Below are 57,671 nucleotides of genomic sequence, written 5' to 3' on the forward strand. Positions count from 1 at the left end.
CTAAATTAGCAGCATCGTGTTTGAATGCGACTGAATAAGTTGTTCGAGCTTTTTTCATTATGTACACCATTTTGATATTAAGAGTATTTTATCCTATTTAGGTGTACAAGTTCATTAAGCCACAACAGCTCAATAAAAAAGGCTTTACGACACCGTATAAATCAACCCATATGAATCATCCTTGCGTGCTCTGGGTTGAGCAATCTTATGATAACTTTCTCTGGTTAAAAGCATTAACGTTAGCATTAAATAAAGAATATAAATTCAGATATAACAAAACCACTGATCATAAATCGATTGCGGTGCTGGCAGAGATTGAGCGTCATTCTTATGATGCAGTAGGATTAACACCATTTGCTCAGGCAATGCCAAATGATTATAAAGTAGCAGCGAATGCGATTGAGGCTTATCGAAATTTCTATCGTGGCGACAAAGCAGCCTTTGCTAAATGGACCAAACGATCCCCTCCTGAGTGGTTTTACGTGGCTTAACGCATAATTTAAGTATTATCGTTGCTGTATTCAACGTATTATGATCGCGTATTATTCTGATTTTATACGAAAATTAGCAAGGGTTAACGATGAATATAGATAAAGCGAAAAAGCGGATTGCAAAGCAGGTTAAAAAAGGCTTTAAAGGCTATCCTCAGCTTTCTTTAACCTATTGTGGTAAAACGGCAGATATTGCAACGGAAGTGGTTGTTACATTTACACTGGCAGAAGGGGCTGAGCCTCAAGAACAAAAATTTGCGAGTGAAAATGATGTTCGAGAAGATGAAACGATTCAATCTGTTCTTGTTAAAATCATCGATCGTGCTGGCGCAAACAGTGTGCTTGAAACTGAAGGTGTTACCATTATCTAATCTAGAATAAGTATTCGAACCATTATAATTTCGTAAAAGCATAGTTGATATAATCGACATTATCTTAATCCAGATTAAAGATTTTCAGATGTAGTCACGGTATTATTCATGTCAGCTTAGCGTTTATGATAAAAACATATAAAAAAGAACAGCTCACTAATGCTGTTCTTTTTGTTTTTAGGGCGTTGGTAAAGATAAGACGACATGATATTTAAGAGGACGTGATTTGAGTACTTTATTTACAGAAGCCCGTATTGGCAACATGGCATTAAAAAACCGCTTTGTTCGTAGTGCAACATGGGAAAATATGGCGACAGAAGATGGCCATATGACCGATAAGCTTTATGCTATTTATGAAGAGCTTGCACAAGGTGAAGTGGGGCTGATCGTAACGGGTTATGCAAATATTGTCGCAGAAGAAAAACCCAATGCTGGCATGATGGGGATGTATAACGACTCGTTTATCGAAGAATATCAAAAACTGACTGATCTTGTTCATCAATACGATTCTAAAATCGTGATGCAACTGGCTTATGGTGGCACTAAAACCACTTACAACCTTGGCGAGCGCGTGATCTTTGCACCTAGTGCGGTGTGCGAGAAAGGCACTCAAACATTAGGTCAGGCTATGACTCAAGCTGACATTGATTATATTGTTGAAGCTTTTGCATTAGCGACTAAACGTGCTCAAGATGCAGGTTTTGATGGTGTTGAAATTCATGCGGCGCATACCTATTTAATTAACCAGTTTCTAAGTCCGTATTATAATCAACGTGATGATCAGTATGGCGGTAGCCTTGATAACCGTATGCGTTTTCTATTAGAAATTTACGCTAAAATTAGAACCTTAGTCGGTGATGATTTCCCTATTTTAGTTAAATTAACCGCCTCTGAATTCTTTGAGGGTGGACTAACGTTTGCTGATACGCGTCTTATTTGTAAAGAACTAGCAGCGGTTGGTGTGGATGCGATTATCATTTCAGGTAACGTGCATGGTAAGGCTGACACCATGGTGGGCGAGTCTTACGATGGTTACACTATTGAAGCTGAAGGCTATTTCCATCAATACGGCGACGTAATCAGCCAAGATGTTGATGTGCCAGTGATTACTGTTGGTGGCTTGAGTGAATTTGATGCCATTGAAGCGATGGCAAACAATACTGGTATTGAATTTTTCGCATTGTCACGTCCATTACTGTCTGAACCTAAGTTAATTAAACGTTGGTTAGAGGGGTATAAGGCTGACGTTGAATGTGAGCGTTGTTCAAAGTGCCGTACCCGTCGTGGTAATTTCTGTGTAGTAAATAAAACCCGTAAAGCAGAATTAGCCCGCTTATAATTGATATTATTAATTTGTTTCCTAAAAAAGAGCTAACCTTTGTGTTAGCTCTTTTTTACTTTTAGAGTAATAAATATCAGTATGATTACCTTTGCATCATTGTGAGTATTAATTTATAGTATGGCATATTGTTATTTTAGTAACATATAGATAACAGTCGACTATGGATAATGTATTTATCGTTCAATGGATGAGAGGGTGAAAGTAATGAAACAAAAGATCTGGTTATTGATATTAGTCATTATCACTACGGTAGGTTGTGCTAATAATCATAAAATACTAAAGCCCAAGACATTTGAAACATATGAAGACTTTCGCCCAGGTCCAAAGGATGGCGTTGATTTAGTGTGGGCGCAACGGGGTATATTTAATCAGCGTTCATTACAACGTAAAATAGCGCAATACAACAATATTATTTATGATCAAGTACATATCGTGCTTGATAAAGAAAAGAGTGATCACTTATCAGAGACTGAAATTATTATGATAAAAGATTATTTTATCAATCAGTTAAAATCACTTAATACAAAGTTAACCGTTGTTGAAAAGCCACAGCCAAAGACATTACGGGTTACGATTGCGATTACTAATGTTCAAACACCGAACCCTATTTTAGCGATCACAAGTAGTCTGTTACCGGTGGGGTTGGGGATCTCAACCATATCAAAAGTGCTTACAGGCGAGCATACCAATGTCGGTTCAGCGTCAATGGAAATATTGATCAGTGATGCGACAACAGGTGAGCCTATTATGGCAGCTATTGATCGTAAAACGGGTAATAAAGATTTTAGTACGATGATTGATTCTTCTGATGACATAAAAGATGCAATCAATTGGTGGGTTAAGCGACTATCTCTGACTCTTGCGCAATATAAACAGTAATCGTTTAACAACATCAACAAAAATAAGAGAGCGGCTGTTAAATATTCATTAATAGCCGCTTTTTTTGATTTAGTTATTCAACAGGGTACCAATAGCCGATATTAATTAGTTGGGTCAACATAGCTAGAAATGCGGGGTGATCAAGATTTTCGCCTAATTGAGCATAGGATATTTGTTCCTCATCACATAATAATTTAGCCGCATCAGCACACTCTGGTGGTAATTGATATTGCTCGCCATTAATATAAACAAGGTGAGCTTGATCTGGATGATAAAACGCACGTAAACCACCAATACGTTTAAACGCTTCACCGTCTTCTAAGAACTGATAGGTTTCATTATTTTGCCATGGTGGCTCAGATGCCATTACATCTAGTTCATGACGATTTTGCGTTAGATGTTCGCCCATCCATTGCTTTAATCGTTGTGGATCATCAAGCAAACTGCGCATCATGTTTTCAAGATCTTTTGCTTCTTCTGCCAAGATAGCACCGTTGTTAGTACGGGCAGGAAGCGCTGGATTATGGTAGTGCACATCACCAATATCATTCGCAATCACAAAGTCGGCAAAGCTGCTTAATAATTCTTGTTTCTTAGGCGAGCGGAAACCCACTGAAAAACTCATTGATGTTTCAATGGCGTAACCATCATGCGGGAAACCTGGCGGAATATATAAAATATCACCGGGCTCTAAAATATCGTCAATAATAGGATCAAAGCCTTTTATTTGACGTAATGCAGGATGACGACATTCTTCTTCGTAGTCATCTTTTTTAGGACCTACGCGCCAATGACGTTTACCTGAACCTTGAGTAATGAATACATCATATTGATCGATATGAGGGCCAACACCGCCGCCTGGGGTCGAGTAGCTGATCATTAAATCGTCCAGTAACCAACCGGGTAATTGACGAAATGGGGTGATCAGTTGTGCAGCACCTTCATGCCAATGGTTTGCCGCTTGAACAATGAATGACCAATTATCTTCAGGGGTGTCATCAAAAGTCAGTGGCCCATGACGTACATCCCAAGTATCTGCTAATTTAGCGATATAACGCGAATCAACCTCTTCTTCCATTGCTAATCCTGCGAGTTCATCAGGTGTAATGGGATCGACAAAGTTTTTAAAACCGCCCTTGATAATGGTGGGTTTCTTTTGCCAAAACTCGGCAAGAAATTCTTCAAATGAAAACGTCAATTGATACATATTATTCTATTTATTGTTGAGCTGGATGGCGATTATAACGTAATCCATTTTTAGAGATAGTATTTGTTTTTGTTAATGGATAAACCTATATTGGAATGAATAATCATAAAAAAAAGTGCCAATATTGGCACTTTTTTAATTACTAAATATTATTATTGTTAGTGAACTATGAGTTAAGCTCCGGCGAAATGTGACGCCATATCTGCTTTTTGAGTTAACGTTGTGAATATTTTATTAGTCACTATCAGCGCATTATCTGTCGCTACTTTTTCGAATTGATTAATCAAAGCCGTTGCTTGTTTTGGATGCTGCTTATAAATAGTTAAGTATTTTTGTTCCATTTTTTTCTGAGCAATAGCGGTATCAGCTTCGTATTTATCGTAGGCAGCACGAATAATCGGTTCATTTTGTTTCCAATTCGCCATACCTAACGTTTGTAGTTTTCGCATATCCCAGAAGATAGAACCATTACTTGCGACATCAGTACCGATATCATAGCCGTATGGGATCTCAGTTGTTCCTTGATAGAACGGAATGTAAACCCCAAGCGCCGTCATGCCTAAGTTAATGTACTCTGTTTCACCAATGGCAGTTGGTAGATTAGGACGCACTTCAATGATATGCGATTCAGCGCAACGGAATACTGAAATTGGACGATAGTGGCCGAGTGGATCTGCATTTGCATATGGGTCCATCGCGGTGCCTTGATAATGGTTACGCATAATGGCTTCTACTTTTTGAAGTGAGATTTTATGTGTAGGCGTTAAAAAGACAGGGTAATTCGGTTGGTCGTGATCAATTTGTGTTTTAAGCTTAGGGTTTAGAATATGTTGTGCAATCCATACGCGAGGGTAGTTATAAGTGATATTTTCTTGGCCGCCAGTAGTGGCATAAGCATCATGGAAATCAAAAGGTTGATTAGCCTTGGTAACATACAAACCATGTTGTTTAGCAAAAGAAACTAATGTTGGCGAGGCGAGATAATCACTGTTATTAGGTAGATATTGTTTTAAACGTGATTGGTTGCCTGAAATGAAATAAGCATCTTTAGGTATTTTACGTGCCATCCATTGATGACCGCTGCCTGTTTCTAAGTACCAAATTCCGGTTTTATCAATAAATCCAACCCCAAAGCCTTGTGATGCGCCACGTTCTTCAATGATTTTACCTAGTAATTCAACACCTTCTTTGGCACTGTGAATACGAGGTAAAATCACATTTTCGATTGAATCTTCATTAATACCATTTTTAGTATTATAAGGATCGGCGGCCAGTGCGGCTTTTCGGTTAGTCAGGCTTTCGGTTGAGGTAATACCCACGCCCGCAGAATTTAAGCCCACTTCACCCATGGTTTTATCATGAGTATCCCAATCCTGCATTGATGTATAAGCCAATGACACTTTAGGGAATGGATAGGTAAAGCCATCAGTATTGGAGTGGAATTGCCCTTTTTCATTAACAGCATGAGGATGAAGAACAAAGTGTTTAGCCCATACCGCTTTATAGTCTTCATTACGTGCCATGTAATAGGCATCATTGGTTGAGGCTTGATCACCAACAAGGAGAGTTGTACACGCATTTGCCGCTTGAGTGCCAAGTAAACTGGCAATGGCACACGCTAATAAAGGTAGTTTTTTCATAATCGTCAATTAAGTTTATAAAATGAACATTTATTCTATTCTTGCTGAAATAAATAACCATATCAGTAATAACAATCTTATCTTGTTAATTCTCAGTTCATTTTCAGCTGTAAGTACCAATAGAATAATTTAAATCATAAACAGCGGTGGGTGATATAATACTTGGAGGTTGAGGTTTATTTTCATAAAATGGTTGTTTATGTTAATGAACTGCTTCCTATGTCCAAGTTTTCTTTGAATCAAATTCCTATTGGCGTCAGATATATGCTGATGTCAGCATTTGCCTTTGCATTGATGTCGAGTTGTGTGAAATTAGTCCACACTTATGGTATTCCGGTGTTTGAAATTGTTGCTGCACGTGCGGTGGTATCACTGCTTATTAGCTATGCTGACGTCAAACGGAAACGGATTGATATCTGGGGCAATAACCGCAAGCTATTATTAACCCGTGGTGTGACTGGTTCATTGTCATTAATTTGTGTTTATTATGCAGTCTCAACCTTACCTTTAGCCGAAGCAACCATTTTACAATATCTTAATCCTGTTTTTACGGCGGTGTTAGCGATCCTTTTCCTCAAAGAAAAAATCCATATCAGTACCATTATTTGTATTTTCTGTTCGATTATTGGTTTGTTATTGATGGTGGGGCCAGGACTGACGCTAGATCACGTTCAACAATTACCGTTATTTAGTATTGGTATTGCACTGTTAGGCGCATTTGGTAGTGGCGTGTCTTATATTATTGTTAAGCGTTTAAGCAGTACGGAAGATAGTTCGGTAATTATTCTCTATTTCCCATTGATTGCATTGCCATTATCAGTGTTATTAATGGGTGATGATTTTGTTATGCCAACTACAGAAGCGCTATTCTTACTGCTCTTTGTGGGTATTTTTACCCAGTTTGGTCAAGTCGGCTTAACCAAAGCAATGAAAGTCGAAGTGGCAAGTAAAGCAACCGCATATTCTTATATTCAAGTCGTGTTTTCGATTATTTTAGGTTGGTTGGTCTTTAGTGAAGTGCCATCGACATGGACATTAGCGGGGGGGGCGATGATAGTGTTAGGCGCATTAGTGAATGTGATTGGTAGTTTACGCGCTAATAAAGCAAAAGCGGCAATAGTCTAATTTTTAACGGATCACTTAAAAAACCTGTGATATTTAACGCTTATTGATTAAATACCACAGGGATTGTTTCTATTAGTTATTGCCTTTTTTTGATTTTATATGGACAACAGAAGTCGGATTATTAAAAATCTTACCGTGTTTAAAGCCTTTAAATGTGCCTAACGCTGCTGTAACCCACGCTAAGATCAAGAATGTAAAGAGGATAATTGAAGCCCATTGAAATGCGGGTAAACCAGTATGAAGTGCTAATTGTGTTGTCCCTGTTACACATGTGCCCACGGGGAATGTAAATGCCCACCATGTTAATGCAAACGGCATTTTACGACGCATAGCACGTAGGGTTAATAATGCCGCGACACAGAACCACAACATTGCAAAGCCCCAAATAGGTACGCCATATAAAATCGCCATAACATTCATTGCACTGGCAATAGGTTCATTGACAGTAAACATCGCCGCTGTACCTAAACACCCTGCCGCAGTAATTGATTGACCTAACGGACCTAATACAATCCATAACGTTGGCACACGTGCACTGCCTGATGTACCTGCGTGTGCTAAACGACTCCAGATCAATGTAATAATAATGACTGATGCCATTAAACTCATACCAAAACACGCATACATGCCATAAAGTAAGGTTTGTTGTGCTGCAGAATGGGCCATATGTGATAAGAACATTGAACCGATAGTGGCTGATACCATGGGTGGAACAACGGGCATTAACCAACCACCAAAGGCAGCATCGTCATGCACTTCATTATGAGTAAATAAACGGTATGGAATAATAATAGCAGTAATAATACCGCTGATTGTACCAATCCAAAATAGTGGCCACGCAATATTAAGGGCAAGACTTTGGCCAAGAACATGAGGACCTAATAATAGTGTGCCGCCCGCAATTGTCAGAAATGCCATTGGTGGTGCGCCAAAGAATTGAGACATCACTGGATCGTTAAATTGACGTTTAATAATATGGGGTTTGGTGATTGTTTGATAGCTTTTGATGATGGTCATAACGATCAGCATCGCAAATGCAATTAACCAAACAACCGTTGCAAATCCAACTAAGTCTTTGCCTATAAAAGGTAATCCAACAGCAGCATTAGCGATAATACCTGTACCCATGACGGATGCAAACCAGTTGGGACCCATTTCTTTTTGTAATTCGATTTGTTGTTTATTTGTTGACATAAATATACTTTTCAATGAGAGAGTTTTTACAAATAGCGTGCAATATTTCTCTTTTTAATAGGAGATATAATCTTATATCTTTAGTTTTTATATTGTGTGCTTATAAATAATGTACTAACTATAACGTCATTTTTGATTTTGTAAAATTGAATATTATTAATAATAGGTTAAGAATTATTTAACCTGAATTTTTAGTTATTATTTTTGCATGACTATGGGGGGTATATTATATGTTATTGTATTTTAATATGATTTATACGAATCACTGTTGTAAAATTAGTTTTTGGTAATATTAAGGTTTAAACAATGATTAAATTAAATAATGAAAACTATTGTGGTGAGATTAACATTGATTCAAAAGTAACAGGTTATGGGGAAGTGCAAGGTTATTCATGGTGCTTATCATCAACCTCGACCACTATTGTTATAGAGATCGCTGAAGATCAATCGATAGACAGTAAAAGCTTGCCACTTGTGGGTTATGGCTGTGGTGGTTGGGTTTATGAGCAGCCATTAACTAAAAATGAGAATGATATCTTAGCCATAATAAATACTGCAATGATGTTATTCCGTGATAATAAAATGACATATTTTCCAGCAGTGACATGCAGTTGTAGTGATTTGTAAAATCATCTATTTAGCTGTAAAACTTATAATGTTGTTATTTTTTTGTGAGATAAATCAAAATATTGTAATAAAAAACACATGGGTAGTGATAAAAATATGCTATTAATGAATAAATAATGATAGCAGCAGATATGTGTAATGGCTAAATATCAATTTTTTTGTTTACCCAATTCAAATCGTGAGAAGTTCACCTATTTGGATATGGCAGATGAGCAATTTATAGAGCAGAAAAAACAATTATTGGCAGCGGGGTTTAAGGTTGAAGATGATGTGATTTTGGCTGAAACGGATGAAAAAGCTGTTGAGCATTTTAAGTCAAACTTTATCTATGTAATGGAAGAATACAATAACGCTAATTTTATTACAGCATTGATTAACGCTATTATTAATGGCTATAAAAGTGTTTTTTATAAAAAATAATACGATACTAATAAGAAGCTATTAATATTAAGACCATAATTTAAGAGGGGTTTCACAAAATGATTTTTTCAACAACAGAAACTGTTCCAGGGCATGAGGTTACCGCTATACTGGGTGTAGTTACGGGTAATGTTGTGCAATCAAAGCATATCGGCCGTGACATTATGGCTGGTTTAAAAACGATTATTGGTGGTGAGCTGAAAGGGTATACCGAGATGTTTAATGAAGCTCGTAGCCAAGCGATGGCACGGTTAGAGGCTGATGCCACAGCGTTAGGTGCTGATGCTGTTGTCGGTATTCGCTTTACAACCAGTGCAATTATGGATGGTTCATGTGAACTATTAGCATTTGGCACTGCTGTTACATTGCAACCGTTACAATAATAGAAGAACTATTTTAGGTTAATTATTTAAGGATGAATAATGACTCGGAGGGATAATGAGTAATTTTAGCCACAATATAGCCCCCTATGTTAAAAGAGAAATGCTGCGATCATATAAAGTGCAAAAAAAAGGTGATCCTGCGATGGAATTTCGCTTTTTGGAAAATGCACATGTTCTGGGTCAAGAATCAACTTACTGGCATGTTAAGACACACTATTTAATGTTACGTTGGGCGATAAGACAGGGTGATATTAAAGAAATTAGTGGTCAGTGCATACGTATTATCGGTGCCGCATTATTAACGGCTATTGATGGTGTACCAATAGGTAATACGGGTGGCAGCAATGTGCATTCGTTAAAAGTAATGCCGATATCAGCAGAACATGCTGAGATTATTCTGAAAACAAAATCGTTATCGCGCTAATTAAGCACCGTAATAGTAGGAGCGGTGATCATCATTTATACGCTCCCTATCCATTTATCTACCAATACAATCAGTTAATTAGATAAAAACTGACTCATTATTCGTTAATGATCACTTGATTGATAATGATAGTTTCACATGGAACATCCTCATGCCCTTGTATCGTTGCAGTCTTTACCTGTGCGATATGATATGCCACATCCATTCCAGTGGTTACTTCGCCAAAAACGGTATATCCCCAGCCACTGTTTGTTGTTGCTGTGTAATCAAGACAATCATTATCAGCGAGATTAATAAAAAATTGTGCTGTTGCTGAATGTGGCGCATCGGTACGTGCCATTGCAATCGTGCCAACAATATTTTTAAGACCACGGTTTGCTTCATTTACAATCGGATCACGAGTCGGCTTTTCTACTAAGTCTTCAGTATGACCACCGCCTTGAATCATAAAGTTGTTAATAACACGGTGAAAAATCGTATCGTTATAAAAGCCATCACGGCAATATTGAATAAAATTACGTACAGTAACAGGGGCTTTTTGTTTATTAAGGCTGATGTCGATATTGCCGACATTGGTGATCAAAGTAATAGTTGTCATGATGATTATCTAGTTAAGGTGGTTGCTCGCAGTATACGTAATTTAGATCATAAACTGTAGCTAACACAGATTATATGCGTTGATTATCATTGAGATTGGGTAATATCACAAATAGTAGCAAGTTAGTATGAAGAGTATTAAAGAGGGGATGTTGTCATTTTATCTGTTATGTATTGCTAAATAAATCAAAGTAGTTGAAGAAAAATAGCAAGTTATAAGAAATGTTATAACTTGCTACTGGTGTTATGTATTAAACGATTTTACCTTCAAGGGTAAGGTTTGACATGTATTCATCAAATGTGCCGTGGAAGTTAACCACTTGCTTTTCACGAATGTCAATAATGCGTGTTGCTAGTGATGATACGAATTCACGGTCATGGCTAACAAAGATTAACGTGCCTTCATACACTTTTAATGCACTATTTAGCGCTTCAATCGCTTCCATATCCATGTGGTTAGTGGGTTCATCCATTACCAATACGTTGATATTTAGCATCATTAATTTGCCAAATAATAAACGGTTTTTCTCACCACCAGAACAGTTTTTCACTTTCTTGTTGATATCATCAGCAGTAAACAATAAACGGCCTAAGATACTACGTACGGCTAGATCATCATGATCTTTAGTACGCCATTGTGAAATCCAATCAAAGATGCCTAAATCATTATTAAAGTCAGCAGAGCTATCTTGAGGGCAGTAACCAACTGAAGCATTGTCAGACCATTTGATCATGCCGTGGTTGTGTTTTAGTTCTTCCACTAAACAACGCAGCATGGTTGTTTTACCCACACCATTTTCACCAATGATCGCTAATTTTTCACCAGCGTTTAATATTAAATCGCCACCTTCAAATAAGGTTTCGCCATCAAAGCCATGGCCCAGTTCTTCTAGAATCAATGCTTGACGGTAAAGGGCTTTACCCGGTTTGAACTGTAATGATGGCGTTAAACGGCTTGATGATTTCACTTCATCAAGTTTAATTTTATCCATTTTTTTAGCGCGAGAACTTGCTTGTTTTGCTTTTGAAGCATTCGCACCAAAACGGTTTACGAAATCTTGCAGTTCATTAATTTCAGCACTTTTCTTCGCGTTTTCTGATAATAATTGTTCTTGAATTAGCGATGATGCTTCAATGAATTTTTCGTAGTTACCTGGGTAAATACGTAATTCGCCGTAATCGATATCTGCCATGTGGGTACATACAGAGTTCAAGAAGTGACGGTCGTGTGAAATAATGATCATGGTACATTTACGCAGGTTCAACTCGTCAGCAAGCCAGTTGATTGTGTGGATGTCCAAGTTGTTTGTTGGTTCATCAAGTAGCAAAATATCAGGGTTAGAGAACAATGCTTGTGCTAGTAACACACGTAATTTCCAACCTGGTGCTACTTGTGACATTAAACCGTAATGAAGTTCTTCGTCGATACCTGCATCAAGCAATAACTGTCCAGCACGACTTTCAGCGCTGTAGCCATTCATTTCTGCGAATTCGCTTTCAAGCTCAGCGACTGCCATGCCATCTTCTTCTGTCATTTCTGGCAGAGCATAAATACGGTCACGTTCTTGTTTTATTTTCCATAATGCAGCATCGCCCATGATCACAGCATCAACAACGGTGTATCGCTCAAACGCAAACTGGTCTTGACTTAGGGTACCTAAACGTTTCCCTGAAGAGATCGACACGTTACCAGAGCTTGGCGTTAGTGCACCGCTAAGAATTTTCATGAAGGTTGATTTGCCGCAACCATTTGCACCGATAAGACCATAACGGTTGCCGTTACCAAATTTAGCTGAAATGTTTTCAAATAATGGTTCAGCACCAAATTGCATTGTAATGTTTGCGGTAGATATCAAGAGGTATTCCTAGCAGTTTTATTCGATGATTTTTTGACAGTAAGCCAAAAGAAGACGCACGAAAACAGAGATAGATGTAAAGGGGGCGCATTATACAGAGGTTTGTTTGTAAATGTCGAGGCTAAAATGTAACCAAAGTAGATAACAGCCTTGTAAAAAGAAAGACTAAGGCTGTTATCGAGGAGGGATGGTGCGGATTAGGTCTGAATTATTTAGCTAAATTGGCGGTATCAAATAACAAGAAAGCGTCATGTACGCCTTGGATTAACATCTGCATTCCGATAACCGTTAAAATCAATCCCATTAAACGAGTGGTAATGGTAATGCCTGCTTCACCGACTTTATCAACCAGTTTTGGACCGTAAAGAAAGCAAACAAGCGTAATTAAACATAAGGTTGCAAAGGCAACAATTGTGATAATAGTGTGTAGAAATGATCCTGATGCTGAATAGTTCATCGCTGTCGCAATAGTGCCGGGGCCAGCAAGAATTGGTAATGCGAGCGGTGAGATAGAAATATCTTTTTCTTCACTCGCATCATCAGCGTTAGAATGTGAATGCAGTTTTGAGCTATCACCTTGTAACATATGATAACCGACTAAAAAGACTAAAATACCGCCTGATAATCGTAGTGCAGGTAACGTAATACTGAATAATTCAAAGATCCCTTTACCTAAAAGACAGAAGGTAGCGATAATAAAAAAAGCGGCGGTAAGGGCTTTGTAGGCAGTTTTTTTGCGTTGTTCTGGGGTTTGATTACCCGTCATTCCGACAAAAACAGCGGTATTGGCAATGGGGTTCATCATAGCAAAGAAACCCATAAATACCGTGATTGTCATTGTTGTAATATCGTGCATAACCATCCTTTTGGTTAATTTTTTGTTATTGATTTTATTACAATAGCATGGATTTTTAGGTGATGAACGTAAATATCTATACAAAATTAATATCAATATTATTACTGGTGTGAAGATTGTGAAGAGTTTGATAAATGAGGGATGACTATGATGTCAGTGTCTTTAGTGTGGGTTTGAGGTACTATGCGCGCAAGAAAACATGGCGATGATAGATATGACCATTGATATAACCAATATAAGCACCGAACCCGATCCAACCATGACTTGCAGTACGTGCCAAGCATGTTGTTGCCGTTTGGAAGTAATGATTATTACAGATACAGGTGTACCTGAAGAATACATTGATATTGACGAGTGGGGTGGTGAAGTGATGCTACGCCTTGATGATGGCTGGTGCGCCGCTGTTGATCGCGATACTTTGTTGTGTACGATTTATGAAAATCGTCCGTGGATTTGTCGTGAGTTTGAAATGGGCTCGTATGAGTGCAGTATTGAACGTGCCACGATGCCGCCACGTTCAGCGCAACAAGATTAACAGTTCACCATAATAAGATTAACCACAGTCAGTATGTTTTAATAATCCCCCAAACAATAACCAAGGTATATTCAGCTACCTTGATTATTGTTGATTGTATTATCGCGTTACTGTTCTATTTGCCATTGTTCTATTTGTTATCGCTTATTTACTTGAGCTTATTGCTGCCAGTATCTCAGCTGTCGCTTGGCAAGGATTGTCGGCATGGCTTATCGCAGAAACAATCGCAATCCCATCAGCTCCTGCTGTCATCACTTTAGTTAAATTGGTGTGATTAATACCACCAATCGCCACAATCGGAAATGGACATATCGCTGCTGCACGTTGTAAACCGTCTAATCCCCAATGAGTGATCAGATTGGTTTTAGTCGTTGTCGCAAAAATAGCACTAAGTCCAATGTAATCAATCGGCTGGCTGGCACAATCTAACAGTTGCTGCTCAGTTTCAATTGACAGCCCAATCAGTTTATCTTTCCCCAATAGTTGTCGCGCCATAGTTACAGGCATATCCGTTTGGCCTAAATGCACCCCATCAGCATCCACCGCTAAGGCAACATCTACTCGATCATTAATGATTAAGGGAATATGACGACCTGTTGCCGTATAAGCCTGTTGCAGAATCGCTTTAACGGTTTGGGCGCGCTGAATAAATGCTCGCACATCACCGTGTTTTTCACGAATTTGCACCATTGTCACACCGCCCGCAATGGCTTCACGGATAACATGTTCAAGGGTGGTTAGGTTTTGCTGATCATCAGTGACTAAATACAATAAGTAAGGATTGTGATTGCTGGTTATCATTACGCTACCACGTCCATATTCAGTCGCTGACAAATTTGCTCGGCACTGATGTGATATAAACCATCAATAATATTGAGCTGTAATGATGCAGGACCTGCTGATTGTTCTGCGGCGATCTCACCCGCAATGGCATAGATTGCAGTAGCCGCCAGCCCTGAAGTTTCACCAATAGCCGCAAATGCACCAGTTAATGCGGTTAATGAACAGCCCATGCCCGTGACATAAGGCATCATGTGGTGACCATTACTAAGGCTGATGGTCTGTGATGCTGTCACTACATAATCAACTTCACCAGAGATAACCACATTGGCGTGGTACTGCGTAACTAACGCTTGTGCGGCGGCTAATGCGGTATCACTGCTATCAAGCGCATCAACGCCTTTGGTTTGGCTGGCTTCACCTGCAAGGGCAATGATTTCAGATGCGTTACCACGAATGATCAGATTATTGGCTTTTGCTGCCAGAGTGCGAGCAGTTTGAGTACGTAATACACTTGCGCCACAGCCGACAGGATCTAACACTATCGGTTTGTTATTGGCATTCGCTTGTTCAACGGCAAATAACATCCGTTCAATCCATTCACTATCAAGGGTGCCAATATTGATCACTAATGATCTTGCAATGTGCATCATCTCAGCCATTTCTTGACGGGAGTGCGCCATAATGGGTGACGCGCCAATAGCTAATAAGGCGTTAGCAGTATTGTTCATTACTACATAATTGGTGATATTAACCACTAATGGTTTTTGTTCTCTGACCAGCGCCAGTGCCGCGATAATGCTTTCGGTCAAAGAGGCTGAAGTAGGCGTTTGCTGTGATGGATTATGCATTGTCGACAGCTCCTGATTTATTGTTAATAGCTTCTGCGTTAAGCCCTTGTTGCCAGAAGGCGATTTCCATTTCTGTTGCGACTTTAAAGGTTTGAACCAGTTGCTGACCTCGTTGGCTGTGTAGCGGAATTTCTGCGAGTAAGTTATTCAAATATACTGTCGCGGTGGCAACACCTTGTTGGTACTCTTCACCGCTATATAACGCAATCCAACTATGGTAGGGATTATTGTCAAACACGGTTTTTGTATCATTAACCAGTAAGTTGCCAATTTCCGCATAGCCAATCGCACACGGCGCAAGGGCGACATATAAATCGATAATATCTCCTTGCATACCGGCATCTAATACATAACGGGTGTAAGCCACTGTTGCGACATCTTCTGGCTCTTGTTCCATATCTTGTTCGGTTAAATGCCAAGCGCCACAGTAATCAACATGGTGAGCAATTTCATGATCCAATAAAGCGGCCACACTTGGTAGCGCTCGACGCATATCGGCTAAGGTGCGAGCTTTATAAATCGCTAACGCATAAGCGCGGGCATATTGTTTTAAGAATAAAAAATCTTGCTTTAAATAATGCATAAAACAATTGTGGGGCAGTGTGCCTTGACCCAGTTGCATCACAAATGGGTGCTGGGTATAGGTGGTCCACTGGGGTTGGCAAGCATCAATTAAATCTTGGTATGTCATGAGATCTCTCCTTAGAAGCGGCCAATATAATTTTTGGCTTGGGGCAGTTGCGTTATAACGTGGTGTTTAAATAGAAATTGGGCGTAATCATCGTAGCGTTTAAAATCGACAGCCGCAGGACGCAAAGCAAATCGGGTTAACGTATCGTTCCATGCTTGATGGTTAAGCTTGTTATCTAACGTATCGGGCGCGTATTGAATAAACTGTTTCCACGCTGCATCTGGGTGATTGATGATATAGGTGGTTGCTTGAGTAATTGCGGCATTAAATGCGGTGATCGCTTGGCGGTTATAATGTTTACTGTTAGCAACAAAGATTAATTCATCATAACTAGGAATACCGTTCTCTTCTGGGAAAAATGATGTAGTCGGGTAGCCTTCTAGTGCTAATTGATTGGTTTCAAAGTTACGTAATCCACCCCAAATAGCATCAACTTTGCCTGATGCCAATGAAGATGATAACGCCCAGCCGACATTGACGATGTTGACATCACTTAATTTTACACCGTGATCAGCTAGCATGGCGCCAATGGTGGCGTCTTCATTGCCTGCGACTGAAATACCAATGGTTTTACCTTTCAGTTGTGATAAATCAGTGATGCCACTTTTCTTTAATACCATCAATGTATTAAGCGGTGTCGCAATCAAGGTTGCGGTTTTAATTAAAGGTAAGCCAGCAGCAACATCAATGGTTAAATTAGGCTGATAAGAAACGGCAAGATCGATTTTATTGGCGGCGACTAATTTAGGTGGTAATGATGGGTCGGCAGGTTGCTGAATATCAACCTCGATCCCATGCTGTTTAAAATACCCCCGTTCTTGGGCAATAATAATCGGACCATGATTAGGGTTTACAAACCAATCGAGCATTAGGCTTATTTTAGTGAGCTTTTGGGGGGCGGTTGTCGCATCTGCGCTGACCGAGAAGCCAAACAGCATCAACATTGTTGTGGTAATTAACAAAATATGTTTCACAATAGATCCTTTAAAGAGTGAGTCTAAAAATAGGTATTAGGTAAAGCATTAGCCTGTTACAACCGTTGCCATGGAATAAAGCGCTTTAATAATTTATCGGTAATGAAATACAGTGATATTGATAACAATGACAAAATAAACAGCGCGGCAAACATTTCATCAATCATCATCCGCGCATTGGCTTGTAGCATTAAATAACCTAAGCCTTTGCTCGCACCCACCCATTCGCCAGCGACAGCACCAATCGGGGCAATTACCACCGCAACTCGAATGCCAGAAGCTAGGGCAGGTAAGGCGGCAGGAAAGCGAATATATTTAAGCTGTTGCCATTTGGTCGCGCCCATCGTGGCGGATAACTCAAGGTAACCGGTGGGGGTATTACGTAAGCCGTCATAACAACAAGTGGTGACGGGGAAAAAGATAATTAACGCTGCCATTACCACTTTGGATCCCATACCGTAGCCTAACCACAGCATTAATACCGGAGCGATGGCAAATACAGGGATGGCTTGACTGGCAATCAGTAACGGTAATAACCACTGTTTAACGGGCTTAAACAGCAGCATTTGTAAGGCAAAAAATAGCCCTAATGATAAACCGAGTATTAGCCCAAGGATGATCTCTTGAGCTGTGACCCAAGTGTTACTTAGCAATACGTCATAACGTGTTATTAACCGCTGCGCGACATCAAGCGGTGGCGGTAAAATAAAGCTCGGCAAGTTGAATACCACCACCGTCAGTTGCCATAATCCAAGTAGCACACTAATACTGATCAGAAACCGTATTGGTGTCGCAAGTTCACGCTGTGGGTGCCGTTGTTGATGGGACGATGTGGTGGTGATTAAACGGGTAATATCAGTCATGATCGTGTGCCAATATGTCAAAAATACGTTGCTGGTGGCTGGCTGATTCAGCATCAAAGCGCCGTGGTGGCAATGTTGGCGGCAACGATAATGCCGTCGCGAAAGCGGGTTCGCCTTGCAAAATATACAGCTGATCACTTAATCGAATCGCTTCTTGAGGATCATGGGTAATCAACACCACAGTTTTATGCTTGAGTAACTTTACAAACAGATCTTGAAGGCGATAGCGAGTGACGGCATCCAATGCCGAAAACGGTTCATCCATTAATACAATCGGTTGATCTTGTAACAGCGTTCTTGCGAGGGCGACTCGTTGGCGCATACCGCCCGATAATTGTTGTGGTAGTAGTTGATGTTTATCTGCTAAACCAACGTGTTCTAATAATGTCATTGCCCGTTGTTTTAGATTGGGTGTTGAGTTGTGATGACCGAACTTACTGCTAATACAGACATTGTCTAACACCGTTAACCAAGGCAATAACAGATCTTGTTGTGCCATATAAGCCACTCGCCCCGTTAAAGGCTGATTGTCTGAAATCGTCAGTTGACCTTGCCATTCCGTACTTTCAGAGAGTAATCCGGCTAAGAACTTGATCAGGGTGCTTTTACCACAGCCACTTTTACCCACCAGACAAGTCCATTTATTGGCGGCAATAGTCAGATTAAGGTTCTCAATTACCGCCTTATTTGTATTTGAACGGGGGCTTGAGTGATAGCGTAAACTGCCATTAGTTATGGTAATTTCCAGATCAACGCACATGGTGATGACCTGCAAAGAAGTGATTTACTGGGCCGTGACCATGACCAACATTGAGTTCATCGGCGGCGGTTATGGCGGCGGTAATGTAGCGTTTAGCCAAGGTAGTTGCCGTTGTAAGATCATTGCCTTGAGCTAAATAAGATGCGATAGCCGCAGATAAGGTACAACCCGTGCCGTGGGTGTTGTTGGTATGAATACGAGGGGTTGTCAGTTCAATAACGTCAGTGGCGAGAATGAGTAAATCAGTGCTATCACTACTTTGTTCTAAATGCCCACCTTTGAGTAACACTGCATGAGGATTAATCTCCCGTAACGCACTGATCATCGCTTGCATATCAGCCAGTGATTGTGGGATTTCTAAACCCGTTAATGCAGCGGCTTCTGGTAGGTTAGGGGTAATAATATCAGCCAGTGGCAGTAATTCTGTTTTGAGGGTAGTAATGGCATGTTGTTGTAATAACACATCACCGCTGGTGGCAACCATCACCGGATCAATGACTAAAAACTTAGGTTGGTAATGACGAATTTTAGCAGTAACCAGTTGAATAATATCACTGTCGGCGAGCATACCAATTTTCACGGCTTGAATATTGAGGTCACTGAATACGGCGTCCAGCTGTTGCTCAACCATATCAAGAGGAATGGAGAATATGCCGCTAACACCTTGAGTATTCTGGGCGGTAATCGCCGTAATAACCGAGCAAGCGTAACTGCCTGTTGCTGAAATGGCTTTAATATCGGCTTGAATGCCTGCGCCGCCGCCACTGTCTGATCCTGCAATCGTTAATACAATAGGAGTAGTTGTGTGATGCGATGATGGGTTGTGTGACATATTTCATTCCTTACGCGCTAGCATCAGGAACAAGTTATCAAGCGGGGAAGTGTAAACTGCGGTATGAGAGTGTGCAGTTGACTTAGCTTGCATCTATTAACGTTGGTAATCCGTTGATAGTTAGTTCCCTCCGCCAGTGTTAACTGGTTCAGGTTCAACGGGTCCCACCATTACAGTGATCTCAGCTTAACGCCCCCCGACTAATGGCAATTATCCTAATTCAGAATAATTGGATTGTCACTCTATATTTTATTAAGAAATAACACGTTACAAACATTACGCGAGATTGTTAATAAATAACATATTAAATTGGTGAAGGTTTTATTGTTGTGAACTGAAGTGGTTTTTTGGTATATGAATCTGATACTGACTATTTATAAATGAGATAGGTGTCAGTTTTTCGGTGCTTATTTTGATTTGTTATACTGCTAATTCTAATAGCAATGAATTATAAAGAAAATCAGAAACCGATTGATTACAAAGGAACGCTTGTTCGTCATTATTACCATAGACGTACATATTTGTAATCCAGCGTAATTCTTCTTTTTTAAATGTTTCATTTAAGAAATCAGTTGTTTGACCTTTAGTTCTTGAGGCACAAAAAATAATATCACAGCGACGATTATTATTAATTTGTGTTAAACCTGATTCGATAGCACCTCGGTCATCGCCACCCGTAATAATGCCTATTTTTTTATTTTTTAGAATGAATGTTACGGCAAAATCATCCTCATTTGGAATAGTGATACTTGCTATTGCTATTGCTATTTGTTCTAATTTTTTTGCTAAAAGACGTAGTGAGGTGGTTTTTCCAGTGTTTGAACTACCATAAAGGACACAAATTAAATTATTCTCAGACATATTTTCCATCGCAGGTTATACCGTTATTGAAAATATAATAACTTATGTTGGTGGTTGAAAGTTTGCGCTATTCCATAAAAATACAAGATAATCATAGTGTTGTCATTTTTTGAGTGATATTTTTTACTGAGTATTGTATAGAAATATTCTAGGATAGGTTTGGTGATAATCTAGGTTTGAAAGTGCAGACTTTTGTTTATATAAAGCTAATATTGAAGAGGCTCTAGTATGAGCCTTTTGGTGGCGTGACGCAGAGTTAGTATTTGTGCATCAAAATATATTTTTAATATCACGATAAAAATTCTCATGAGAACCTAAAGCCATTAATTCAAGAGTAACAGTACCATCTTCATAGCTGTAGCCAAGTAACATTAATTGCTTAACCATTTTGAATTTATGGACACGTAAAAAGGATAGGTCTCCTTTTTTTTGTTCACCGAGTAATGGTTCTTTTATTAATTCTTTAACGGCATTATCTAGATCTGTTTTTTGATTTTTATGTAGTTTCTTTACCGCCTTTTTAAAGGTAGGAGTCTGTAAAACTTGAGTTATATTAGTCAAATTGATAACTCTCTAATTGACCCATCTCTTTTTCAGCTTTAGCAATAATTGCTTGTTTTACAAACTCATAAGATAATTCTGGATTATCTTCCATTATTGCTCCAATTTTTGCCCAATGTTCTATTTGTTTTGGTGCTGTTCGGCTAAGGGCTTTAGCCATAATTGTCGCTTTGTCGACTAATTCTTGATCTAGTCTAATACTTGCTGTTGCCATTTTAAATTATCCTTTAGTTCGTTTTCTATATTGTAGCGTATTGCTACATATGTCGCAATTTGCATCTTCATGTTAAGTGCCAACAGCGGCTATCTAATGCTTATTCTCCACTGAGAAAAATAGCAGAAAAATAGGACAGCCATAAAAGTGTTAATGGTTCAACGACCGTCATTTTTTCAAATGGGACACGACTATTTTAATACCCGCGAGGGCGATAGGGAATCTACTTGCCGCGCGTTGAGTTTTTAAAATAAAGAGATGGCTGTCCTATGTTCTTTGGACAAGCCCGAGCGGCTTTATATAAGTAAATATTGAAAATATCATGAAAGGTGATATTGAAATAAAAAAGATAGGACAGCCATAAAAGTATATAAACATATGGCTGTCCTGTCTTTGTGATAAAAGTGTTAATGGTTCAACGACCATCATTTTTTCAAATCGAACATAGATGGGACTCGACTGTTTTAATGCCCGCGAGGGCGATAGGGAATCTACTAACCGCGCGTTGAGTTTTTAAAATAAAGATATGGCTGTCCTATGTTCTCTGTTAAATCACGTAAATAAATGTGGTTAATTGTATTGATTTTGTAAAGTTAGTTTTCATTTGTCGCAACTAATAATAGTTGACCAATGGTAACGATAATCAATATCATTAGCGTCTTTGTTGTAATCATTCAGGGAATAGATAATGAAAAAAACACCTATCGCAATCGCATCAACGTTAATTTTGTTTTCAGCCACTGCAATTTCTCAAGAATACCCTTTAGGCCAGCCGACAATTAAAGATGGAATGGAAATACAAGGGGTTTATTTACAGCCGATTACTATGGATATGGAAGGTATGGGTATGGCTCAATTACCCGCGAGTAAGGCTGACGTTCATTTAGAAGCAGATATTCATGCTGTTGAAGAAAATCCAAATGGATTTGCAGAGGGAGATTGGATTCCATATCTAACGATTAAATACTCGGTTACTAAACTAGGTGATAAAGAAACCACACAGTCAGGTATGTTTATGCCAATGATTGCTAGTGATGGCCCTCACTATGGTAAAAATATTAAACTTGATGGTAAGGGAAAATATAAAGTGAGTTTTACCATTTATCCACCTTCATATAATAAGAACGCACCATTTTTCCGCCATATAGATAAAGAGACTGGTGTTGCCCCTTGGTTTAAGCCTTTTGATGTATCGTGGGAATTTAATTATGCCGGGGTTGGGCGTAAAGGTAGTTATTAATCGTTATATATAAATAAAAAGGGAAGGTTCGACTTCCCTTATTTTTGTTTATTAAGTTAATGTGAGGCAAAATGAAAAAGTATATTCCTTTTATTATTCTATCATTTTATTTATTTTCGCCAATATCTGCTTATGCAGCTGAAAAATACACGGTTTATTTGAAAATTAATAATGGTGAGTTTATTCCTCCTGTTTTAAATGTACCGACTAATAAAATTATACGAATTAAAATTTCAAATATAGGTAATCAACCTGCAGAATTTGAAAGTACTCAATTACGCAAAGAAAAGGTGCTAGCACCAGGTGCAAGTTCTGTAGTGATTATTGCTCCTCTTAGACAAGGAACATACACTTTTTTTGATGATTTTCATTTAGAACATTTACACGGAAAAATTATAGCTCAAGAGCCAAGCCAATGAAGGGACAAGTATTATTTGTAATTTGGCGTGAAAGTATTGAAGCCTTACTTTTAATTGGCATCATTTATGCGTGGATCAAGCAGCATGTCGATAGCCAAAGTGGCTTACGTTACCTGTGGGGTGGAATAGCCATTGGTATTGGATCTTCTATTTTATTAGCACTGCTTATTTATGGTGTTTTTAATGTGTTAAACGATACAGAACAGTCATTATTTATGATTATTATGGAGTTTACTGCCTGTATATTAATTGTGCAAATGGTCTATTGGATGAATAGTCATAGTCACTCAATGAAGTCTGATATTGTTTCTGGATTAGAACAGCAAACTGAAAAACAAAACTGGTGGGGGGTTACGTTTATTGTTGCAATTGCGATTGCACGTGAAGGTAGCGAAATTGTAGTGTTCTTATCAGGTTTTATTATGTCTCTTAATGCAAGTAATGCGATTGATTTCTTTACAGAAGTTGCTGGAGGAATTGCAATTGCTGCGCTGACATTATACCTATTCTCATTGATTAATCATTATGTTCCCTGGCGTATATTCTTTAATGTTACCGGAGTTGTATTGTTATTCCTTGCTGTATCGCTATTACTTAAAGGTGTAGAAGAGGGCATTAATTTGCTGCTTGAATATGATTATCCTATTCCTGATTTTCTTTATTTACCCGCTTGGAATTCGACCGGATTCATTGATGATTCTGGCGTCGTTGGTAATTTATTAAATGCATTTTTTGGTTACCGTTCACAGCCAATTTGGTTAAGCGTCATTGTATTTATTGCGTACTGGATAGTTATCTCTGCTCTGTTTTTACGGAGAAAAAAGCATGCGTAATAAAACGACTATTTCAATTGCATATTTAATGATTGGGTTATTGCTTTCACAAGTGGTAGTCGCAAAAGCCTTGCGATCTCCGGTACAAACTGGCAATGAGATTATTACTGCTAAAGGTGATATTCCAACCCCTGAGAAATATCAGAAAATAACTACGCAGTATATGGATTATACTGTCAAAAATATTAATAACGCGATTGAACAGTTAAATAATTTAAAGCAAAGCCTAAAAAATAATGATGTGAGAGTGGCGCAGATGGCTTATATTCAAGCACATCAATATTATGAAACGGTTCGGCCTATTGTGATAATATTTGGTCATACCGATCGAATTATTAATTCACGTTCAAATGATTTTCTTGCTGGAGTGAAGGACTACCGTTTCAAAGGGTTTCATCTGGTTGAGTATTTACTTTTTGAACAACAGAATAATCAAGCAACTTTGAATGCTGTTGATGAATTATTGATGAATTTAAATGATGTAAAGCGAAGAGTTGAAACAGAACAGGTTGATATTGTAAAACTGATCCAATCCTCCGCTGATTTTCTTGAAATGATATTAGAAACCAAACTCGCAGGTAAAGAAAATATCTATAGTGATTCTGATTTGACTGATATTGCCGCGAATGTAAAAGGTTCTCAATATATCATTGATGGCATTATACCGTTTCTACCACATTCAACATCAGCGTCAATAATGAAAAATTTTAAAAAAATCACTGAAATTCTAGATAACTATAAAATTAAGACCAATGAATATAAACCTTATGACGATTTAAGTGTTAAAGATAAAGCGGCGTTATTTTCTGTATTAACACAGCAGGCTTATTTATTAGCAACACTAAGGGCAACATTAAACCTTGATGTGTATTACAAATATCAATATTAAAATAGGGGAATAAAAGAAATGAAAACATCATCAAGTTTTAAATTATCTAGACGTAATGCATTAAAAACATTGGTGCTTGGTAGTGCTGTCTTTACTGTTCCTGCAATAGTGGCACAAGAACGTGAGGTTGGAAGCCATTATAAAAAAAAGATCGATTATCAAGGTCTTCATCAGGCTGGAGTGATTACGAAAGAACAAAAAAATGTTTCTTTTATTAGCTGTAATGTAACAGTTATGACATTAGCTGAGCTGAAGATGTTATTTAAAGTGCTGACTGCAAGAATTACTTATTTAACTCAATCTAACAATTTACTCGTGAATGATAATGATAAGATACCACCATTCGAGTCAGGAATGCTGGGTGGACATTTAGATCCAGACTCACTAACGGTGACGGTTTCTTTGGGGGCGAATTTATTTGATTCTCGGTTTGGATTACAGCAATTAAAGCCGCGCCATCTAGTAGAAATGAAAAGTTTTCCTAATGATCAGTTAGATCCTAATTGGTGCGGAGGGGATATTGGGTTGCAGATTTGCGCTAATAGTCCCGAAAGTGTGGTTTATGCTTTACGTGATATTTTACAACATACGAGTATGTATATAGTTCCACGCTGGAAAATGGACGGTTTTTTACCTTCGCGTGATATTGATAATAAAACAACACCGGTGAATTTGTTTGGGTTTAAAGATGGTACCGGTAATGCTCCAGCAAATAATACGGATTTGATGGATGACTTAGTGTGGGTTACAGCTAAGGATAAAGAGCCTCATTGGTGTATTGGTGGTTCATATCAAGCGGTTCGTTTGATCCGTTTTAATCTTGAATTTTGGGATAGGACACCTTTAGAAGATCAAGAGAATGACTTCGGTCGCCATAAAATAACAGGTGCTCCTATCGGAATGAAACATGAGCATGACTCGCCTGAGTATGAGACAGATCCACATGGTGATCGTATTTTGTTTAATTCACATATGCGCAGAGCAGAGCCTCGTAACCCTGAACGATACACCGCAAAATTACGCCGACGTAGTTACAGTTATTCACTCGGTATCAATAATTTTGGCATGTTAGACATGGGACTTATTTTTATCTGTTACCAAAAAAATCTTCAAAAAGGCTTTATAGATACTCAAAAAAGGCTCAATGGAGAACCTCTAGAACGTTATATCAAACCTTTTGGCGGTAGTTATTATTTTGTACTGCCGGGAGTGAAAGCTAACGATGACTACCTTGGTCAAGCGTTATTTAATGATGTTTAATGAGGACTGCCAATACATTGCAGATTCTAGCTAAGCCATTACACTTAATCTTCGTATTGCTTATGTGAGCTGTTTACCAATGTTGTCGTTATTTTTGTATAAAAAACTTATGGCTGTCCCAACTTCTGCTGAACTTCTGTATCTATTGTCATCATTAGGTATATTAGTTAAAAGTATTAATACTCTTGAACCCTGCAATTACAGCATAAAGATAATAAATAAAATCACATCATTGTGTGTTTACAACATACAAGTTTATATTGAAATCTACTCAGGAAAGATAGCCAGTTTTTGTTGATTGATTTAATGTGTAAAATAAAAACAATCGCATTAAGGAATAAAAAGCGGAGATATGAAATTTTTCATAGCGTTATCGTGTATATTCATAAAGCGACTTTTGATTGGAGCTATTCCATCTGGGTATTATCGTTTTGTGGAAGAGTAAAGAAAAATATAGGACACCCATAACTTTCTATTTCGAAAATAGATAATAATTAACGCGATTATCTGAGCTTACAATCATCATTCCCTACAGTGAATGTCTGCGAGAGCGATTACCATTAGCGTGTCGTAGAATTACTATTTTATTGATATCTTTTAGACTCGATCACGCTATTAATAGATCACGGATAGCTCATGCTTCGCTTCCGAGATGACGGATAATAACCAGTGCTCTTCTCTGCTGTTAGGTATAAATTCATTTTTGTTATTCCCAATCACGTTGAAGTACATGCTTAAAGAAAAACTGTAATCCATTACGATCAATTCTGACGATACTCCATGAATGGGTTTTAATCAGTCGTGAGAAATATAGGACAGCCATAAAAGTATGTAAACATATGGCTGTCCTGCCTTTGGCTTGATAGAGAAAATGGCGGTCTTAATTAACCACTATCACCATTTATCTATAGTAAGCGTCTTGCCTTGGCGGCTACTTTCCATTGCGAGTGCGATCAGTTTGATATTCCATAACGCGTCTGTTGCGGTTACGGGTGGCGCTGTATTGGTGTTAATCGCTAATGCAAGTTCTTGAAAGTATTGTTGATAGCAACCAGACTCAGTTGTAATGGTTTCGACGCCATCTGCATCATAGAAATGACCATATTGCTCCGATGTTTCATTTGCCCATTGTGGTTTGTTAGGCAAAACGCCTGCAATTAAACACGCTTCTTGTGGATCTAAACCGTATTTCTCATAGCTTCCTTGCGTGCCTTTTACCGTAAAACGTTTGTTTGGACCAGCACTGAATAAATCACCATGTAAGGTCGCTAAATGATTAGGGTAATGCAGAACAATATTGAAGTAATCGACATTTGTTGAACCTTCACGCATGATTTCACATTGTGCGGTAATCGCATCAGGAACACCAAATAGTACCAGAGCTTGATCGATAAGGTGCGAGCCTAAATCAAATAAAAGCCCACCACCATTGGTCGCTTGTTCACGCCAACGTTGACGAACTTCTGGTCGAAAACGGTCGAAATGAGATTCAAAATGCTTTAACTCACCACAACGTTTTTCTTCAATCATCTTTTTAATTGTTAAGAAGTCACCATCCCAACGGCGATTGTGATATACGCTTAAGATTCGGTTTTTCTCTGCTGCAAGGGCAATTAATGCTTCACCATCGGCAATGTTGGTTACAAATGGTTTTTCTATGATAACGTGCTTACCGTTTTCAAGTGCTTGTTTAGCGAGCTCAAAGTGGACGTCGTTAGGGGCTGTGATAATGACAAGCTCAGCATCAGAGTGGTTCAGTAAATCTTGCGCAGATTCATAATGCTGTACATTGGGCCAATCACGATTGACTGCTTCACGATTACGGGTACTTACCGCTGTAAATTCAAATTCTGGCAAGGTGTTAATAAAGGGAATATGAAAGGTTGTTGCTGAAAAGCCGTAGCCAATAATAGCGGTTTTGATGGAAGAAAAGGTCATAATAGTCACGCTCAGTTGTTGGATAAAAGCTCAGTGCTTGTTTATGATAAAGTAAATATATTTTTAAGCTGCAAATTTATCGTTCTATGAATTATATTGTATGAAAGTAATGATTATGAATGAATTGTAAATACTAAAACAAGTGAAGATAGGACAGCCATAGCATTATAGATTTAAGTAGCATTTCGATTCATTTTTACTGTTTGGGATTATTAGAGAGAACTAAGTGAAACGTGAAGGACTGCATTGTCATCCATTTGCATGTTAGATCGGAGTGATAATAACCTTGATATCTTCAGGTTCAGCATAATAAGGTGCAGAGGTAATAAATAAATTTACACCAGTTTGTGCGTATTGTTTAGCATTGCTGATGTTTATACCGCCAGCGACGGAAAGTATTGTCGGTAAACCTGATTGTGCGAGCTGTATTATTGATTGCTTGACTTGCTCGATAGTAAATTTATCAAGTTGAATAATATCAGGAGCACCTTTTAAGATTGCAGCAACGTGATCGAGTGTATCTGCTTCGACGGTAATTTTATTTTCTGGTGCTTGTTGGCGTAGTTGACTGATTTGTTGCTTAAAGTTATTCGGCTCGGCGCAGAGATTACGATGGTTGGTGAATACCAAAATTGTTTCACTAAGGCCTGAACGATGAATATGCCCACCTCCCGCTAATACCGCAGCAGTTGCTAGTTTACGCGTTCCTGGAATACTTTTTCTTGTGCAGGCGATAATGGCGTGTGGATTGATGCTTTTTACTTGGGCAACTATTCCTGCGGTATATTGTGCAACCCCACAACTCCACTCAAGTACCAGTTGAACGGCTTTCCATCCCATATGTAGTTGCTCTGCTTTTCCTTCCACCTCAATCAATACTGTATTGGGAGCAACATCTTCTCCATCTTCAATATGGACAATAGGTTGTAGTCCCAGCTTGATTAATAGTGCTTTAGCGATTTCAATACCAGCAACTCGACCTGCGTGTTTTCTTTTGAATACCATTTTCCCCATATGTTTGTTAATACCAAGAGTACGCGTGGTGAGATCTCCTCGGTAGGCATCTTCGAGTAAAAAGGCATCAAGTTCTTGATCTGAAAAGTACAACATATAAGTTCCTATAAGTGGATAAGCTAATAATTTATCGATATATAGTAAGTTATATATCGTGTGATTTAAAGCTACATAATCGCAACGGCTAGCACTGTTTTTACGAGTAATTTTTTATTATCAGAATCAGGGGGCTATTGAAGAACAAGGAACAAAAAGGATAGGACAGCCATAAAAGAAAGAAAAGATGGGACAGCCATAACAATGTTCAAATATATGGCTGTCCTGTCTTTGTTTTTTGCGTGGGTTGCGATTTAACCCGCCATAATATCCGTTGTGTTAGCAATGTTGACACCTAAAATCTCCATCTTTTCAATAAAGACTTTCGCTTGTTGTTCAAAGCCTGCGACAGGGCTGGTGGTATCAATAAGGAGGGTTAATTTGTTAATGTCAGCAAGTGGTAGTTTATCGACCATTTGTTCAATAGTGCTTGCGACGCAGTGAGATAGGGCTTGTCCTGAAATAAAGACGCGATCACTCTGTATAACTAATGCCGTTAATTGGGGATCAAACTGAGTCTTTATATCATCGAGCAGTGGGTATTCAGCTTCACAACCACCATAGTGCTCAGTATGTGGATTTTCACCTTTAGAGATGGTGTGGCGTGAAAGGGCTGTCTGTTTTTCCCAAGCATCAATAGCGGTTTGAATCGGGGCAACAATGGTATGTCCGACTGAATTGATAATACAGTGTGTTGGCCAAATAATCAGGCTGTATTTACCTGTTTTTTCAAGGAACTGAGTATATTCAAGTACGTGACCAAGGTGCTCTAAATTGGTCGGTTGCCATAAGCCATCAACAATATTCTGATGGCTAATAAGCGTAAATGGCGCAGGATGTTGATCATGTTTATTCTGCCAATAAATCGTGTGAGCAATATCGTATTCATGGTGGCTATCAAGGGTTACAACGATATTGTTGATTTTATTTTGTTGATTATTAATAAATGTAGCAAGTCGTTGAGCATCTTCCCATGAATGAGGAACAGGAAGAGAGGGAGAGATTGTATTTGGTGGTGCACCTAAAGTGAGTTGCTCATTTAATGGTACATCATAAAAGTCGTATTGAGGATCAATGATAAGTAATGATGTTATTGTTTGATGCATTGCATACTCCTTTATGCTTTGAGGTGTTGATCTGAATCGAGTGACAGCATGGTGAAAAAGTGGAATAAATATACGTGGGTGAGCGTTAATTGAAAAGAAATAAGATGACTATCTAAAACATCTTCAAGTGCTCAGAAGAATTGGGACAGCCATAAAAGAAATACGGGGCATTGCACCATTACACGGGACAGCCAAAACATTGCAGACTTTCGATAAGCTACTAAACTTAAGCCTCGTATTGCTTATGGTGGAAGAAATGACAGTCTCAAGACGTAAATTGATCGAACCTCAAATTACTCCGTATTATCATATTATTAATCGCTGTGTTCGGCGGGCTTATTTGTGTGGTGATGATCCGTATAGTGGTAAAAATTACCAACATCGACGTGGTTGGATCGTGAATAAAATCAAGAAGCTGTCTGAGGTATTTTGTATTGATGTTTGCGCCTATGCCGTCATGAATAACCACTATCATTTAGTCTTGAAAATTGACACACAGCAACAACAGGCGCTATCACCTCAAGAGGTCATTTCTCGTTGGTTACAGTTATTTAATGGTCATCCGATTGCGGTAGATTTTGTTAATAATGGTGATGTTGGTGCAGATAAGAAACAAGCGTTATCAACATTGGTTGCAGAATGGCAGTCACGATTAGGCAGTATTAGCTGGTTTATGCGGTGTTTAAATGAAGAAATTGCGCGAAAAGCCAACAAAGAAGATGATTGTACTGGTGCTTTTTGGGAAGGGCGTTTTAAATCTCAAGCGTTGTTAGATGAACAAGCATTACTCTCTTGTATGATGTACGTTGATTTAAATCCGATTCGAGCAGGACTTACAACATCGTTGCACGACTCTGATTTTACTTCAATTCAACAGCGAATAGCAGAATGCCATCAAACGTCGATAGCAAAAAAATCAACCTTAAATTTATCATCAATTAAGCGCTCTAAAATTGGATTATTACCTTTTGTTGGCGCTGAGCATCAGGCTAAACAGGCAGGGATTCAGTTTGATTTTGTTGATTATTTAGAGCTGATTGATTGGACTGGACGTAGTATTCGCGATGATAAAAAAGGTTTTATTCCTGCCACTCAACCTAAACTGTTACAACAAATGGGGGTTAATGCAGAAGCGTGGTTAGATAATAGTAATGACTTTATGGAGCACTATACTAATGTGAGTGGTAAATGGTCGCGAATGTGTTCGTTTCAACAGCATTTTGGTGGTCGTTGGTGTAAAGGTAAGGTCGCTAGTCAAAGATTACACCCTCACTAAATTCATCTTTGTAATTACAGAAGCTTATTACCGCAATAATCGTTTATTGTGGAATTTTGTGATCTTGTTAAACAGGAAAGAAGATGTTTTATTGTTGTGAGACTGTTTTTTTCACATTCAAAACCGAAGTAAATGGTATTTGGTTGTTATTGTTTCAGTGCGTGATGGTTTTGATGCTAGAAAGATATGGCTGTCCAAAATTTAGGTGTTTGTTGCAATGAATGTCTTTTGTTTGAGCGGTAATTGTAAAAAGATATGGCTGTCCTTTGTGCTCTTTCTCGTGTGCTTGTCATGCAAAAAAAAGCCTCTTAATTTCTATTAATTAGAAACTAAGAGGCGAGGATATTAATCCTGAATATTGTTAGCTTGTGCCGTTGTTATTTTATCCCATTGATAGAAATCTTGTTTATAAGACAAGCTGCCCCATAACGCGAATGCATTCGCTGTTTTTATTTCGCTATCGGGTAATTTAGTTGGAATTAATACATGACTTGTCGGTTCATAGTGAAAAGTCATTACGTCTTTGTTTGGTTGAAAGACGACAGCATGATTATCTTTATTTAGCCACGCAAAGTTATTGTGGTATTGCATGATGGCTCTTTGTTTGTGTTGTTCTACTTCTTTGCTGAGATCATTTCCCATCATCGGGTGATAAGCACTAATACCAGCCATTGACAATAATGTTGGTGGTAAATCAAGTTGACTGGCTAATTGATTATCCTCACATGCAGATATACCACCACCAAAAATGACGGCAGGAATATGGAAGCAGTCTATTGGTACTATTTGATCACCATAAGCACGCGAATCATGATCCGCAACGAGTACAAAAATAGTATCGTCCCAATAATCTGATTTTTTAGCTTGTTCTAGAAATTTACCCAGCGCGTAATCTGAATATTTAACGGTATTTTCTCGAGTGGTCGCTGGCTGGTTATAAGGTTCTATTTTATCTTGTGGGTAATCATAAGGTGAATGATTTGTTGTTGTGAAGACTAAGCTAAAAAAGGGCTTATCTTGTTGAGAAAGCATACTAAATTGTTGGTGTGCTTTATTGTAAAGATCTTCATCACATGCGCCCCATGATCCAATAAATTCTGGATTATGAAATGTGGGCAAATCTTGAATATCAACAAAACCATTACCCAGCATGAAGCCTTTCATATTGTCAAAATGACTTTCGCCAGCATAGATGAATTGAGTATGATAATTTTCATTTTTAAGCGTTTGAGCCATCGAATAAAAATTATTTTGGCTTTTAGGTAATTTTACAATGGCATTCGCAGGTGTTGGGAAAAATCCAGTAGTAACCGCTTCAATACCTCGGATTGAACGTGTTCCAGTTGCATATAATCGAGTAAGATTCCAACTTTCTTGCATTAATTGATCGAGATTCGGCGTGAGAGGTAAACCACCTAAGCCGCCGACAAACCGCGCGCCAAGGCTTTCTTGTAGCAAAATAACGATGTTTTTGCGTTTACCAGTATTACTCGCTTTGTGATAAGCAAGTGTCGGTAGTGGTTGGTAACTAAAAGCATCTGCGGGTAATTGACTATTTTCTTGTATAGTCTGAATAATATCTTCTTTTTCCATTGGTGGATATATAGTGGACGAGTCGACTATTTTGCGCATTAGTTTCATTGCATATAGAACTGAATACGTCGAGTTTAATGGAAAATCATTCATGAGGTTATCATGTGAAAAGGCGATCATGGATGGATTTATAGCGCGGTGACCGAATGTCGAACGTGCACCTATAACACACAGTGCGACAGTACTCAAAGCTATAATAGGACGCCAGTACCACGCTGGAACCGAAAGGTCTTGAACAAGGTAGTTTGAAAATATCCAACCAAAATAGAGTGTTGTTAGTGAAATGATTAAACCAAGAGCTAACTCAAGTTTATAGCCACTCCACATCATGCTCATTACTTCTTTTGGATAGATAAGGTATTCAACAAATAGGCGGTTTGGACGTACATCATATTCTTTAATGAAAAACGGTGTTGCAGCTTCCATATAGACTAAAAGCCATAGTCCAAACGTGATCCATAATGAGAGTATTACCAACCAGATATGACTTAAATAAGGGGTACCAATGAGAAAGGGGGATATAAGACAAGGTACGATGACCAGGTAACACATACTAACGATATCCATTCTCAACCCAGAGCTGAAAATTATCTTCCAGCCATGTGCATTAGAAACACGCTCTTTTTGCCAGAGACATAAAAAGACACGCGAAATTGTTAATACTGCAATGCCAGAAAGAAAAAACATGAGTATAGGGAACATTACGCCAGTCATCTTTTTAATTGGATCTAACAGGGTAAAAAAGTCCATAAATTAACTGCTTAAATAGTTTGAGATTGTTTCAAGTGTAATTTTGATAGCTAGTTTTCAAAAAAGTTTCAATATAAATGCATTTATCACAAATAAAGAGGCATGATATTTGTATAAAGAACGTTTTGGCTGTATTTCTATATTTTTGTCGATGAAGTTGCTGTTTTGCTGTGGGTGATTTTTAACCATCAAACGAATGGATTCATTTTATTGATAATTTCTAGGTTTAACGTGTTGTGTTTTTGTAGCCCTACAGAATGTGATAGGTTGTGAATAATGAATAAAAAGCCGTTATTATTTTTGTCATTTAATGCTCCGCATCACAATTTGTAGTGACGGTCTTTTTTTATGATGCATGCAATTTCAATATGTCCCATAAGAATATTAGCATGATTTATAAGCGTTCATTACTTTCGTCTTCCATCTTATCTATTATTACGACTATCATTCTTGGTGGGTGTAATGACAATTCCTCAAAAAATACAATAGATGATAACGCCTATTTTGATACCACAAATCCTCCCCAAATTGCGATTAAACTACCGTCAACAAATGGCCCTACAGCAACCTTAAATAATGTTGGTGAAGTGTCAGAACCCATACAAGCTAAAGATGGCGAGGCGGTGGTTTATTATGTTGCTAAATCAGGAACAACCCGCAGTAATAATTTTGCCAATTATAGCCTTCACATTTGGAATAATGATCAGTGTGATCGCGCCGCAAGTAATATGCTGAATGGGGCATGGGATAATAGCCAGAATACACCAACAGGCGTTGATAACTTAGGGCCATATTGGAAGATTAATCTTAAAGACGGTAAGAGTAATTGTATTAATTTCATTGTGCGAGATGACAACTTATCTAATCCGCTAGGTGGTAATGTTCAATTAGATTTTACTCAAATACCTGATCGTACCGCATCGTATATTGCAGGAGATACCAAGGCGAAGGATTCTCGTGAACAAGCATTTATTGCGATGTCTGGTATTGCGAATGCGGAAGCTCACCTTATTGGTACAAATATATTAGTGTGGAATGGTGCGAGTGGTGCTGCTCAAGTTCGTATGTATGTGTCATTAAAAGGGGATATTAAACCAAATGATAGTTATCAATATACTGCGGATTACATTGTATTAAAACCTGCGACATTAACGGGACAACAACAAGCACGCTTCCCGTATCTTGCGGGTCAACAGGCTTATACCATTCCTAATGATGTTGATATGCGAGCCATTGTGAAAGCTGAAAATATTGTGTTAGCCGTCGATAAAAAAGGTACAGTATTAGCGGGTACTAAAGTTCAATCAGCTGGTGCACTTGATCAACTGTTTGCATCTAAAGCGCAATCAGAACAATTAGGCTCAACGATTACTGACAATGGCGTGCAATTTAAATTATGGGCACCGACTGCGCAAAATATTGTTCTGGTTTTATTTAATAATGAAAAGAAAGAGCTGGGACGATTGCAGATGGATTTTGATCCGCAATCAGGTGTGTGGTCTTCCATTACCGATAAAGCAAAAGATGGGACGTATTATCGTTATTTAGTTAATGTGTTCCACCCGGTATCCGGCAATGTTGAGCAATACCAAGTGACCGATCCCTATTCATTAAGTTTGGCGATGAACTCTAAGTACAGCCAAGTTGTTAATCTAAATGATCCAAGGTTAAAGCCTGAAGGGTGGGATGAATTAGCGCGTCCAAGAGATCAATCTAATCCAAGTTCTTTTGTGATTTATGAAGCTCATGTGCGTGATTTTAGTGCGCATGATCAATCTACTAAAGAAGCGTATCGCGGTAAGTTTAAAGCATTTACTCAGGCTGATTCTATTCCGGTTAACCATCTTAAAAAATTGAGCGAGAATGGCATAACGCATCTACATTTATTACCTATTTTTGATATTGCGACCATTAATGAAGATCCACAACAAGTTGCTAATATCGATCAACCTTTCTCTACGTTATGCAAGGTTAATCCCAACGTTGCTAGCTCATTATTTAGTAGTGATTGTAGTAGTGATTTAACCATCGCTGAAGTACTGGCTCGTGAGCAAAATGGTGATAATGAAAAGAATCCTAAAGTACAGATACTTAATCGACTCATATCGGAAACTGATAGCTTTAACTGGGGTTACGATCCTTTTCATTACACTGTGCCTGAAGGATCTTATGCAACAAATGCGGAAGGTAAAACACGTATTTTAGAAATGCGAGAAATGATTAAAGCGGTTAAGCAAGATATTAAGATGAATGTAGTGATGGATGTTGTTTACAATCACACTAATTCTGCAGGTCCAGTAAGTGAAACGTCGGTACTTGATAAGATAGTTCCTTGGTATTACAACCGCTTAAATCCTAAAACGGGGGCAGTAGAAAATTCCACTTGTTGTTCTAATACTGCACCAGAACACGCGATGATGGCGAAGCTGATTAAAGATTCATTGGTGGTATGGTCACGAGATTATAAAATTGATGCATTCCGTTTTGATTTAATGGGGCACCATCCACTAGCACAAATGGAAGATGCATTACATGCTGTGCAAGCCGTGGATCCTCAAACATATTTTTACGGTGAAGGGTGGAATTTCGGCGAGGTTGCTAATGATCGTTTATTTATACAAGCAACGCAGGCTCATTTAGCTGGAACGGGGATCGGTAGTTTCTCTGATCGTCTTCGTGATGCCGTTCGAGGTGGCGGTCCATTTGATGGTGGCAATGCACTGCGAGAAAACCAAGGTTTCGGTAATGGCGCTTATGTTCAACCAAATAAGATAAGCACAACCAGTAAAGCAACCGCATTTCATGCAGCGGATTTAGTACGCTTAGGCATGGCCGGTAATCTAAAGGCGTTCCAATTTGAGAATGCACAAGGTCAACGTATTCGAGGTGATCAACTTGATTACAACGGTCAACCCGCAGGATATGCAAAAGATCCTACTGAAATTCAAAACTATGTCTCTAAGCATGACAACCAAACATTATGGGATAACCAACAATACAAGATCCCTTATGGCGTTAGCGCGAGTCAACGTGTTCGTATGCAAGCGGTATCGTTAGCAACGGCAATGTTAGGCCAAGGCGTACCATTTACTCAGATGGGATCTGAGATATTACGTTCTAAATCAATGCAAAGAGACTCTTACGATTCTGGTGATTGGTATAATAACGTTGATTTTACCTTGCAAGATAACAACTGGAATAAAGGTTTACCACGTAAAGATAAAGACGGTGATAACTATAATATTATTGAGCAAGTTATTGATGGTAGTGGAGCCAATGCAAAACCAAATAGCAAAGAGATTCAACAAATGTTGGATTATTATCTCGATCTTACCAACTTACGTCAGAGCTACCCTTTAATAACATTAGGTACAGGATTCGAAGTGATTAATCGAGTGGCATTCCATAATACAGGCGTAGATCAAAAACCAGGCTTGATTGTTATGACCATTAATAATGGCAATGGGTTGGAAGATATTGATTCAACGCTTGATGCAATGGCGATTGTGATTAATGCGAGCCCTGAAAGTCAATCGGTTGATATTGGCGCTACAGGTTTTGAGCCAAGTGAAAAATATAAATCTGATTTGGCAAAGGGTACAACCGTTGATGGAACTGTCTTAACTGTTCCTGCGTGGACTCCTGCGGTATTTGTTATGCCACGAGGAAATGTTCGCTCACAAGGTTTACCTGTCCTTCAATAAAATAAATGCAATAAAATCATCTTGTAGAGCTCTTTATCTTATGGGTAAAGGGCTTGTGCTTTAGGAATCTTATATGAAAGTTAATATGTTATTTGCTGTGTTTTGTTCCGCTTTATCAAGCAGTGTGGTATTGGCGACGCCATCTTTGACGCTTTCTACTACCACGACAAGCCGTGATTATCCATTATCTCAACAAACGATATTAGAAGTGCCATTGGTTAAAGATAAATATCAATTAAAAATAGAAGGGATTAATCAAGATTGTCAACAACCTATCGCCACTAAAGTACGGTTTAATCAACCATTAAATTTAGGGTGTTCAGTGCCAACGGTTTTGCCTTTGACTATTCGATTTAGCGGAGATTATGCATTTGAATATGACGCTAAATTACAAACAGTACGAATAAAACGTATACCTAAAAAGCACGCAAAAAGCGTATTTAAACGTCCTATTCCCCCTGTAAGTTGTGATAGTTATCATGGTGGCTCAGTAACAATAAATTTAGCGAGTACATATCAAGATGGTACAACATTACGTGAAGTTTTTACGCAACAAAATGTCGTAGTTAAAAATGGAAAGGTAGAGTTAACGCCTGCAACAAATAGTGCAGGGTTAGTGTTATTAGAGCCATTGTCAGTGCCTATACCAGAGCCGTTTAATTACCGAAATGCTAATATTTATTTTGTGATGTTAGATCGTTTTAATAATGCTGACCGTCAAAATGATCATAGTTATGGTCGTCATAAGGATGGTAAACAGGAAGTAGGGACGTTTCATGGCGGTGATTTACAGGGTGTAATTGATAAATTAGATTATATTCAAAATCTTGGAACTAATGTTATTTGGCTTTCTCCTATTGTTGAACAAGTGCATGGTTTTGTCGGAGGAGGTGATAGTGGCTCTTTTCCATTTTATGCTTACCACGGGTATTGGACTCGTGATTTTACTAAAATAGATGCTAATTTAGGTAATGAAGCTGTATTTAAAGAATTAGTGACGCAAGCGCATAAGCGTGGAATAAAAGTACTGCTAGATGCGGTGATTAATCATGCTGGATACGCAACATTAGCTGATTTACAACTTGATAAGTTAAATGTTGTGAATCAAGAACAATTACCTAAGCATTGGGGCGATTGGCAGCCAACGCACGATCAAAATTGGCATAGTTATAATCAGTTGATTGATTATAAGAGTGATCAGTGGCGTCTATGGTGGGGTAAAGATTGGGTTCGTGCTGGGTTGCCTGATTATCCGGCTCCCGGAAGTAGTGATATCACTATGGCATTGGCCGGATTACCTGATTTTCTTACTGAATCGAAAAACAAAGTAATACCGCCAAAATGGCTACTCGATAATCCTGATACTCGAGTCAAAGTAATACCGAATTTTACCGTGAGTGATTATCTAATAGAGTGGCAAACAGATTGGGTTAAACGGTTTGGTATTGATGGTTTTCGAGTTGATACAGTAAAACATGTGGATGGTGAAGTTTGGCGGCGGTTAAAACAGCAAGCAACTAAAGACTTAACGCAATGGCGTAAGAAAAATAAGCATAATAATAAAAATAGTGCACCATTTTGGATGATGGGAGAAGTATGGGGACATGGAGCATATCGTAGTCCTTATTATAACGATGGTTTTGATGCGTTAATTAATTTTGATCTACAAAAGAAAATGGACCAAGCTGCGGTGTGTTTCTCACAAATGAAAGATATTTATCAAGATTATAGTCAGCAGCTTGAACAATCTCTTGATTTTAATATGACGAGTTATATCTCCTCACATGATACAGAATTGTTTTTTAGTCGTTATCGCTCGTTTGATATGCAAAAAAGTGCCGCTAATGCGCTGTTGTTAAGCCCTGGTGCCGTTCAAGTTTTTTATGGTGATGAGGTTGGACGAGATTTAGGGCCTTATGCCGATGATTTTCATCAAGGAACACGCTCTGATATGGTGTGGAATTTGAATGGTGATCAGCAAGATTTACTTAAGCATTGGCAAACTGTCGGGCAATTTCGTCAGCGACATCCTGCGGTTGGAGCCGGTGTTCACAATCAATTACCACAACAACAAGGTTATGCCTTTAGCCGTCAGTTAGGCGCGGATAAAGTTGTGGTGGCATTTATTGGTAAGCCTCAGAAATAAAAGAATATGATTATCCACTTGCGCTGAGATCTTTAATTTGTGTAAACGATCTCATTTTGTAGGGGTACAGTACAGGTAGAGTGGATAATCCTTTATTATTCTTGAAGTTATAAGATGTCTTGTATCCTAAATGCTATTGTTTTCCAACCTGCGGCACATATTGTGATTTCTTTGCAGCATGAGCAGCTTCTTCCTTGTTATCAGTTAGATAATCACTCACAGATATTAAGTCCTTATACACGAGTTGGACGGTTTACTTTCCCTTATAAAGGCACCGAAATGATTATTGGCGATGGTTTTCAAATGTTAGCCCAAACAGGCGGCACGATTGATCAACCTGTTGCGATTGGCCGTTGCCCTGATAACAATAGTGAATACCGTATTTATCCGCAAGATGCGCCTAATCGTTACTATAACTATCTTGTTATTGAACAAAATAAGACATTTACGTTATTTGGATTTACATCATGCCGTCGTTTTGCGGGGTATTTTGAAATTCATGATCAAGCGATACATGCGTTTATTGATGGTGAGTCTTGCCAATGCCAAGTTGATGAGCCTGATCTATTAACCCTTGAAAATATCATTACCATCGTAAGTACTAGCCTTGATGAGGTATATCAGCTTTTTGCACAAGTAATTAATGTTAATCACCCTAAACGAAATCAGCAGCTTGCATCTCCGATAGGCTGGTGCTCATGGTATGCCTATTATGCTGGGGTTTCCGCACAAGATATTGATTTAAATGTAAGCCGAATGGACGGTGATAATTCTGCCATTGAGTGGGTATTACTTGATGATGGTTATCAGGCTTACATGGGGGATTGGTTAACACCGTCAGATCGTTTTACGAATGGTATTAAAACGGTTATCGCTAATATCAAACAGCAAGGGAAAAAACCAGGAATATGGCTTGCTCCATTTATTGCAGAGCCAAGTTCAACTATTTTTAAACAGCATCCCGAGTGGTTTGTTCGTCATCATAATGGTGAATTATTAAAAGCAGAAACAGTAACCTATGGCGGTTGGCGGTGTACGCCTTGGTATATTCTTGATACTTCTCACCCACAAGTTCAAGCGCATTTAACTCACGTAGTAAAAACAATGCGTGAAGAATGGGGCGTCGAACTGTTTAAGCTTGATGCTAATTATTGGGGTACGTTGAAAGGGCAGCGTTATCAACGTGATTGTACAGGGGTTACTGCTTATCGTTTGGGAATGGAAGCGATTGCAAAAGGGGCGGGAACGGCTTGGTTATTAGGGTGTAATGCGCCAATGTGGCCATCACTTGGTTTAGTGGATGCGATGCGCGTTTCTGATGATGTTGAGCGTAATGATCATCGCTTTAGTCAAATCGCGCAAGAGACATTTTATCGTAGCTGGCAACATTTGAGTTTGTGGCATATTGATCCTGATTGCGCGACGCTTGTTGATCTTGTGAATCAAAAAACAGATCACCAAAGTTATCTCTTTCATCGTGACGCATTATTAGCGGCTGGTGGCTTATTATTATCAGGTGATCCATTAGCGCAGTGGAATAGTTTTGCTCAGCAGAGTTTTTTACGATTAGTTCATCGTCAACAATTAACGCAACATGCAGCAGTATTTAAAGATTTAAGGTTAACAACCGCAGAATTAGCCTTGCCATTGACTGATGGCTCAGTGCAACAGCTGTATTTTGCGTTTAATTATATTGATGATGCTGAGCAAGAGATTTTATTAGAGGCAGAATATGCGACAGATTGGTTTGATTTCTGGAGTGGGGCGTGTGTCGCTAAAAACACGTCTACTTATACAATAGCAATGGGATCAGGATTAGAAAGTCATGTGTTTTATACCGTTAAGGCTTAGTTTTCTTTTGGTTTTAGCTGATAACAACTAATGGTAAGTGAAAAAGTGAAAATCCCAGCAATCGGTGATTATTGCTGGGATTTTTTTATGCTGCTAATCCGATCAGTTTTAATAAACTTTCAGCAGTTTCAATGGCCTGATGACGATTAATAATATTTAATTTTTGATATAAATTACGAATATGAGTTTTAATCGTTGTGGCGGCGACATCAAGTTCATTTGATATTTGTTCATTGCTATAACCCGCATAGATGAGCCCTAAAACTTGCCATTCTCGCTGTGTGAGTGGGCTAGAACGAATAAGTTCAGGAATATTGGGTAATGCTAATAGTTTATCAACAAAATTTTCATCAAAATGTACAACTCGAGCCCGTTCTTTACTGGTCATTTCCCGTAATAAATATTGGCAACGGTGTAGTGTTAGTTCGTCTAATTTTTTATGTTCAACCAGCGTTTGGAGTAATGTATTGATATCATCACCGACACATAAAAAATCACTGATCATCCCTGAATTATTGCTGACAGTAAGCACTTCATTTAAGGTGGTTAAGGCTTGTTGTGGTTGCTCTGCTTGTTTATATAGTACTGTTTGAATTATTGCATTGCGATGATGATCTGTATGCAAATCATGTTCAATACAATGTTGTTGCATGGTGTTAAGTAACTGCTGCGCTTGATCTGTTTCTTTTAATAGAAGATAAGCTCTGACAATATTACGGGCGTGCAATTGTTGAAAATGATTACAGTATGATTTCGGTAGTGTGATGTTTTTTAACCATTCTTTGATGGCATCAGTATCGTTTTTAGCTTGCCAATATAGAAGACAACTAAAATCATGGTTTGCTAACCAATCAATATGATATGAGGTGTTTTTGACTAAATCATGGCATATATCAAGATAGCGGGTTGCTTTATCTAATTCACCTCGAGATATTGCAATTCTTGCGAGCATAGAATAAGCATGTAATGATTTCGATTTATCAAATGGCGTTAAAATTTCAATACATTTATGGGTGCATTGTTCTGATTCATCTAAACGATGCCAGCACCATAAAATCTGTGCTTTTAAGCGTAACGTAAATTCATGTAATGGAACTTGCTGCAAATGCTGTTCTTGTATGAGTTTAGTGGCGTTTTCTAATAATTCAAAAGCATGGTGAATAGCGCCTTGAGCAATAAGAATCTCAGATTGTTGAAGTAAGGCCCATAACGCTTGATGATAGAAATGATATTGACGTGCCATCTTTTCAGTTTGTTGCATCATAGATAACGCTTGGGTTAAATTTCCTAAGCAATGATGAACTTCACCAATGACCGATGTTGCAACAATACGACTGCGATAAGTTGTTGCAGGTAGTTGTCCTAACGACAGTTCAGCTAATTTGAGTGCTTGTTGTGGTTTACTTTGATTAATCGCAACTTGTGCCCGTAATGCATTAAATTCACCTTGAATGGCATCATCCAGCGTTAAGTCGCGAGATATTAGTTCAGTTTCACTTTGTGATAATAGCTCACCCACATCATTATAACGGTGTTGGCTTTGTGCGAGCCATGCTTTTAATAAACATAAACGTGGCGAGCCAAATAAAATGTCTTGATTGAGTTTTTCAATGGCATTTTCAAGTAAATTTAATTCACCTTGATGGAACATACTCCAGCCATGAGCCGATAACAGATCGGTTAACAGGGGTTGATTCTCACTCTTAAGCGCATGAATAAGTGCTTGTTGATAATTATGCTGTTTTATCCATGCTTTGGCGGCACTTTCATGTAATTTATTTCGTTGCTGAGGGATTGTCGCATAACGTTGATGACGTAAAAATTCAGCAAATAAATTATGAAAACGATACCAATTATTATCACCTTCTAATGGCGTTAAAAATAGGCCAAAGCGGTTAAGTGTTTCTAACATTGCTAAAGCATCAGATCGTCCGGTTAATTCGGTAATTAATTCAGCATTAAATATGTCTAATATTGAACAATGTAATAAGAAATCTTTAATGTCTTCACTTAATTGATCAAAAACTTCTTCAGCTAAGTAATCCCATAAATGGCTACGATTAAAATTCACTAATGAGTGTGCTGAATCTGCTAATAAATTAGGTTTTTGTTTTGCATGCAAAGCGATAAGTTGTAATGCAGATGGCCAACCTTCAACTTGCTGTCTTAAGTTGCTCAGTAATTGACTCTCAACATGATCGGGCACTCGTTGATGGAAGAACCGTTGGGTTTCTTCTTCATCAAAAGCAAGGCTATCATGATCAACTTCAAGTAATAAATCACGAATACGTAAATTTGCTGTTCCCAATGGTGGAATAGTACGGCTGGTGACAATAAGTGTAATATTATCAGGCATGTGCTTTAAGAAAAAACGCATTCCTTCATGAATACTGTCATCATTAATAACATGATAATCATCTAATATGATGTAACATATTTCTTGATAATCGGCTAATTCAGCAAAAAGTGCATTGATTAATGTCGTAATACAAGCAAACTGACGGCGCTCGGCCATTGCTTGGGTTTTTAAACAGCTATTATTGGTGGCTTTATTTATTGCTTGGAGAAAATAATTAACGAACCGAAAGCTTTCATTGTCGTTTTCATCAATATTAAACCAACCAGTATGTGGAATATCTTTTAACCATTGCGCTGCCATTGTCGTTTTGCCATAACCAGCCGGTGATCGAAATAGGACTAATCGATAATTATTAGCTTGGTTAAGACTTTCAAGGAGGCGAGGCCGTAAAATCGCGTTATGTAATCGTGCTGGGCGAGTAAGTTTAGAAGGTATCCACATAATTAAGCTCTTTAAAAATCTATCATTTAAGGCTAGAAATAGGAATATATACGATAAAGGTATTATTCTTGGTGCTTACTTTAACCCTCAGTACGATACAAACAAGATCTCTCATCATTCTGACTCTTCTCATCCCTATAAATTTGAGCTATCTCACATAATATATGGATGATGTGCCGAATTTTTACTCGTTGGCTACCGATATTTTTCCTACGCCCTTCATTCTCCTCCCCATAATCCTTTTATTAGGATGATGTTTCATTATTTGAATAGGTGCAGCATAGATACCAATCAATTAAATCTTACAGTGAGACATAACAATGAAAAAGCGTGGTCAAACACAACAATTTGATAAAGCCTCATTTAAGGCTTCAGTTAAAAAACATTTAGTGACTACTTATGCTCAAAATATTGAAACTGCCAGTGATAAACATTGGTATTTAGCTGTAGGTAAAGCATTGGCTGAAATTAGTACTGGCAATTTACTTGAAACAGAAAAGCGTGTTGCTAATGCAAAAACGCGTAGTATTAACTACTTTTCACTAGAATTTTTAATCGGTCGTTTAACAGGCAATAATTTAATTAGTCTTGGTCTATATGAAGAAATTAGTGAAGCCGTTACTGAACTTGGTTTTCAGTTAACTGATTTATTAGAACAAGAACGAGATCCAGCATTAGGTAATGGCGGTTTAGGTCGTTTAGCTGCGTGTTTTATGGATTCATTAGCTGCTCAAGAGTTTCCTTCTGTTGGTTATGGTTTACATTATCAATATGGCTTATTTCAACAGTCATTTCTTAATGGTCATCAAATCGAATTTCCTGATGCATGGCGTGAAGCTGAGGGTTATCCGTGGGAAGTTCAACGCCCAGAATTGAATCAATTTGTTGGTTTATATGGTGATGTTAGCTCTTATACTGATGATGAAGGACAGCAGCACCGCCGCTGGAATCCTGCCGTTACATTGCAAGGTATTGCGTGGGATTTACCTATTATTGGTTATCAAAACCAATCGGTATTTCCGTTACGTTTATGGGAATGTCGAGCGCCTGTACCGTTTAACTTGGCTAAGTTTAATGATGGTGATTATGTTGGCGCACAGCAAACGCAAATTGCGGCAGGTAATGTAACGAAGATACTGTATCCAAATGATAATCATGATCAAGGTAAAGTGTTACGTTTAACACAACAATATTTTCATTGTGCTTGTTCTATTGCTGATATTATTTGTCGTCATCTTAAAAATGGTCATGAAATTAATTCATTATCAAAATTTGAGGCTATACAGCTTAACGATACCCATCCAACAATTGCTATTCCAGAGTTGATGCGAGTGTTATTAGATGACCATAAACTAAGTTGGGATGATGCATGGGCAATTGTTTCAAAAACATTTGCTTATACTAATCACACCTTATTGCCAGAAGCATTAGAAACATGGAGTGAAGCTTTAATTGGTGAATTATTACCTCGTCATTTAGAAATCATTTTTGAAATAAATCATCGTCTAATGGTTCAGATTGAAGCTAAATGGCCGGGTAATAATGAAATAAAACGTAAGCTTTCTATTATTGCTGAAGGTCAATCGCGAATGGTTCGTATGGCGAATCTTTGTGTGGCAAGTACTTATGCTGTTAATGGTGTGGCAGCGCTTCACTCTGAATTAGTAAAACGTGATTTATTCCCAGAGTTTGATGAACTATTTCCTGGACGCTTACAAAATGTGACCAATGGAATTACGCCTCGCCGTTGGCTTAAATATTGTAATCCACAATTATCAGCTTTAATCAGTGAAAAAATAGGTACTGAATGGCCTGCTCATTTAGAGCAATTAGAAGCTATTGCTCAGTTTGCAACGGATACTAAATTTCAACAACGTTTTGCTAAAATTAAGAAACAAAATAAACAACGTTTTGCTGACTGGGTTGCTGAAAATCTTGATATTGAATTAGATACTAATGCTATTTTTGACGTACAGATTAAACGACTACATGAATATAAACGTCAGCATTTAAATTTATTACATATATTATCGCTTTACCATCGTTTATTAAATGATCCAACATTTGATATGCATCCTCACGTATTTATTTTTGCGGCAAAAGCAGCGCCTGGTTATGCTTTAGCAAAAGACATTATTTATGCCATTAACAAAGTTGCCGATAAAGTAAATAATGATCCTCGCTTAAATGGTAAGTTGAAAGTGGTTTTTGTGCCGGATTATCGCGTTAGCTTGGCTGAAATTATTATTCCTGCGGCAGATGTATCAGAACAAATATCAACAGCTGGTAAAGAAGCGTCTGGTACGGGTAATATGAAATTAGCACTTAATGGTGCATTAACGATTGGTACGATGGATGGTGCCAATGTTGAGATCCGTGAAGAAGTAGGTGATGACAATATCTTTATCTTTGGTTTATTAGTTGATGATGTCGAAAAACTAAAAGCTGAGGGTTATAACCCCCATACCTATTATGAGCAAAATAGTCTATTAAAAGCATCGATTGATTTATTGGATAATAATGAATTTGATGCTACGGATTGCGCGGCATTTTCAAATATTCGTCATAACTTATTAGAGGGTGGTGACCCATATTTAGTTCTTGCTGATTTTGCTGACTATGTGAATGCACATAATCGTATTGATGCTGAATATCGCGACCAAACTCAGTGGGTTAAAAAGACCATTTTAAATACCGCATTAGTGGGTAAGTTTAGTTCAGACAGAAGTATTCGTGATTATGTAAATAATATTTGGCATTTAACTGCATTGCCTAAGTAATATTAATTCTGCATTGATGCCAGATTTGGCATCAATGCTAATTATTTTTTTTATTATTTTATATTCTTTATTTTTAGTTGATTAAATTTTTAATAATTTGATCATAACAAATCGCATCGTAGTGGAAGTAATTGCCGCTTATGGAGAAAACAATGAAAGATAGCCAAGTATTAAAACAAGTGGCAAAAGCTGCGGGAATTGCTGATAGTTATATTAGTGCTTGGGGGGAGGAAACCCCAGTTGCAGACGAAACGTTACGTCATTTATTAACCGCGTTAGGATATGACGTGCGTAATGATGAAGTGCTATTAGAGTCAAGTGGTAAACATAATCGCGTTGAAGTTTTAGCTGATGTAAAAGTTGTTCGTAGTGGTGAGGCTATCCACATTGAGTTGCAATTAGGTGCTAGCGCTAGAGTGAGCGATTTTAGTTGGCGTTTAATCGCAGAAAGCGGTGAAGTTTTTGAAGGTTGGTTACAGTCGCAATTAGTGAGTGATATGCGCTCTGAAGGTGGTACATTAACATTTTCACTACCTGAATTAGCCTGTGGTTATCACCAGTTTGAATTAATGCGTAAACGTCGTAAATCACCGTATTTAATGACGCTTATTGTTGCACCGACAGCTTGCTATAAACAACAACCGTTATTAGATGATAAAAAAATATGGGGAACTAGCGTTCAACTATATTCTATTCGCACTAGTCATAACTGGGGTATTGGTGATTTTGGTGACCTAAAACAATTGGTTATTGATGTAGCTAATGCTGGCGGGGATTTTGTTGGTTTAAATCCAATACATTCTCTTTTCCCAGCTAATCCAGAGGGTGCAAGTCCATATAGCCCGTCATCTCGTCGTTGGTTAAATCTGCTTTATATTGATGTTAGCTCAGTGGCTGAATTTGCTCAAAATGATAAAGCTCAGCGGTTAGTGGGCAGTGCAGAATTTCAACAACGATTAAGTGCAGTTCGTGATACTTGTTGGGTAAATTACAGTGAAGTGTCATCATTAAAAATGGCTGTATTACCGCTGTTATATCAAACATTTGCTACCCGTCATCTTGATAAACATACCGCAAGATCAAAGCAATTTTTACAGTTTGTTTCTGACGGTGGTGAGAGCTTATTACATCAAGCAACGTTCGATGCATTACATGCTCATTTAAAGCAAGAGAACGATGATGTATGGGGATGGCCTGTTTTCCCTCAGCAATATCGTCATTTTGGCAATCAAGCAGTACAAGATTTTATTGCTCAAGAATATGAGCAAGTTGAATTATATATGTACCTGCAATGGTTAGCGGATATACAACTAGCTGAAGTACATGAATTAGCCAATGAAAAAGAAATGGTCCTTGGTTTATACCGTGATTTAGCTGTTGGTGTCTGTGATTCTGGCGCTGAGACGTGGGCGGATCATGGTGCGTTATGCCAAGATGTTAGTATTGGCGCGCCACCTGATATTTTAGGTCCTCTAGGTCAAAACTGGGGACTTCCACCATTAAACCCTGAAGTGTTAAAGCAAACTGCTTATCTGCCTTTTATTAATTTATTACGTGCAAATATGCGTAATTGTGGGGCATTGCGTATTGATCACGTTTTAGGTTTATTACGGTTATGGTGGATCCCTAAAGGCGAAACAGCTCAACAGGGCGCTTATATGTATTACCCTGTTGATGACATGATGGCAATTCTCGCACTAGAAAGTCACCGCCACCAATGTACTGTTATCGGTGAAGATTTAGGTACGGTACCTGATGAAATAATTGAAAAACTGGCTACCGCAGGTGTTCATTCTTATAAAGTCTTTTTCTTTGAAACTGCCGAAGATGGGGGTTTCTATTCACCAGAACATTATGCACCGCAATCAATGGCTGCACTGTGCACTCATGATATGCCAACGCTTCGGGGCTTTTGGCATTGTGATGATCTTAAAATGGGTAAAGAACTTGGACTTTATCCAAACAGTGACCAATTAGCCCAGTTATTTAATTCTCGTGCAGAGAGTAAGCAAAATATTCTAAATAGTCTTAATTGGCATGGGAATTTACCTGAAGGTGTTGGTTTAGATGCGGCTTATGTTCCGATGGATCGTGTATTAAGTGAGGCAATGCAAGTTCATTTGGCGGGAAGTTCTAGTGCATTATTAAGCTTGCAACTAGAAGATTGGTTAGAAATGGATAAGCCTGTCAATATTCCTGGTACGGTCAATGAATATCCAAACTGGCGTCGTAAGTTATCAACAAATTTAGACGATATTTTCACTCGAGATACGATTAAACGGTTAACTCAGCGTTTGAATCAAGCTCGCGAGAAAGCTAGTCATAAAGCAGATTAAGGTAACGGATTATATGAATTTATCTGTGACTTCTCACAGTGATAATTTACAGCAGCTCGAAAGGGCTGCTTACTGTGATTTAAATCAAATAGTAACTTTATTACCTTGCGCAGCGTTATTACGTGATCCTGCTGCGATGTGTAACGAAATGGGGGCTCAATTTCGTGATGTTACGATTGATGGTGCACTTGTTTCTGGTGTTCGTTTTTTAGTGTATGCCCCTCATGCATCCACTGTTGCTGTTATTGGTGATTTTAATGGTTGGCATGCTAAAGAGTGTCAATTAACACGATTGCAGCAACCTAATATTGATAGTGGCTTATGGGGAATATTCATTCCTAATCTAAAAGCCGGTGAACGCTATAAATATCAATTAAGCGATCAGTATGGTAATCAATTGCCAGATAAGACGGATCCTTGGGGATATTATGCCGAGCAGTATCCGTCGTTTTGTTCATTAACCTATCAACAATCTTGTTATCAATGGCAAGATGAGAAATGGCAAACACGACCTGTAACAGCAAAACATCAGCAACCATTGTCTTTTTATGAGTTGCATATCGGCTCTTGGCGACGTCACGAGAATGGTGATTTTTACACCTACCGTGAATTGGCTGAAACATTGATCCCATATATAACTGAAATGGGGTATACCCATCTAGAGTTAATGCCGGTTTCCGAGCATCCATTTCATGGTTCATGGGGCTATCAACCGATTGGTTTATTTGCACCAACAAGCCGATTTGGTTCGCCTGATGATTTTAAATATTTCATTGATCAATGCCATCAAGCAGGGCTGGGTGTTGTGTTGGATTGGGTTCCAGCCCATTTCCCGGCCGATGAGCATGGCCTTGCTAATTTTGATGGTACTGCACTTTATAACGACCCCGATCCTCGTCGAGGTTGGCACCAAGATTGGAAAAGCTACATTTATGATTATGGGCGTGATCATGTGCGTCAATTTTTAGTTTCAAATGCGTTATTTTGGTTTGAGCATTTCCATATTGATGGCTTACGTGTTGATGCTGTGGCATCGATGTTGTATTTAGATTATTCCCGTAATGACGGCGAGTGGATCCCTAATGCTGATGGCGGTAATTATAATTATGATGCCATTAGTTTATTACGTTGGATCAATGAAAAAATTTATGCCCATTACCCTAATGCGATGATGATCGCTGAAGAATCTACCGCTTTTCCTGGCGTCTCTAAGCCAACAAATTTAGGTGGCTTAGGTTTTGGGTTTAAATGGAATATGGGCTGGATGCATGACAGTTTAGCTTATATAAAAGAAGAATCTATTTATCGTTGTTATCATCATAATACCATTACGATGCCGTTACTTTATGCCTTTAGTGAGAACTATATTTTATCACTCTCACATGATGAAGTGGTTTACGGCAAAGGTTCGTTAATGAATAAAATGCCGGGTGATGAGTGGCAACAAACGGCAAATTTACGGGCATATTTAGGCTATATGTACGGTCAGCCTGGCAAAAAATTAAATTTCATGGGAACGGAAATTGGTCAAACGGCTGAATGGAATCATGATGATCAATTGCAATGGTTCTTACTGCAATTTGCACGTCATCAGGGGATGAAGCAATTAGTTAAAGATTTAAATCATATGTATTGCTCTTACCCTGCGCTATACCAATTAGATTGTGATCCTTCTGGGTTTGAATGGCGAATTGGTGATGCGGCTGACGACAGTTTACTAGTGCATGAACGTTTTGATATTGTCGGAAATAAGGTATTGGTTGCGTCTAATTTTACACCGGTTCCAAGAGAACAATATCGAATTGGTGTGCCGTTAGAGGGGACATATGAACTGATATTAAATACTGATGATGCTTTATATTGTGGCAGTGATTATTCTCTGATTACAACGATTAAAACTGAAGCAAAAGGCAGTCATGGTCTCTCTGATTCAATCTCGATGGTTATACCACCATTAGCAACCGTATTTTATCGATTCATACCTAATCCAGCATAACGGATACAGTGATAGGAAGTGACAATCATGAGTATATTAACAAATTGGTGGCATGATGCCGTTGTTTATCAAATATATCCCCGTAGTTTTTGTGATTCAAATAATGATGGTATCGGTGATCTTCAGGGTATCATTTCTAAGTTAGATTATTTACAAAACTTAGGGATTAATGTGATTTGGTTATCGCCTGTTTATCGTTCACCAATGGATGATAATGGCTATGATATCTCAGATTATCAAGATATTGCGCCTGAATTTGGCACCATGGCTGATATGCTGCAGTTGTTAGATGAAGCCAAATATCGAGGAATTCGAATCATCATGGATTTGGTGGTCAACCATACTTCAGATGAACACCCATGGTTTGTTGCTGCTCAATCATCGATTGATAATCCATATCGAGATTATTACGTATGGCGGAAACCTAATGCAGATGGTACACCCCCTGATGATCAAGGCTCACTCTTTGGTGGCAGTGCTTGGCAATACGATGAGCAATCAGGTGAATATTATTATCATTTATTCTCAAAGCGTCAGCCAGATCTGAATTGGGAAAACCCTGCGGTTCATCAAGCGGTATTTGATATGATGAATTGGTGGATAGATAAAGGCATTGGCGGCTTTAGATTAGATGTTATTGATCTAATTGGTAAAGAAATCGATAAAGGTATTACCGGTAATGGTCCTAACTTGCACCCATTATTGCAGAAAATGAGTCAGTCTACTTTTGGTGATAAATCGTTATTAACGGTAGGTGAAACATGGGGAGCAACGCCTGAAATTGCAAAACTATTTAGTGCTGAGCAACGAAATGAATTATCCATGGTATTCCAATTTGAGCATATTACATTAACATGGGGAAATGGTGACAAGTGGCAACCTATTGATTTTAATCTGCCAGCATTAAAGCAAGTGTTAACCAAATGGCAGGTTGAATTAGAAAATGAAGGTTGGAATTCTCTGTTTTGGAATAACCATGACTTACCTCGCATTGTGTCAAAATATGGTGATGAAGGGCAATATCGGGTTAAATCTGCAAAAATGTTGGCAACAACGTTACATTTTATGAAGGGTACACCTTATATTTATCAAGGTGAAGAAATTGGTATGACCAATGTTGCGTTTGATTCTATTGATGATTATCGCGATATTGAAACCTTGAATTTTTATCATGAGCGCACTGCAAATGGTGTGTCTGAAGAAACGATGCTAGCCGCTGTACATGAAAATAGCCGCGATAATGCCCGAACTCCAATGCAATGGGATAGTTCAGATTATGCGGGTTTTTCAACGTCACAACCGTGGATTAAGGTAAACCCTAATTATCCAGAAATCAATGTGGATGAGGCACTGCATGACACGCAGTCTATCTTTTATCATTATCAACGGCTTATTGAATTGCGACGTGCATTTCCGTTGATTGTGGGTGGTCGGTTTGTACCATTATTAGAGCAGCATGAGCAAGTCTTTGCTTACATACGAGAAGACGATCATCAGCAAATAGTCGTAATGAATAACTTTAGTGATCAGACCGTAGAGATTATTTTACCTGACGCTTTAGCACATTGTGGCTTAGAGACGTTAATTAATAACTATGAGCCACATGTGCAGTTTACTAATAAACTGTTATTACAACCTTATGAATCCTTTGCTGCATTAATTGTTTAGTTAACCGTTTAGTTAATCGATAAGTAGTTATAAAAATGCCGACCTTGATTGCGTCGGCATTTTTTATTTATTAATTTTTATTTATTAATTTAATTTGAGCGATATAAAATAGACATAGAATGTGCAGGTTGAAGATAAGAAACATTAATATCTTCGATAATTATATTCTGGGTACTGGTATCACAAACTATATTCCATTTATTATCTTTGGGTAAAATAAAGGTTAGCGGATTATTTGTTCCGTTAATTAAATAGAGTAATTCGCCATGATTATTGAATAAATTAATATGTAAGGAAAAATGATCGATATCGACCCATTGCTGAGACGTGATTTGTATACCATTAGCATCTGACCAAGTAATAGTATTTTTTGTTCTATTTTCATTACTGAATGCACGAATAACATCAGGCATGAGTTGCTGACGGATAGATATAATATCAGTTAACCATTGCTGAAAAGCGGTATCTATCTTTGATAATTTCCAATTAGCCCAACCAATAGGCGTATCTTGACAATACGCATTATTATTACCTTGTTGACTATGTGATAAACTATCGACAGCAAGTAGATGAGGAATACCAAAACTAAATAAAAGAGATACCATTAAATTGCGTTTTTGTTGATCACGTAATAATAAAATAGCAGTATTATTTGTTTCGCCTTCGATACCATGATTATTAGAACGGTTATCGCTATGCCCATCACGATTATTTTCACCATTAGCTTCATTGTGTTTTTCGTTATAAGAAACGAGATCTTGAAGCGTAAAGCCATCATGGTAACTAATAAAATTAACGGGTAGTTTTTGAGGCCAACGACTGGCACTGAATAGATCTCTTGAACCCATTAGACGTGTTGCGAAATTTTTGGCTATATTCGGTTGTTGTAACCAATAATTTTTTGTTATATCTCGGAATTTATCATTACATTCATGCCAATTATCCGGATAGTTTCCTAATTGATACCCATTAGGTCCAATATCCCAAGGTTCAGCGATAAGTTTTACCTTTTGTAAAATAGGGTCTTGAGCGACAGCCATAAAGAACGCATTGTGCGCAGAGAAATTCTCATGATCTCGCCCAAGTGTTGTAGCAAGATCGAATCTAAAACCATCGATATGATATTCTTTGACCCAATGACGTAGGCTGTCTAATACTAGAGTAAGGCTTGCTTGGTGCGTTAAATCAAGAGTATTACCACAGCCAGTATAATTCATACATTGGTCATGTTCATTACGGAGATAATAATCATGATCAAGCGCTTTTAAGTGGAAGCATGGGCCATTATCATCACCTTCTGCCGTATGATTAAAGACCACATCTAAAATCACTTCAATATCATGCCGATGCAATTCTTTAACCATAAGTTTAAGTTCTTTTACGGCATCATTTTTTGCATAATTTGGATGAGGAGCCATAAAACAGACACTGTTATAACCCCAAAAATTGGTTAAGTTATTTTCAATTAAGTGTGGTTCAGTGACAAATGAAATGATGGGTAATAATTGAATGCTAGTAATAGATTGTTGTTTAAAAAAATCAATAATATCAGGTTGACACAATCCTAAATAGTTTCCTTGATAAGAGGGAGCAATAGTCGGGTGTTGTTGAGTAAATCCTTTGGCGTGTAATTCAAACAGTATTGTTTTTTCGATAGGATGATTAGGGGGAGTGTCGTCTTCCCAATCAAAAGCATGATCGACAACCACTGATTTTGAAAGTGTCCAGCTTTGTTCTGCATCTAAAGGGTAATGATATTCTAACGGTTTACTCAGTTTATGGGCATAGGGATCGAGTAATAGACGATTATTGCCATTATCGTTGGTAATTTTATAGCCATATTTTGTGGCTGATTTTATATTTGGAATAAAGAGATAATATATAATTTGATCATCAGTATTTAAACTATATTCATAAGAGTCATTATCGTTCGTGAATATAATTAATGAAATAATTTTATCTGGGCTATGAATGGCGAAATTACAGCCATCATTATATAATGTTGCCCCTAAAGGGAATGGCGAGCCTTGTTTTTTTTTCATTTAATTATCTCTGATTTTTTTCGTATATATATTGTTGTTTTCTATTTTACTACTAAATTTTATATTTCTTATCATCCTCATTAATGTGATGAATATCACCAACTAATTGAAGTGAAATATTTCTACGCCCTAAATGTCACCCTTATAAATAATTAAAAGAGGAGGATGTTTACGTCCATGGTTCTAGGGAATACTAGGCCTAAAGGTTGCCCTACAGCACCTGCCTATTATTACAAACATAAAGGGACAGATGGATGAAATTCACATTGATGCCAATCGCAGCAGCTTTATTAGCCGCACTTACGTCGACTACTGTTTTTGCTGCAGATACACAAGATTCTAATAATGTTGATGCTGATGTTATTGCAGCAGAGACTCAACCGGTTGATTCACAGGCAGCGGTTGAAATGTTGACAGATGGTTGGGAAGTGCATGGTTATGGTTCAATGAACTACCGTTCAAATTCTGATTTTCAATCATTTGACTCTGAACTAGGTAAACCTGATTATCGAACAGCTGGCACGTCGGGTAAGAGTGCTAACCAAGTTGAATTGACCGTTAAAAAGAAAACAGCATTTTCAAATGGAGTTAAGAGTGATTTTGTTGTTCGTGCTGAGTACGGTAACGGTGATTCTTACTACTACAGTTCGCCAGGTGCAGAAAAAACCAATACAGTAGCTCAATTTGAAGTTAAAGAAGCTTATGTTGCTTTATCTAATTTACCTTATTTAGGTGAAGGTACTGAAATCTGGGCTGGTCGTCGTTACTTTAATCGTGCGGCTGGTATTTTAACGGGTGAGTTTTGGAAGCAATCATCAGGAATGGGGGCTGGTTTTGAAACTACGTTAGCCAATGAAAATAAAATGGGTATCGCTTTAGTCTCTGCTGATCCAGAAGCAGGGCATGGAATTAACTGGGAAAATCCAGATTTTCAACCTGCACGTCCTGCTGATGGTGATCGTACAACAGTGCATTCATTAGATTTGTATTATTACAATGTCAAAGCATTAGGCGGTAGTTTTGATTTTGACGCTAAAATCATGAAACGCGCAGATGAGAAACTGACAGGTGATCAAGCTAAAGATGGTTATGGTTTTGCCGTTACTTATAACCGTGATTACTATGGTTTAGATGGCTGGACACAAACAGCATTGGCTTACGGTCATGGTATGGCGTCTAACCGTGGTGTGAACTTTGGTCAGTGGAGTGGTGATTGGCAGAAAAATTCCAAATCCTGGTTTGCAACATCATACGGTGTATTAAATATTAATGATCGCTGGCAGATGGGCTCTGAATTAACGTACTGGGCACCACAAGATATGAAGTGGGGGGCGACTTCTGATGGTAAAGATAAAGTGACTCGCTTTATTGCGGCATTCCGTCCTACTTATAAAGTAAATAATAATTTCCGTGTTGAAATGACGGGTTCATATGCGATGGAAAAAGTGAATGGCAATAATTGGGGTCGTGAAGATAACGCCACTAATTTCTATAGCTTAGAGCTTGCACCTGTCTTTACTGTTAATGCTGATTACTTTGGACGTCCACAAATTAAACCTTACATCACATGGGTTAGCACTTCTGATGAAGCTGCTGCTGGTGCTATCGGTATTACTGACGCAAATAAGAAAGATCAAGTTGTGTTTGGTATCCAAGCTGAAATTTGGTTCTAAGACAATATGTTTATTAAAGGCAGCTTAATTGCTGCCTTTTGTCTTTATAACAAGGAGATAACAATATGAAAATTATAAAAAAACGTACTGTTTTAATTATGGCTCTATTGAGTATTATGGGATGTAGTAATACCGATGCAGTATCGACGAATACAATACCACCAATGATTAATCAAGCTGCTTGTTGTACATCTTATTCTCAATTTTCATGGATACCGTTACAAGGTGCAGATATCTCTGTCGCGATTAATGCTCAATCACAAATTGGTCAATTTCCTGATGGTAAAAGCTATTTTTCAGGGTTTTCTTTACCCGGTCATGTTGAAAAAATGCAAGTCACATTAGATAGTTTTATTCGCGGTGATCACGTATTCGCTCCGACAGTTATGCTGTTAAATGCAGACTTTCAACCAGTAAAAATAATTGATTTAAATAAGTTTTCGTTAACATCATCTCATTTATTACAGCGTGCGGCATATCAACATACTTTTACGATGACAGCAAAGAATACCCCTTATATGGTCGTGTATTCGCCTGAGAAGTATCGAGGTGAATCGATAACCATTCCACATCTTGAGCGCGTGCGTGCTGAAGAATTAGGCTTACCGCGTCCTATTGTCACTGATCCTAAAATAGAGTATGCATTAACGGGGCAATTACACTTAGCATTTAAGCCAACACAATTAAAAAGTTACCAAGTATCATCTCTTGTATTAGTACCACAAGGGCAAACATTAATTGCTGATTCGTCTGTAATGCCTAAAGCCGTAGCAAAAGTACCCGTTTCAGCGGTTGATGTTTCAAACAGTACCATGCTGCCAGAAACAGAAGCATTTTATAATCAACAAATAACCAGTGCAATTAAACATAAAAATATTAAAAAAGCGCTGCAGTTATTGAATGAGGCCAAACGTGCAGGTTCTGCAT

At 38.2% G+C, this 57,671-nt stretch carries 47 protein-coding genes, 1 pseudogene and 1 riboswitch (1 of these 49 running past the window's edge); of the genes and pseudogenes, 25 read left to right on the forward strand and 23 right to left on the reverse strand.

Annotation, left to right across the window (positions count from 1 at the left end; genetic code table 11):
- Positions 1–101 precede the first annotated feature (101 nt).
- The 4 genes from CIK00_RS18035 (at position 102) to CIK00_RS18050 (ending at position 3,083) form a co-directional block, all read left to right on the forward strand.
- On the forward strand, positions 102–491 hold the full coding sequence (locus CIK00_RS18035) for a hypothetical protein (RefSeq protein ID WP_202820818.1): 390 nt from the start codon (positions 102–104) through the stop codon (positions 489–491).
- Between the two features lie 89 nt (positions 492–580).
- Positions 581–862, forward strand: coding sequence for a hypothetical protein (locus CIK00_RS18040; protein ID WP_101770011.1), 282 nt, complete (start codon positions 581–583; stop codon positions 860–862).
- Positions 863–1,088: 226 nt separating this feature from the next.
- The gene (locus CIK00_RS18045) at positions 1,089–2,201 is read left to right on the forward strand and encodes an NADH:flavin oxidoreductase (RefSeq protein ID WP_101770012.1); all 1,113 of its coding nucleotides are present in this window, start codon (positions 1,089–1,091) and stop codon (positions 2,199–2,201) included.
- A gap of 207 nt (positions 2,202–2,408) precedes the next feature.
- Complete coding sequence (locus tag CIK00_RS18050; protein ID WP_101770013.1) at positions 2,409–3,083, forward strand: DUF3313 domain-containing protein; 675 nt, start codon at positions 2,409–2,411, stop codon at positions 3,081–3,083.
- A 73-nt stretch (positions 3,084–3,156) separates the two neighbouring features.
- Here CIK00_RS18050 and CIK00_RS18055 read toward each other — a convergent pair whose 3' ends face one another.
- Both CIK00_RS18055 and CIK00_RS18060 read right to left on the reverse strand, forming a co-directional pair.
- Positions 3,157–4,290, reverse strand: coding sequence for a ribosomal protein uL16 3-hydroxylase (locus tag CIK00_RS18055; RefSeq protein ID WP_101770014.1), 1,134 nt, complete (start codon positions 4,288–4,290; stop codon positions 3,157–3,159).
- 173 nt (positions 4,291–4,463) lie between these two features.
- Positions 4,464–5,930, reverse strand: coding sequence for a C69 family dipeptidase (locus CIK00_RS18060; protein ID WP_101770015.1), 1,467 nt, complete (start codon positions 5,928–5,930; stop codon positions 4,464–4,466).
- A 219-nt stretch (positions 5,931–6,149) separates the two neighbouring features.
- On the opposite strand from CIK00_RS18060, the gene CIK00_RS18065 reads away from it, so the two are divergent.
- Complete coding sequence (locus CIK00_RS18065; protein WP_101770056.1) at positions 6,150–7,055, forward strand: DMT family transporter; 906 nt, start codon at positions 6,150–6,152, stop codon at positions 7,053–7,055.
- A gap of 72 nt (positions 7,056–7,127) precedes the next feature.
- Here CIK00_RS18065 and CIK00_RS18070 read toward each other — a convergent pair whose 3' ends face one another.
- The gene (locus tag CIK00_RS18070; protein ID WP_101770016.1) at positions 7,128–8,249 is read right to left on the reverse strand and encodes a TDT family transporter; all 1,122 of its coding nucleotides are present in this window, start codon (positions 8,247–8,249) and stop codon (positions 7,128–7,130) included.
- 306 nt (positions 8,250–8,555) lie between these two features.
- Between CIK00_RS18070 and CIK00_RS18075 the strand changes: the two genes are divergently transcribed.
- From CIK00_RS18075 to CIK00_RS18090, 4 genes are all read left to right on the forward strand, one after another.
- Positions 8,556–8,876, forward strand: coding sequence for a hypothetical protein (locus CIK00_RS18075; RefSeq protein ID WP_101770017.1), 321 nt, complete (start codon positions 8,556–8,558; stop codon positions 8,874–8,876).
- A gap of 138 nt (positions 8,877–9,014) precedes the next feature.
- On the forward strand, positions 9,015–9,296 hold the full coding sequence (locus CIK00_RS18080) for a hypothetical protein (RefSeq protein WP_101770018.1): 282 nt from the start codon (positions 9,015–9,017) through the stop codon (positions 9,294–9,296).
- 59 nt (positions 9,297–9,355) lie between these two features.
- Positions 9,356–9,679 carry a YbjQ family protein gene (locus CIK00_RS18085; protein WP_101770019.1) on the forward strand — a complete coding sequence of 108 codons (324 nt, stop codon included), beginning with the start codon at positions 9,356–9,358 and terminating at the stop codon, positions 9,677–9,679.
- A 55-nt stretch (positions 9,680–9,734) separates the two neighbouring features.
- Positions 9,735–10,103: a DUF3703 domain-containing protein gene (locus CIK00_RS18090; RefSeq protein ID WP_202820819.1), complete on the forward strand. Its 369-nt coding sequence runs from the start codon at positions 9,735–9,737 to the stop codon at positions 10,101–10,103.
- A gap of 97 nt (positions 10,104–10,200) precedes the next feature.
- On the opposite strand, the gene CIK00_RS18095 is transcribed toward CIK00_RS18090, so the two are convergent.
- From CIK00_RS18095 to CIK00_RS18105, 3 genes are all read right to left on the reverse strand, one after another.
- Entirely contained in the window at positions 10,201–10,701 is a 501-nt protein-coding gene (locus CIK00_RS18095) for a peptidylprolyl isomerase (protein ID WP_167388583.1), read from the reverse strand.
- A 250-nt stretch (positions 10,702–10,951) separates the two neighbouring features.
- Positions 10,952–12,556 carry an ABC-F family ATPase gene (locus CIK00_RS18100; protein ID WP_101770022.1) on the reverse strand — a complete coding sequence of 535 codons (1,605 nt, stop codon included), beginning with the start codon at positions 12,554–12,556 and terminating at the stop codon, positions 10,952–10,954.
- 208 nt (positions 12,557–12,764) lie between these two features.
- Complete coding sequence (locus CIK00_RS18105; RefSeq protein WP_101770023.1) at positions 12,765–13,412, reverse strand: MarC family protein; 648 nt, start codon at positions 13,410–13,412, stop codon at positions 12,765–12,767.
- A 214-nt stretch (positions 13,413–13,626) separates the two neighbouring features.
- Between CIK00_RS18105 and CIK00_RS18110 the strand changes: the two genes are divergently transcribed.
- Entirely contained in the window at positions 13,627–13,947 is a 321-nt protein-coding gene (locus CIK00_RS18110) for a YkgJ family cysteine cluster protein (protein ID WP_045038366.1), read from the forward strand.
- A gap of 144 nt (positions 13,948–14,091) precedes the next feature.
- Here CIK00_RS18110 and thiE read toward each other — a convergent pair whose 3' ends face one another.
- From thiE to CIK00_RS18160, 10 genes and pseudogenes are all read right to left on the reverse strand, one after another.
- Complete coding sequence (thiE, locus tag CIK00_RS18115) at positions 14,092–14,748, reverse strand: thiamine phosphate synthase (protein ID WP_101770024.1); 657 nt, start codon at positions 14,746–14,748, stop codon at positions 14,092–14,094.
- Positions 14,748–15,578 carry a hydroxyethylthiazole kinase gene (thiM, locus tag CIK00_RS18120; RefSeq protein ID WP_101770025.1) on the reverse strand — a complete coding sequence of 277 codons (831 nt, stop codon included), beginning with the start codon at positions 15,576–15,578 and terminating at the stop codon, positions 14,748–14,750. Before thiM ends, thiE begins: the two co-directional genes overlap by 1 nt.
- Entirely contained in the window at positions 15,571–16,269 is a 699-nt protein-coding gene (gene tenA / locus CIK00_RS18125) for a thiaminase II (RefSeq protein WP_101770026.1), read from the reverse strand. The genes thiM and tenA overlap by 8 nt, the downstream gene beginning before the upstream one ends.
- 11 nt (positions 16,270–16,280) lie before the next feature.
- Entirely contained in the window at positions 16,281–17,207 is a 927-nt protein-coding gene (locus CIK00_RS18130) for an ABC transporter substrate-binding protein (protein WP_232602783.1), read from the reverse strand.
- 92 nt (positions 17,208–17,299) lie between these two features.
- A pseudogene (locus tag CIK00_RS18135) lies at positions 17,300–18,025 on the reverse strand (ABC transporter permease); the annotation flags it as partial.
- Positions 18,026–18,098: 73 nt separating this feature from the next.
- On the reverse strand, positions 18,099–18,866 hold the full coding sequence (locus CIK00_RS18140) for an ABC transporter ATP-binding protein (RefSeq protein ID WP_101770028.1): 768 nt from the start codon (positions 18,864–18,866) through the stop codon (positions 18,099–18,101).
- Positions 18,856–19,698 carry a bifunctional hydroxymethylpyrimidine kinase/phosphomethylpyrimidine kinase gene (gene thiD, locus CIK00_RS18145; RefSeq protein WP_101770029.1) on the reverse strand — a complete coding sequence of 281 codons (843 nt, stop codon included), beginning with the start codon at positions 19,696–19,698 and terminating at the stop codon, positions 18,856–18,858. Before thiD ends, CIK00_RS18140 begins: the two co-directional genes overlap by 11 nt.
- Before the next feature lie 108 nt (positions 19,699–19,806).
- Positions 19,807–19,907: riboswitch (TPP riboswitch) on the reverse strand.
- Positions 19,908–20,118: 211 nt separating this feature from the next.
- Entirely contained in the window at positions 20,119–20,559 is a 441-nt protein-coding gene (locus tag CIK00_RS18150; RefSeq protein WP_144043183.1) for a hypothetical protein, read from the reverse strand.
- Positions 20,560–20,829: 270 nt separating this feature from the next.
- Complete coding sequence (locus CIK00_RS18155; protein WP_101770031.1) at positions 20,830–21,120, reverse strand: type II toxin-antitoxin system RelE/ParE family toxin; 291 nt, start codon at positions 21,118–21,120, stop codon at positions 20,830–20,832.
- Positions 21,113–21,334, reverse strand: a complete 222-nt coding sequence (locus tag CIK00_RS18160; RefSeq protein ID WP_101770032.1) for a TA system antitoxin ParD family protein — start codon at positions 21,332–21,334, stop codon at positions 21,113–21,115. Before CIK00_RS18160 ends, CIK00_RS18155 begins: the two co-directional genes overlap by 8 nt.
- Positions 21,335–22,022: 688 nt before the next feature.
- Between CIK00_RS18160 and CIK00_RS18165 the strand changes: the two genes are divergently transcribed.
- The 5 genes from CIK00_RS18165 to efeB all read left to right on the forward strand — a co-directional run bounded on the left by CIK00_RS18165 (position 22,023) and on the right by efeB (position 25,975).
- Positions 22,023–22,574, forward strand: a complete 552-nt coding sequence (locus CIK00_RS18165; RefSeq protein ID WP_101770033.1) for an iron transporter — start codon at positions 22,023–22,025, stop codon at positions 22,572–22,574.
- A 71-nt stretch (positions 22,575–22,645) separates the two neighbouring features.
- Complete coding sequence (locus CIK00_RS18170) at positions 22,646–22,993, forward strand: cupredoxin domain-containing protein (protein WP_101770034.1); 348 nt, start codon at positions 22,646–22,648, stop codon at positions 22,991–22,993.
- The gene (locus CIK00_RS18175) at positions 22,990–23,826 is read left to right on the forward strand and encodes an FTR1 family iron permease (RefSeq protein WP_101770035.1); all 837 of its coding nucleotides are present in this window, start codon (positions 22,990–22,992) and stop codon (positions 23,824–23,826) included. Before CIK00_RS18170 ends, CIK00_RS18175 begins: the two co-directional genes overlap by 4 nt.
- Positions 23,819–24,715, forward strand: coding sequence for an EfeM/EfeO family lipoprotein (locus CIK00_RS18180; RefSeq protein WP_101770036.1), 897 nt, complete (start codon positions 23,819–23,821; stop codon positions 24,713–24,715). Before CIK00_RS18175 ends, CIK00_RS18180 begins: the two co-directional genes overlap by 8 nt.
- A gap of 18 nt (positions 24,716–24,733) precedes the next feature.
- The gene (gene efeB, locus CIK00_RS18185) at positions 24,734–25,975 is read left to right on the forward strand and encodes an iron uptake transporter deferrochelatase/peroxidase subunit (RefSeq protein ID WP_101770037.1); all 1,242 of its coding nucleotides are present in this window, start codon (positions 24,734–24,736) and stop codon (positions 25,973–25,975) included.
- 706 nt (positions 25,976–26,681) lie between these two features.
- On the opposite strand, the gene CIK00_RS21195 is transcribed toward efeB, so the two are convergent.
- The 4 genes from CIK00_RS21195 to CIK00_RS18200 all read right to left on the reverse strand — a co-directional run bounded on the left by CIK00_RS21195 (position 26,682) and on the right by CIK00_RS18200 (position 30,129).
- Positions 26,682–26,798, reverse strand: a complete 117-nt coding sequence (locus CIK00_RS21195) for a phage integrase N-terminal SAM-like domain-containing protein (protein ID WP_107236608.1) — start codon at positions 26,796–26,798, stop codon at positions 26,682–26,684.
- Between the two features lie 71 nt (positions 26,799–26,869).
- On the reverse strand, positions 26,870–27,913 hold the full coding sequence (locus tag CIK00_RS18190; protein WP_101770038.1) for an oxidoreductase: 1,044 nt from the start codon (positions 27,911–27,913) through the stop codon (positions 26,870–26,872).
- Between the two features lie 264 nt (positions 27,914–28,177).
- Positions 28,178–29,023, reverse strand: coding sequence for a ModD protein (modD, locus tag CIK00_RS18195; RefSeq protein WP_101770039.1), 846 nt, complete (start codon positions 29,021–29,023; stop codon positions 28,178–28,180).
- A gap of 254 nt (positions 29,024–29,277) precedes the next feature.
- Entirely contained in the window at positions 29,278–30,129 is an 852-nt protein-coding gene (locus tag CIK00_RS18200) for a cysteine hydrolase family protein (RefSeq protein ID WP_101770040.1), read from the reverse strand.
- A gap of 256 nt (positions 30,130–30,385) precedes the next feature.
- Between CIK00_RS18200 and CIK00_RS18205 the strand changes: the two genes are divergently transcribed.
- Positions 30,386–31,405, forward strand: coding sequence for a transposase (locus tag CIK00_RS18205; protein WP_101770041.1), 1,020 nt, complete (start codon positions 30,386–30,388; stop codon positions 31,403–31,405).
- A gap of 345 nt (positions 31,406–31,750) precedes the next feature.
- Here the strand turns inward: CIK00_RS18205 and CIK00_RS18210 are convergent, their stop codons facing one another.
- Positions 31,751–33,748: an LTA synthase family protein gene (locus CIK00_RS18210; protein ID WP_101770042.1), complete on the reverse strand. Its 1,998-nt coding sequence runs from the start codon at positions 33,746–33,748 to the stop codon at positions 31,751–31,753.
- 389 nt (positions 33,749–34,137) lie between these two features.
- On the opposite strand from CIK00_RS18210, the gene pulA reads away from it, so the two are divergent.
- The 3 genes from pulA (at position 34,138) to CIK00_RS18225 (ending at position 41,449) form a co-directional block, all read left to right on the forward strand.
- A complete protein-coding gene (pulA, locus tag CIK00_RS18215) occupies positions 34,138–37,452 on the forward strand; it encodes a pullulanase-type alpha-1,6-glucosidase (RefSeq protein WP_101770043.1) in 3,315 nt (1,104 codons plus the stop codon).
- Between the two features lie 73 nt (positions 37,453–37,525).
- A complete protein-coding gene (locus tag CIK00_RS18220) occupies positions 37,526–39,598 on the forward strand; it encodes an alpha-amylase (RefSeq protein ID WP_101770044.1) in 2,073 nt (690 codons plus the stop codon).
- Between the two features lie 114 nt (positions 39,599–39,712).
- Positions 39,713–41,449, forward strand: a complete 1,737-nt coding sequence (locus CIK00_RS18225) for a glycoside hydrolase family 36 protein (protein WP_101770045.1) — start codon at positions 39,713–39,715, stop codon at positions 41,447–41,449.
- A gap of 85 nt (positions 41,450–41,534) precedes the next feature.
- On the opposite strand, the gene malT is transcribed toward CIK00_RS18225, so the two are convergent.
- Positions 41,535–44,249, reverse strand: a complete 2,715-nt coding sequence (malT, locus tag CIK00_RS18230; RefSeq protein ID WP_101770046.1) for an HTH-type transcriptional regulator MalT — start codon at positions 44,247–44,249, stop codon at positions 41,535–41,537.
- Positions 44,250–44,569: 320 nt separating this feature from the next.
- Between malT and CIK00_RS18235 the strand changes: the two genes are divergently transcribed.
- The 4 genes from CIK00_RS18235 (at position 44,570) to CIK00_RS18250 (ending at position 53,029) form a co-directional block, all read left to right on the forward strand.
- Positions 44,570–47,029 carry a glycogen/starch/alpha-glucan phosphorylase gene (locus CIK00_RS18235; RefSeq protein ID WP_101770047.1) on the forward strand — a complete coding sequence of 820 codons (2,460 nt, stop codon included), beginning with the start codon at positions 44,570–44,572 and terminating at the stop codon, positions 47,027–47,029.
- Between the two features lie 152 nt (positions 47,030–47,181).
- Entirely contained in the window at positions 47,182–49,365 is a 2,184-nt protein-coding gene (gene malQ / locus CIK00_RS18240) for a 4-alpha-glucanotransferase (protein WP_101770048.1), read from the forward strand.
- A 13-nt stretch (positions 49,366–49,378) separates the two neighbouring features.
- On the forward strand, positions 49,379–51,361 hold the full coding sequence (gene glgB / locus CIK00_RS18245) for a 1,4-alpha-glucan branching protein GlgB (RefSeq protein ID WP_101770049.1): 1,983 nt from the start codon (positions 49,379–49,381) through the stop codon (positions 51,359–51,361).
- A 33-nt stretch (positions 51,362–51,394) separates the two neighbouring features.
- Entirely contained in the window at positions 51,395–53,029 is a 1,635-nt protein-coding gene (locus CIK00_RS18250; RefSeq protein WP_101770058.1) for a glycoside hydrolase family 13 protein, read from the forward strand.
- A gap of 89 nt (positions 53,030–53,118) precedes the next feature.
- On the opposite strand, the gene glgX is transcribed toward CIK00_RS18250, so the two are convergent.
- A complete protein-coding gene (gene glgX / locus CIK00_RS18255) occupies positions 53,119–55,071 on the reverse strand; it encodes a glycogen debranching protein GlgX (RefSeq protein ID WP_101770050.1) in 1,953 nt (650 codons plus the stop codon).
- Positions 55,072–55,325: 254 nt separating this feature from the next.
- Between glgX and CIK00_RS18260 the strand changes: the two genes are divergently transcribed.
- Complete coding sequence (locus tag CIK00_RS18260; protein ID WP_101770051.1) at positions 55,326–56,744, forward strand: carbohydrate porin; 1,419 nt, start codon at positions 55,326–55,328, stop codon at positions 56,742–56,744.
- A gap of 65 nt (positions 56,745–56,809) precedes the next feature.
- Positions 56,810–57,671: the 5' portion of a MalM family protein gene (locus tag CIK00_RS18265; protein WP_101770052.1), read on the forward strand. The gene runs 35 nt beyond the window's last position; 862 of the gene's 897 nt are visible here — the first part of the coding sequence; the start codon lies at positions 56,810–56,812; its stop codon lies beyond the right edge, outside the window.

Source organism: Photobacterium carnosum, from assembly GCF_002849605.1.
Classification (GTDB): domain Bacteria; phylum Pseudomonadota; class Gammaproteobacteria; order Enterobacterales; family Vibrionaceae; genus Photobacterium; species Photobacterium carnosum.

Coding starts and splice junctions, on each gene's coding strand:
- CIK00_RS18055 (WP_101770014.1), bottom strand. CDS start 4,290: ATGTATCAATTGACGTTTTCATTTGAAGAATTTCTTGCCGAGTTTTGG.
- CIK00_RS18225 (WP_101770045.1), top strand. CDS start 39,713: ATGTCTTGTATCCTAAATGCTATTGTTTTCCAACCTGCGGCACATATT.
- CIK00_RS18090 (WP_202820819.1), top strand. CDS start 9,735: ATGAGTAATTTTAGCCACAATATAGCCCCCTATGTTAAAAGAGAAATG.
- CIK00_RS21195 (WP_107236608.1), bottom strand. CDS start 26,798: ATGGCTGTCCTATATTTCTCACGACTGATTAAAACCCATTCATGGAGT.
- CIK00_RS18040 (WP_101770011.1), top strand. CDS start 581: ATGAATATAGATAAAGCGAAAAAGCGGATTGCAAAGCAGGTTAAAAAA.
- CIK00_RS18080 (WP_101770018.1), top strand. CDS start 9,015: ATGGCTAAATATCAATTTTTTTGTTTACCCAATTCAAATCGTGAGAAG.
- malQ (WP_101770048.1), top strand. CDS start 47,182: ATGAAAGATAGCCAAGTATTAAAACAAGTGGCAAAAGCTGCGGGAATT.
- CIK00_RS18130 (WP_232602783.1), bottom strand. CDS start 17,207: ATGCTGTTTGGCTTCTCGGTCAGCGCAGATGCGACAACCGCCCCCCAA.
- CIK00_RS18210 (WP_101770042.1), bottom strand. CDS start 33,748: ATGGACTTTTTTACCCTGTTAGATCCAATTAAAAAGATGACTGGCGTA.
- pulA (WP_101770043.1), top strand. CDS start 34,138: ATGATTTATAAGCGTTCATTACTTTCGTCTTCCATCTTATCTATTATT.
- CIK00_RS18190 (WP_101770038.1), bottom strand. CDS start 27,913: ATGACCTTTTCTTCCATCAAAACCGCTATTATTGGCTACGGCTTTTCA.
- thiE (WP_101770024.1), bottom strand. CDS start 14,748: ATGATAACCAGCAATCACAATCCTTACTTATTGTATTTAGTCACTGAT.
- CIK00_RS18070 (WP_101770016.1), bottom strand. CDS start 8,249: ATGTCAACAAATAAACAACAAATCGAATTACAAAAAGAAATGGGTCCC.
- malT (WP_101770046.1), bottom strand. CDS start 44,249: ATGTGGATACCTTCTAAACTTACTCGCCCAGCACGATTACATAACGCG.
- modD (WP_101770039.1), bottom strand. CDS start 29,023: ATGTTGTACTTTTCAGATCAAGAACTTGATGCCTTTTTACTCGAAGAT.
- CIK00_RS18140 (WP_101770028.1), bottom strand. CDS start 18,866: ATGTGCGTTGATCTGGAAATTACCATAACTAATGGCAGTTTACGCTAT.
- CIK00_RS18050 (WP_101770013.1), top strand. CDS start 2,409: ATGAAACAAAAGATCTGGTTATTGATATTAGTCATTATCACTACGGTA.
- CIK00_RS18235 (WP_101770047.1), top strand. CDS start 44,570: ATGAAAAAGCGTGGTCAAACACAACAATTTGATAAAGCCTCATTTAAG.
- CIK00_RS18095 (WP_167388583.1), bottom strand. CDS start 10,701: ATGACAACTATTACTTTGATCACCAATGTCGGCAATATCGACATCAGC.
- CIK00_RS18085 (WP_101770019.1), top strand. CDS start 9,356: ATGATTTTTTCAACAACAGAAACTGTTCCAGGGCATGAGGTTACCGCT.
- thiM (WP_101770025.1), bottom strand. CDS start 15,578: ATGCATAATCCATCACAGCAAACGCCTACTTCAGCCTCTTTGACCGAA.
- CIK00_RS18165 (WP_101770033.1), top strand. CDS start 22,023: ATGAAAAAAACACCTATCGCAATCGCATCAACGTTAATTTTGTTTTCA.
- CIK00_RS18060 (WP_101770015.1), bottom strand. CDS start 5,930: ATGAAAAAACTACCTTTATTAGCGTGTGCCATTGCCAGTTTACTTGGC.
- CIK00_RS18220 (WP_101770044.1), top strand. CDS start 37,526: ATGAAAGTTAATATGTTATTTGCTGTGTTTTGTTCCGCTTTATCAAGC.
- CIK00_RS18075 (WP_101770017.1), top strand. CDS start 8,556: ATGATTAAATTAAATAATGAAAACTATTGTGGTGAGATTAACATTGAT.
- glgB (WP_101770049.1), top strand. CDS start 49,379: ATGAATTTATCTGTGACTTCTCACAGTGATAATTTACAGCAGCTCGAA.
- glgX (WP_101770050.1), bottom strand. CDS start 55,071: ATGAAAAAAAAACAAGGCTCGCCATTCCCTTTAGGGGCAACATTATAT.
- CIK00_RS18160 (WP_101770032.1), bottom strand. CDS start 21,334: ATGGCAACAGCAAGTATTAGACTAGATCAAGAATTAGTCGACAAAGCG.
- CIK00_RS18065 (WP_101770056.1), top strand. CDS start 6,150: ATGTCCAAGTTTTCTTTGAATCAAATTCCTATTGGCGTCAGATATATG.
- CIK00_RS18175 (WP_101770035.1), top strand. CDS start 22,990: ATGAAGGGACAAGTATTATTTGTAATTTGGCGTGAAAGTATTGAAGCC.
- CIK00_RS18110 (WP_045038366.1), top strand. CDS start 13,627: ATGACCATTGATATAACCAATATAAGCACCGAACCCGATCCAACCATG.
- efeB (WP_101770037.1), top strand. CDS start 24,734: ATGAAAACATCATCAAGTTTTAAATTATCTAGACGTAATGCATTAAAA.
- CIK00_RS18180 (WP_101770036.1), top strand. CDS start 23,819: ATGCGTAATAAAACGACTATTTCAATTGCATATTTAATGATTGGGTTA.
- CIK00_RS18150 (WP_144043183.1), bottom strand. CDS start 20,559: ATGTCTGAGAATAATTTAATTTGTGTCCTTTATGGTAGTTCAAACACT.
- CIK00_RS18260 (WP_101770051.1), top strand. CDS start 55,326: ATGAAATTCACATTGATGCCAATCGCAGCAGCTTTATTAGCCGCACTT.
- thiD (WP_101770029.1), bottom strand. CDS start 19,698: ATGTCACACAACCCATCATCGCATCACACAACTACTCCTATTGTATTA.
- CIK00_RS18105 (WP_101770023.1), bottom strand. CDS start 13,412: ATGCACGATATTACAACAATGACAATCACGGTATTTATGGGTTTCTTT.
- CIK00_RS18170 (WP_101770034.1), top strand. CDS start 22,646: ATGAAAAAGTATATTCCTTTTATTATTCTATCATTTTATTTATTTTCG.
- CIK00_RS18205 (WP_101770041.1), top strand. CDS start 30,386: ATGACAGTCTCAAGACGTAAATTGATCGAACCTCAAATTACTCCGTAT.
- tenA (WP_101770026.1), bottom strand. CDS start 16,269: ATGACATACCAAGATTTAATTGATGCTTGCCAACCCCAGTGGACCACC.
- CIK00_RS18200 (WP_101770040.1), bottom strand. CDS start 30,129: ATGCATCAAACAATAACATCATTACTTATCATTGATCCTCAATACGAC.